This window comes from Bacillus sp. EB106-06-01-XG163 (assembly GCF_058791615.1).
In genome coordinates, this window is the sequence record NZ_JBYTDS010000013.1 from 13,877 (window position 1) to 71,547 (window position 57,671).

The window sequence follows — 57,671 nt, forward strand, 5'->3', positions numbered from 1 at the left end:
GTTAAATACGGAGAAAGTGGAGTTTACCATCTCAGAATCGGCGGAAGGAAAGCCGGAGTCAACTGACGCAGGAACGGCCGTCAACTATAAAGGCTCTGTCCGGCTGACGAAGGAAGGTGCGGAAGGCCGAAACCTTGAAGGTGCAGTTTTCAAAATCATCGACAGTGATGGTAAAACGGTTAAAGAAGATCTGGTTTCAGATAAGGACGGAAAAGTAAAAACATCCGGCCTTGCACCCGGTCATTACGCCTTCATCGAAACGAAAGCGCCCAACGGTTATGTGTTAAATACGGAGAAAGTGGAGTTTACCATCTCAGAATCGGCGGAAGGAAAGCCGGAGTCAACTGACGCAGGAACGGCAGTCAACTATAAAGGCTCTGTCCGGCTGACGAAGGAAGATGCGGAAGGCAAGAAGCTTGAAGGTGCAGTCTTCAAAATCGTCGACCGTGATGGAAAAACGGTTAAAGAAGATCTGGTTTCAGATAAGGACGGAAAAGTAGAAACATCCGGTCTTACACCGGGTCATTACGCCTTCATTGAAACGAAAGCACCCGACGGTTATGTGTTAAATACGGAGAAAAAAGAGTTTACCATCTCAGAAACAGCGGAAGGAAAGCCGGAGTCAACTGACGCAGGAACGGCAGTCAACTATAAAGGCTCTGTCCAGCTGATCAAGAAGGATCAAGACGGAAACGTTTTAGACGGTGCAGAATTTAAAATCATTGACAGTGATGGAAAAACCGTAAGAGACGATCTGATGACAAAAGAAGGCGGCAAAATTGACGCCGGCGGTTTGGCGCCCGGAAACTATCAATTTGTTGAAACAAAAGCGCCGGATGGTTATCTGCTGTCAACAACCCCTGTGCCGTTTACGATTAAGGCTGAGAACAGCGGAAAACCGAATCAGGCTGCCCTGACTGCAGTTAACATCAAGAACAGCGTTGTTCTCACAAAATTGGATCAAGGTGACAAACGGAAAGTCCTGCAAGGTGCGAAGTTTAATCTGACAGATGCAAACGGCAAAGTACTGACAGAGGGTCTGACGACAGATGAGCACGGACAAATTATTGTACGGGGACTGAAAGCGGGCGAATATCAATTTATCGAAACAAAAGCGCCTGAACTTTACAGTTTGGATCAAACGCCAATATCATTCAAGATCACAAATACCGACATAAAACCAGTCGAAATCAGTGCGGAGAATACACTGACGCCTGGTGATGTCACACTGACAAAAGTGGATCATGACGATAAAAATAAGGTGCTGGAAGGTGCTGAATTCAAGATCACGGATTCTGCCGGACATCCGGTAAACACTGGCGGCAGCAAAGAACGGCCGGCGGTATGGAAGACGGATCAAAAGGGCCGGTTTACGGTGAAAGGATTAGCGCCCGGGCAGTATCGATTTATCGAAACAAAAGCGCCTGACGGCTATCAGCTGAACGAAAAACCAATTGAATTCACAATTGAAAAAGGACAGTTAAAAGCCGTTGAGGTCGTCGTTTCTAATAAGAAATTAAAAAATCCCGCACCTGGGAAAGACACACCGAATCATCAAACGAATCAAGGCGGGCATCATCCTGATACCAATGGTAAAACCAATCACTCGGATACAGGCAAAAACCTGCCGAAAACCGGTGATACGGACGGTATGATGCCGGTCACGGCCGGTATTCTGCTGCTATTAGCCGGCGGAGCCGCGGCTGTTGTATCAAGAAAGAAGAAAGCAAGGAATAGATAGACGTTATCGCACCTGATCATGTAAGAATCGATCAGGTGCTTTTTTAAAAAGAGAATCATTTCTCACCAAATACTCACCGCATGACGTACAAGAAAGGAATTTTCTTCATGGTTAAAAAAATGATCATTGCCATTCTTATTTTGTCCGGGCTGCTTCTCATTTCCTCACCTCTCATGAAAGGCTGTTTGATCGCGTACCTCAGTAAAAGCCAAATTGAATCGGAATTAACCGCAGAACAAGCGCGGAAAAATAACATGAAAAAAGCGGACTTTGATTTTGAATCCATTCATCCGCCCGGTTTCAGGGAAACAGTTCAGTCAAGTTTTAATCGCAAACCAAAACCGATAATCGGACGGATAACCATCAGCAGCATCGATTTAGACCTTCCGATTTTAAAAGGCACAACCAATGAAAACCTGCTGATCGGCGCGGCAACTATGCGTCCGGATCAGAAAATGGGCGAGGGAAACTACCCGTTGGCAGGCCACCATCTGAAGCAGGAGAACCTATTGTTCGGCCCTCTTTTACACATAAAAAAAGGCGCGCAAATCGTGATTACCGACTTTAGAAAAGACTATATTTATTCTGTAACATCAAAAACCATGATTTCAGAAATAGAAGCAAACGCAATTCAGGAGACAAAAGATAAAGAGATTACATTAATCACATGCGACAAGGCGATAAGAACCGAAGGACGCCTGGCCGTCAAAGGAAAATTGATTGATATTTCCGGTCATTCAAATGTATCTCGGCCATCATAGAGAAACACTTTTTCAACTGAATATACGTCCGCTGTTAAACATCCCGAGACTGGCTTCTGTCAGTCTTTTTTTGCGCAGCGATTATAAAAAGTTATCCTTCTTATCTCTCTTGAGGGGAATTATACCAGACTGCACTTTTTGAAAGAAATGACAAGAGAAAAAGATCACGAAAATTCTCAAAAATGAGAAATAAAGATTTAAAAAATGGTATGATTTTAGGAGGAAAGGACGGCTGGTGCTGTGTTGGAAGCGAAGCGGTTTTATGTCTCTCTGCAAATGAAAATCGCCGGATTAATTACGGCTTTATTAATACTTGTCATCGGAACGCTCACGGTTATATTTGCCTTTCAGCAATTAAAGGAAGGGCAGAAGCAGGCTGAACAGCTGGCGGTGCAAACGGCAAAAACCATTTCATACATGCCTCCTGTAAAAGAGGCGTTCCGGCTTGCGGATCAAGAGGCTTTTACAAAGTTAGATGTCATTGAACAAATGAAAGAACAGGCAGGCGCGCACGCCGTCTACATCACTGATCAAAAAGGGCATGTTGCATTTCATTCGGCCCGAAGCAGTATTCCGAAAGAAAATCAAAATCTGCAAAATAAAACCATCATGTTCGGCGGGTCACCGGTTTCCGACGGAATGAAGGCTGTCCGGGGGAGCGCCCCGGTTATTTTGGAGGAAAAAAATCATAACGAAGTCGTCGGAACGGTGACAGTCGAGTTTTTACAAGATGAGATAGAAAAAGATATGAAAGCGCATCTGCGGCATTTAGGCTATTTTGCATGTTTGGTGTTTCTTATCGGCATCGGGGGAGCGGCGGCGCTCGCAAAAAGCATCCGTAAAGATACACTCGGCCTTGAACCGCATGAAATTGCAGCGCTGTACAGGGAGCGCAATGCGATGCTCCTTGCGATTAAAGAAGGGATTATCGCCGTAAACAAAGAAGGCGCGGTAACCATGATGAATTTATCTGCGGCTGATATGCTGAATCTGCCGGAACCGATGATCGGAAGGCATATAAAAGAAATCATGCCGGGCGCAAATCTCATGCCGGTGTTGGCAGGGGGAGAATTACCGCCGAACGTGGAGGTGCGTGCCGGAAATAAAGTATTTATCTTAAACGTGAAAGAAATGAAGCAGACCGGACAAGTATACGGAGCGGTGATCAGCTTCCGGGAGAAAACAGAGCTCAAGAAACTGATTAACAAGCTGACTGAAATGAAAAAATACTCGGAGGATCTCCGGGCGCAAACGCATGAATTCTCGAATAAGCTTTACGCGATACTCGGTCTGTTAGAGCTGGGAGAATATAATGAAGCCATTGAACTGATAAAAGAAGAGTACGCCATCCAGAATGAACAGCACGAAATCCTCTTTCAAAACATTCATTCACAGCGGGTTCAGGCCATACTATTAGGAAAAATGGGAAAGGCGTCTGAGAAGAAAGTGAAGCTTTCAATAGATGAAAACAGCTTTTTAGAATCGCTGCCGGAGCATGTGGGTTCATCCCAGCTCATTACGATCATCGGAAATCTTATTGATAACGCTTTCGAAGCCGTCGCCGAAAAAGAGAAAAAAGAGGTCGCCTTTTTTATGACTGATATCGGCAGGGATATCGTCATCGAAGTGGCGGACTCAGGGGATGGCGTGCCTCAGGAAAAAACAGAAACCATATTTGAAAAGGGCTACTCTTCAAAGGGGACAAGGAGAGGATACGGCTTAGCCAATCTGAAAGAAGCCGTCAGTGAATTACAGGGATCGATAGAGATTTCGCAGCAAAAGAGCGGCGGAGCCGTATTTACGGTGTTTATACCGAAAGAAAGGCCAAAGGGGGAATCGGAGTGATTAACATCGCGATTGCAGAGGACGACTTTCGAATAGCGCAAATTCATGAAAAATTTATCGAACATCTTGATGGATTCAATGTCATCGGCAAAGCAATCAATGCCAAAGACACCATATCGCTGCTTGAGAAACGGCAGCCTGATCTGCTGCTTTTGGATATTTATATGCCGGATGAGCTGGGAACAGATCTGCTCCCGCTTATCCGCGGCCGTTTTCCTTCCGTTGATATCATCATTATTACGGCTTCTGCCGAAACAAGACTGCTGCAGGAAGCGCTCAGATCAGGCGTTTCCCACTATGTCATAAAGCCGGTGTCGGCACATAAATTTACAGAAGTGCTTTTGCAGTACCGTGAAAAAAGAGAATGGCTGCACTCACAGCCGGAGCTGAGCCAGTCCGTTATCGACATGTTTTTCGGAAGCGGTCAGAAAGAACAAAAACAGCTCAATGATCTGCCGACCGGGATTAATTCGATTACGCTTCAAAAAATCAAAAACGCGCTCAGGGCGGCCCAAAAAGGGATGACGGCTGAAGAACTGGGCGAAAAAATGGGCGCCTCCAGAACAACGGCGCGGCGCTACGCCGAGTTTCTCGTTTCTCGGGAAGAAGCGCTCGCTGAATTAGAGTACGGCATTATCGGCAGGCCGGAACGGAAATATTATTTAGCACATGAATAAGGGATGGGAGAAATGAAGCGGTTGGGAGTGCTTCTTGTCATGCTGGCGGCGCTGGTTTCTTTTGACGGACGGCAGGTGGCGGGCATCCGTTCAGCTGAAGGGCCGGTTGAAATTGTCGTCCCGGCGGCGCCTCAAGGGGGCTGGGACGTAACGGCAAAAGCTTTGCAATCGGTAATAGAGCGGAAGCAAATATTAGGCCGGCCCGTAAAGATCGTCTATAAACCCGGCGGAGGCGGAGACAGCGGCTGGAAATATGTAAACGAACGAAAAACGGATGTCATCAGTATGAATTCAAGCCTGCTGTTAAGCAATGAAATTTTGGGACAAAGCCGGCTGAAGGCAGCTGATTTTACGCCTTTGGCCATTATCGCAAAAGAGTGGCAGACCGTCGCTCTTCCGAAGGATTCAAAGATAAAAAGCGGAAAGCGGCTGCTCGGCGATATTAAAGCACATCCGGGCGGCATAAAAATCGGATTTGCGCCCGGCCTCGGAAATGATGACCAGCTCTCCTTTGCGAGAGCGGCGGAAATGGCCGGAATTTCTCCGTTTGATATCCGCTTTTTTCAATACGGGAGCAGCAATGAAGTCATTGAAGCTCTTATCAGCCACGAGATAGACGCCGCCTCAATGACCATTTCAGAAGCGAGAGACGCCTATCGGAAAGGGAAAATCACATTGGCGGCCGTTACGTCGGACAAAAGGCTCTCCGGCTTCAGCGATGTGCCGACATGGAAAGAGCAGGGGGTGCCGTTTGTCTTTGCGCACTGGAGAGGCATCATGGGGCCGAAAGACATGACCGAAGGCGAGATCGCCTATTGGGATCAGGCTTTGAAACAGATTACCTCATCCGCGGAGTGGAAGCAAATGTTGAAAAAACGGGATTGGGAGAGCTTTTATAAAAACAGCAGCGGCGCAAAACGCTTTTTAGAAGAGCAGACCGAGTTTTATAAAGAGATGATGAGCAGCGAAAAATAAGCCTTCCGCATATTTGCGGGAGGCTTTTTATTTATAAATGAACAAAATGAACGAAAAGGTTATAAAAAATTAAAAATCTTTAAAATCCAAAATATTTACTTCAATATCCAATTCTCATAAGATAGCAAAAAGGCGGATAAAGGGGATCGAGCCTTTAAAATGTAAGCGTATTCATGATAAGGGGGACATACTGTGTTAGCAATCTTAGGCTTTCTTATGATGCTTGTTTTTATGGTACTGATTATGACAAAACGGCTTTCAGTGTTAACGGCGCTCGTATTAACGCCGATCGTGTTTGCGCTGTTTGCCGGGTTTTCTTTTAACCGGGTCGGCGAGATGATGATTTCCGGGATTGAACAGGTGGCGCCGATTGCAGTCATGATTATGTTTGCGATTCTTTATTTCGGCATTATGATTGATACCGGTTTATTTGATCCGATGGTGTCGCGTATTTTAAAGCTGGTTAAAGGCGACCCGCTCAAAATTGTAGTCGGAACAGCCGTTTTGACCATGCTTGTCGCACTGGACGGAGACGGCTCAACGACGTATATGATTACGACAAGCGCAATGCTGCCTTTGTATATCATGCTCGGAATCCGTCCGATTATTTTAGCGGGAATCGCCGGTGTCGGCATGGGCATCATGAACACGATACCATGGGGCGGCGCGACGCCGCGTGCGGCGAGTGCGCTCGGCGTTGACCCGGCAGAGCTGACGGGGCCGATGCTGCCTGTCATTGCCAGCGGAATGGTGTGTATGATTGTGGTCGCTTATGTACTCGGAAGGATGGAAAGGAAACGGCTCGGGGTGATCGAATTAAAGCAGCCGTCCCATACAAATGAAACGGCTGCGGCTGCGGAAGATGAATGGAGGCGGCCGAAACTGTGGTGGTTCAATTTACTGTTAACGCTTTCTTTAGTGGGATTTTTAGTGTCAGGAAAAGTGAATTTAACCGTGCTGTTCATCATTGCGTTTTGTATCGCGCTGATTGTCAACTATCCGAAGCTTAACGATCAAAGGGAGCGTATTTCAGCCCATTCGAGCAATGTGCTTGCGATCGGTTCGATGATTTTTGCCGCAGGCGTGTTTACCGGAATTTTAACGGGGACGAAGATGGTTGATGAAATGGCCATTTCCCTCGTATCGCTTATTCCGGAACAGATGGGAGGTTTTATTCCGGCGATTGTTGCCTTAACGAGCGGTATCTTTACGTTTCTGATGCCTAATGACGCCTATTTTTACGGCGTGCTGCCCATTTTATCCGAGACCGCCGTGGCGTACGGTGTAGATAAGGTGGAAATCGCCCGCGCTTCGATTATCGGCCAGCCGATTCATATGTTAAGCCCGCTCGTGCCGTCGACGCATTTATTAGTCGGGCTTGCCGGGGTCACCATTGATGAACACCAGAAATTTGCGATGAAATGGGCGGTTCTTGCCGTTATCGTCATGACGGCCTTTGCGCTCATCATCGGCGCAATCACGATTTTTTAACATAAAACACCCGGTTCGTCGCACACTAAAGGCATCAGAGGAGGTGCCATGATGAGTGATCCGTTTATGCCGCTTTTTTCAGTGAGAAGCGGCGCCGGTTTTAAAGCGGCGGACGGCGTTTACGGACTGACCGTGCAGATTGCGAATGTTTACTTTATCGAAAATCCCTCAGCTCCGCGGGAAATCATTCTGGTTGACGCGGGAATGCCTCAATCGGCGGAGATGATAACAGAAGAAATGAAACGCCGATTCAAAGAGGGGTATCAGCTGAAGGCGGTCATTTTGACACACGGCCATTTTGATCATGTCGGTGCGATTGAAGAGCTGCTTGAGCTTTGGGATGTGCCGGTTTATATTCATGAAAAGGAGCTCCCGTACGTCACGGGGAAAGCGGATTATCCGCCTGCCAGGCCCGATGCGAAAAAAGGGCTTGTCGCAAAGCTGTCACCGCTGTTTCCGCGCCATACGATCCGCATTCCGTCCGTTCAGGCACTGCCTTCAGACGGTACCGTTCCGTTTCTTGAAGAATGGAGATGGGTGCATACGCCCGGCCACACACCCGGCCATATTTCATTATTCCGGGATAAAGACCGCGTTCTGCTTGCCGGTGATGCCGTGATCACTGTGGAACAGGAATCGCTTGCGGACGTTGTCATTCAAAAGCAAGAGCTTCACGGGCCGCCCGCCTATTTTACAGCGGATACGCAGACGGCGGCCGCATCCGTTGAGAAATTGGCCGAACTGGAGCCGGAAGCGCTTTTGACGGGTCACGGAATTCCGATGACGGGAAAAAACTACCGTGAGGATTTGCTTACACTGGCTGAAAAACTGCATTCCGTTTTGTAAAACACCTGCGAACATCACAGGTGTTTTTTCTTTGCAGTTTCCAGTATGATACAAAAAAACCATTGTGTTCACACCTAAAAACGATACAATGGGAAACAGATGTAAATTGAAGGAGAGAGTTTTTTGAAACATACGGAAATACTTTGGGATGAGGCGAAGGATTTTATTGATGTCTGCTATCAGGAACTCGGAATGGAATCGCAAATCAACGAGCGACTACACGCGATAAAAGATGAGATAGATCGGACGGGGAGTTACGTCCATACGGCGGAAGAGCTTGAACACGGGGCGAAAATGGCGTGGCGCAACAGCAACCGCTGTATCGGGCGTCTGTTCTGGCAATCGCTGAACGTCATTGACCGGCGCGGTGTGAAAACGAAAGAAGAGGTGCGCGACGCATTATTTGAACATATTGAAATCGCCACGAACGGCGGAAAAATTAAACCGACGATTACGATTTTCCCTCCTGAGAAGAATGGGGAAAAACAAGTGGAGATCTGGAATCACCAGCTCATCCGCTATGCGGGATATGAGACTGAAAAAGGAAGAGTCGGTGATCCGGCATCATATGAGCTGACGGCTGTCTGCGAAAAACTCGGCTGGCGCGGGAAGCGGACCGATTTTGATATTCTGCCGCTGCTTTTCCGGATGAAAGGGGACGGGCAGCCGGTCTGGTATGACCTGCCTCAGACGCTCGTGAAAGAAGTGCCGATCACCCATCCGGATATTGAAGAGTTTGCCGATTTAAATCTCAGATGGTACGGGGTTCCGATTATCGCCGATATGAGGCTTGAAATCGGCGGGCTGTCGTACAACGCGGCGCCTTTTAACGGATGGTATATGGGAACCGAAATCGGCGCAAGGAACCTTGCTGACGAAAAACGGTATGATATGCTCAAAAAAGCCGCTGCGGTCATGGGGATTTCCGCCAGCCTGAATACCGACCTGTGGAAAGATCAGGTGCTGGTGGAACTGAATAAGGCAGTGCTCTATTCATACAAAAAACACGGTGTCAGCATTGTCGATCACCATACGGCGGCGAATCAATTTAAACGCTTTGAAGAACAGGAACAAGACGCGGGCAGAAAGCTGACGGGCGACTGGACCTGGCTGATTCCGCCGATCTCGCCGGCTTCCACCCACATTTTCCATAAATCATATGACAATACGATTGTGAAGCCGAATTATTATTATCAGGACAAGCCTTATCAGTAACTGATGGTAAAAGTGCGGTACCCTTTCAGACGGTGTGATTCTTCGATGGTTACGCCTGTGACATTTGAGAAGGGGCTGCCTTTTCTGACTGCTTCGGCAAATTGTTTTAACGACTCTTCAGGACCTTCGGCAAGGATTTCCACCCGGCCGTCATCACGGTTTTTTACCCAGCCGGCTACCTTATGTCTGTCGGCTTCCATCTGGACGAAGTAGCGAAAACCTACGCCCTGAACCCGGCCGTCTGCAATCATATGATATTGAAGCATGGAAAAACCACCTTTTTCTTACTATGATAAAGGAAAGATATGAGATTTCGCAAAGGATGTGAACGAGGTGACGCAAGACTATTCTGTCTTATCTATCAATCTCGGAAAGCCCGCAATTCATGAATTTGCCGGCAGACAAATCAATTCCGGCATCATAAAGCGGCCCGCAGATTCTCCCGTCATGCTGTATAAAACCCATTTTGACGGGGACGGGCAAGCCGACTTGAAGCATCACGGAGGCCCCGATAAAGCGGTGTGCGTGTATCCCGCCGAGCATTATTCATATTGGGAAACAACGCTCGCGAGAAAACTTCCCGCCGCCGCGTTCGGGGAGAATGTAACGGTCAAAGGACTTGCCGAACAAGACGTGTGGATCGGAGACGTCTTTCAGCTGGGGGAAGCCGTCGTTCAAGTAAGCCAGCCGCGCCAGCCCTGCGTCAAACTCGCGCTCAAATATGGCATCAAAGATATGGTGCTCCGTGTACAGCAGACGGGATTTACCGGCTTTTATTTCAGGGTGCTTGAAGAAGGATATGTCGATCCGCGTCCCGTCCTCAAGCGTCTGTCGAGAGGAAAAGAAAGCATTTCCGTCTGGTATGCGAATGAAGTGAAATATCGTGATTCCGGCAATCTGTCAGCGATTGAAGAAATACTGCGGGAAGAAGCGCTGTCAGAAAGCTGGAGGGAGTCCTTCCTTAAAAAAAGAGACAGGCTCACTAATGTATAGAAAAAAAGCCGTGCTGCACTGACAGCACGGCTGATTTACGTTATGCTTGTTTTTTTGTTTCCAGCAGATTGGCAAGGAAGTACTTTTTGAAGCTTTGAAGCTTTCTTCCTTCATAGTGGGTAATTCCTTTTTTCTTTAACTCTTCTACATACCAGCCTTTACTGCCATAATGCATGTCAGAAAACTCCTTTCTCCGTTCTCCCGCTGGGGAGGTTTCTTCAGTTTTTGCCAAACTTTTGGCATTGTAACATCTATAAAAAGACGCTGAAAAGGGATAACGCAAAAACTGAGACTTTCGATTCAGAGATGTAAAGCTTTCTTACATATATATGTAAAGGGCGGTCTTTTCATGCTTAATGGCCGGTTAATTTTAACAGCACCGTTCCGAGTGTCATGATTCCGAAAACGACGCCGAAATAAATCAGCATCCCCTTCTTTTTCTTCACTCCGTAAACGGTGAGAATGATGCTTTCAATAAAGAAAATAAACCCGAAGATAATAAACCACATGTTGAAAAATGGCTCCTTTCCCAGACATATGTCCAGTGTAGCACAACTCTTATAACGGAGCATAAAAAAGCCGGGCACTGTATCAGTGTCCGGCAAGTTTGACGAGAAGCTGGGCCAAATGCTGTTTTTCATTGTCATCCGCAATGTCCCACAGTTCTTGTAAGAGTTTTTCTTCCGCATTGCGGGGCTCCTCGTGTTTGGCGAGATAGTCCCCGAGGATGGCGGCGCTTTTGATGATTTTGCTGTCATCCAGACCCAGTTTTTTTCCGGCGGAAATTTTCTGATGAAGGTACGCCTTAAATTCCTCGAAATCCTCTAAAATCTGCTGTTTCGTTACGCCGTGCATGGCGTGTATTTCGTTTTCGATTTTGATTTTTTCTTTATCTTTTTTCATGCGTCTCCCTCCTTCGGGTTAGTTGTTGTATACCTGTTTGGAAGGGAGATGAAACATTACAATGCAGTTAAAATAATCGGTTTGTCTTTTGTGATCACGATGGTATGTTCCACTTGGGCGACAAGGCTTTTATCCGGCGTTTTAAACGTCCAGCCGTCTCCCGCTTCAACAATCGTTTCCGCTTTCGTGGAAATAAACGGCTCAAGCGCGATCACGGTTCCGTTTTTAAACAGCGCGTTATCAAACGGATCGTAGTAATTCATGATGTGGTTCGGCGCTTCGTGGAGGTTTCTGCCGATCCCGTGGCCCGTCAGCGTTTTAATGACGGTAAATCCGTTGGAGCGGGCTTCATGGTAGACGGCTCTGCCGATCTGGTTTTGGCGTTTGCCGGCTTTTGCCTGATCCAATCCTTTCTGAAATGCGGATGCTGCGCAGTTACAAAGCTTTTGCAGACGTTCATCGCCTTCTCCGAGCACAAATGAAATTCCCGTATCGGAATAAAAACCGCCGAACTCCGCCGAAATATCGATATTTACAAGATCTCCGGCTTTTAAGATTTTAGAGGCGCTCGGAATGCCGTGAGCGACTTCGTCATTTACGCTGATGCATGTCACGCCCGGGAAATCGTATTCCTTCTCCGGAGCGGAAGCGGCTCCGTGCTCGTCAAGCACCGCCTTTCCGATCAGGTCAAGATCTTTCGTGCTCATGCCGGGCTCGGCTTTTTTCTTCATTTCTTCACGCGCCAGCGCGACGATTCTGCCGATTTTTTTAAGGCCTTCTAATTCTTGATCGTTCGTTACAATCATTGTCATTCCCGCTTTCTATTTTTAATCATCTGATTCAAGCTTACCACAACTGGTTTATAAATAGAAAACCAACAAGCCTTATGTGAATAAATGAAGGAAAATTGGTATAGATCACTAGATAACTTATGTGGTATATTTAAGAAAAAAGAAGGGGGATGGGTAAAATGCTTCAATTTTTGCAAAAACTCGGAAAATCATTTATGCTTCCGATTGCCGTTCTGCCCGCCGTTGGTATTATTTTGGCCATCGGCAGAGAGGACTTATTAAATATTCCGTTCATTTACGCGGCGGGGACCGCGGTATTTGATCATCTGCCGCTGATTTTCGCGATCGGAATCGCGATTGGGATTTCGAAAGACAGCAACGGGGCCGCCGCTCTGTCGGGAGCAATTTCTTATATCATGCTGGACGCTGCTGTAAAATCAATCAATTCGACAAATAATATGGCCGTTTTCGGAGGGATTATCGCGGGGTTAATTGCGGGATACACGTATAATCGCTTTAAGGATACGAAGCTGCCCGAATATCTCGGGTTTTTCAGCGGGCGCAGGCTCGTTCCGATTGTAACGGCGCTGATTACCATTATTTTGGCGGGGATCTTCGGATTTGTGTGGCCGCCGATTCAGTCGGTGATTACGTCTTTCGGGGAATGGATGATCGGGCTTGGCGGAATCGGCGCCGGGATTTACGGGATTTTTAACCGGCTTTTGATTCCGTTCGGTCTTCATCATGTGCTGAATAATATTTTTTGGTTCCAGTTTGGCGATTTTCACGGAAAAACGGGAGATCTGGCCCGCTTCTTTGCGAAGGATCCGACGGCGGGAACTTATATGACGGGATTCTTCCCGATTATGATGTTCGGGCTTCCGGCCGCATGTCTGGCAATGATTGCCGCGGCTAAGCCAAGTAAGCGCAAAGCGACGGCCGGAATGATGATCGGTCTCGCGCTGACGGCATTTATTACCGGAATTACAGAGCCGATTGAATTTGCATTTATGTTTTTATCACCGCTTTTGTACGGGGTTCATGCTATATTAACCGGGTTCTCTTTATTTATCGTGAATGTTCTCGGAATCAGGTCAGGTTTTTCATTCTCGGCGGGGGCGATCGATTATCTCCTCAGCTACGGCATTGCCGAAAAACCGCTTTTGCTGCTCGTTGTCGGGCTTTGTTATGCGGTGATCTATTTTGTCGTCTTCTATATGCTCATCAAAACGTTAAACTTGAAAACGCCGGGACGGGAAGATGATGAGGAAGAGGAAGAAGTGCTTAGTGAAGATACGGCCGGTTCCGTCGAAGAACATGCCATGCTCAAGGGGCTCGGCGGCAGGCAAAACCTTGAAACGATTGATCACTGTGCGACCCGCCTCAGGCTGACCGTGCAGGATACGTCTCTCATTAATGAAGCGGCGCTTAAAAAAGCGGGAGCAAAAGGGGTTATCAAAACGGGGAATAAAACGGCGCAGGTCATTATCGGGCCGAACGTCGAATTTGTCGCGGAAGAGCTGAGAGAAGCCGTCCGCCGTGACGACCAGAAGCAGACTTGAAAAATCCGGATCACCTAGGTGATCCGGATTTTTTTTGAACATATATCAAGTTTCACATAATGTACAAAAAACAACGTTTTCTTCTATGTTAAGATTCATGTAGAACAAGTATGGAGATGATGTAAGGTGACATGGATTGCAGTTGTTTCAATTGTTGTCATAAGCCTGATTAAGATTGTGCTGACATGCCTTCCTACCGGAGCGGTGGAATGGATCCTCCGCAAGTTTGAAACCCATTCAAAGCTCAGTGACGCGTCCGCTGCCGTTTCCCTCGGCGGAAAACGTCTGGAAGGCGAAGACAAACGCCGGGTGATTGATGATTTTAACGAAGCCGTGTTTATCGAACGGCATTATATATACCCAGGGGATGAAGAGCGTTATCTTCATCCGCAAAACGGAGCCGATCCGCTTGTCATTAAGACGAGAAAAGGAAAAAAAGATATGACGGTGTTTGTATACAGCTACGAAGATCATGTAGATGTCGTCAAACAGCAGAAAAAGAAAGTCGTCGCTTATTCAGTTCTTTCCGACAGCCTGCAAAAGCATTCTATGGCCTCCGCCGGGAGCTGAACATAAAAAAGCCAGATCATTGATATGATCTGGCTTTTGTTTATTCTTTTTGGTCATCGGCTGAGGAATCTTCACGCTTCGTATAATCGAATTGTGACGGATCCACTTTCTTGAAGCCTTTCGGCTGATAGAAACGAAGCAGATCGCCGTTGATGATCTTATCAGACATTTCGAGCTCAGTCTTGACAAGAGAGTCTTCTTTTTTGTCGACTTCTGAATCATCTAAAAGTCTTCCGGTTTTCGTATCGTAATACTTGCCGGACACTTTCGTATAGTTCGGCGAGATGAAGTCTCCGTTACGGAACGGAATGACTTCTCTGTGCTCTTTCGATAAGATATCAGAACCTGACATGAGGTAATCTTTCGTATCGACGCCGAGCAAATGAAGAACGGTCGGCGCGACATCGACTTCACCGGCAAATTTATGATTGCGGCCGCCTTTCACGCCGGGAGCGTGGATAAAGAGCGGCACCCGCTGAAGCTGGGCGTTGTCGTATTCAGTGATCTCATCTTTGCCGAGCACTTTCGCCATCGCTTTATTATGGTTTTCGGAGATGCCGTAGTGGTCTCCGTACATTACGATAATCGACTTATCGTACAGGCCGTCTTTTTTCAGGTCATGAAAGAACTGTTCAATTGATTCATCCAGATAGTTCGCGGACTGGAAGTAGTTATTGACGACTGAATCGCCAAAGTCTCCCGCCGGGAAGTCCGTGTCTTCTTTATCCATTCCGAACGGGAAGTGATTGGACAGCGTAATGAACTTCGTATAGAACGGCTGCGGCAGGCTCTTTAAGAGCGGCATGGATTCTTTGAAATACGGTTTGTCTTTCATGCCGTAGTTTTTCGTATTTTCTTCGCTCATGTCATAATAAGCGGAATCGAAAAACTTATCGATGCCTTCCGCTTTGTACATTTCGTTACGGTTCCAGAAAGTCTGCGTATTTCCGTGGAAAGCGGCAGACGTGTACTTTTTGCCTTTTAGGATCGCAGGAACGGACTGCAGCGTGTTTTGCGCTTTATTGACGAAAACCGAACCTTGCGAAAGCGGGTACAGAGAGTTCTCCATCATAAATTCCGCATCAGATGTTTTACCTTGTCCCGTTTGGTGGAAAAAGTTATCAAAGTAGAATGTTTGATTATCGTGCGCCAGTTTGTTTAAAAACGGCGTCACTTCCTTGCCGTTAATTTTGTAATCAATGATAAAGGACTGCAGAGACTCTAATGAGACGTAGATGACGTTTTTTCCTTCGGCTTTTCCGAAGTAGACGTTATTCGGCACGTCATAGTTGGCCTTCATATAGTTTTCCACATCCGTTACATCGCTTGAATCGGCAAGCGCGCGCTGGCTGTTTGATTTCACATTCTGCACGGCATCGTAAATCGTAAAGTTGTACGTGCCCAAGTATTTCACCAGATAGTTTCGGTCAAATGAGCGTGTCAAAAGCTCAGGACGGTCGGATTCCGCGACGGCGAGGTTGATCAGGAACATAAGCACGGCGGAAGCCAAAACGATTCTGAATGATTTCTTCGCCGGTTTTTCAGCCGGTTTTTTCATCTTAAGGGCCAAAATAATCAAAATGACGGTATCCAGGAAGTAGAAGGCGTCTGTCCATCTCATTAACGAGAACGCGCTGTCTCCGAGCTGGCCGCCGTTTGTCTTTGCCTGCATCATGACCGGGATGGTAATGAAATCATTAAAGAATCTATAATAGACGATGTTTGCAAAAAGCAAAAAAGACAATAAAAAATGAATCACAATAATGGCTGTCTGCTGTAATTTTTTCTTGAAAAGAAGCCCAAATCCAAGAAAGAACAAGCTGGAGCTCAGCGGATTCACAAAAAGCAATATTTTCTGGATCGTGTTGTCTATGCCGAGGTTAAAGTTTAAAATATAAGCGACATATGTTTTCACCCACAATAACACGACCGCTATCAAGAAGAAGGCAAGTCCTCTTTCTTTTATAAATGTTTTCATTGTTACACTCCTTTTTTCCGATCACGGTTTACACGGAACGATAGAAAAAACGAACGTAATCAATATACCATGAAACCAGCAAATAGAAAAGGTGGAAAAGGCTCATCGGAAAAAGGGCGAAAAACGCTGTCGCAACGGCGGTTGATCTGTTGAATGACAGCTTTAAAACATATAAATGGCACAAACTGGGATTTGTGTTTCCGTATGATCATACCCGGTTCTATTGAAAAAAGAGGTGAACAGTGATGGATATTGCCCATATCGTGGCTGAAGATAAAATCAAGCGCGCCATTAAGGATGGAGAGTTCGCCGACATCAAAGGAATGGGAAAGCCCCTGCCGAAAGACGATGCCGCACATCTTCCGGAGTCGCTCAGAATGGGCTACCGCATATTAAAAAACGCCGGGATCGCCGAGGATGAGGGCGCGCTGAAGAAAGAGCTGATGACGCTCGATTATTTGATCGCCAAGTGCCGCAATGAACAGGAGCGGGATCACCTGCGGAACAAACGGACGGAAAAACAAGTCAGACTCGACAAACTGACGGAGGAGAAAGCCATGTTCTCAAAACCCGTATCTTCTCATTATAAGGAGAAAGTGTACAGACGGCTGGGCCGCCCGTAAGCCGGCTCTTTAGATTTTTTTCTGAAAAGGAATGTGCTCCATAAGGCGCGGGCAGGAAATGTGGAGCAGGCCGTTTACGCACTGCGCCTGTAACAGGTGGGGCTCAGCCGGTTCAGGAAGCTCAATCGTCTCATCGATTTCCCCGTAATACCGGTTTTGGCAGACGCCCATGTTCTTTGGAAAAAGGGGTGTGATGTTTCCTCTTATATGCAGCCGTGTTCTTGACAGCAGCCTCAATGTCAATTCTTCTTCGTAAACGCCGGGCATTTCCACAATGACAAATGTGTGCTGTTCATCCTGATAAATATCATAAGTCAGGGTGTTTTTTTGTAAGGAGAAAAAATCTTCGGGAGATTTCCGTTTCAGGACATTGGTCCAAAATTCGCTGGGCTTGTGCTCGTTCGTAATCTCAAGCCACTTTCTCATTTTCTCGATATCCACTTCGGCAGAACCTCCCTATATTTGATTTGCGATCGGCATTGACGGGTTGGCGATCTGATCCTGATCGCTCACGTCAGGGTCAAGATGGCCCGAATTCAAACATCCGGCGGCCGGCGAAAAATCCCCTAAAGAAAAGTTCGCGCCGACAAATTTGCTGTTGGCGGTGTGGCTGTTTTGTACGGTCTGACCGATATCGACGTTTCCGTTTTGCGTTGCTCCGTTTACTTTTATATTGACGACGTTAATTTGGTAAGGCATTCATAAAAACCCCTTTAATCTATAATGGGCGGCACCGGCGTAATATTTGCGGTATCTGCGGTTCCGATGGCTGTCTGGTCGTTGACATCAGGATCATTTAACAAGTTCTCCATCATCGATTCTATAGGTGACGTATCGCCGAATGAAGAGTTCAGTCCTTGTGATTTGTTATTTGTGGTGGGACTGTTGTATGCCGCTTCCCCAATCGTAATAGATCCGTTGCCAGAAATACTGTTAATCTTCAAATAGTACAGGTTGATAACAGTGGATGGCATCTCTTCACACCTCTTTAACTTAGTTGTACAGTACTGTATGCTTTTTGTGCTCCTGTTGTGAATTCCGCCCGGACATGTTCCCGATAAAACAAGAAGTCAAGGCCCGGTTCCGGCGGGGCTTTTTTTGTTTCAGGGTCTTTCGCAGTATATTTGTGATGAAAGCGCTATAAAAATAGATTGACGACATGTATATACATCATTACAATAGAGTCATAAACATGTATATACAAGTTTGTAAGGCAAAATGAAAACGGTTACGGAGGGGTTGGCATGGGTGAGTTTAACCGGGCTGCGCGGCAGATCGCTGAAGCTGTCGGCGGAATCGAAAATATTGAGGCGGCGACTCATTGTGTGACGCGTTTGCGGTTTGCATTAATAGATGAAACCAAAGTAAACCAAAAAATGCTTGATGCAATAGACATTGTCAAAGGATCTTTTGCGGTAAACGGGCAGTTTCAAGTCGTGATCGGGCAGGGGACGGTCAACAAAGTATATGCGGAATTAGTGAAGGAAACGGGGATGGGTGAAGCGTCCAAGGATGACGTGAAGAAGGCGGCGGCGCAAAAAATGAATCCTTTACAGCGTGCTGTGAAAACGCTTGCGGACATCTTTATTCCGATCTTGCCGGCGATCGTCACGGCCGGGCTGTTAATGGGTCTGAACAATATCTTAACGGCGGAAGGCATTTTCTACAGCACGAAATCGATTGTCCAAGTGTATCCGCAATGGGCGGATCTCGCCAATATGATTAATCTGATCGCGGGGACGGCTTTCGCTTTTCTGCCGGCTTTAATCGGCTGGTCGGCAGTGAAGCGGTTCGGAGGAAGCCCGCTCTTGGGTATCGTGCTCGGGCTGATGTTGGTGCATCCTGATCTGTTAAACGCATGGGGCTACGGGGCTGCCGAGCAGAGCGGCGATATTCCGGTGTGGAACCTGTTCGGCCTTGAGGTGCAGAAAGTCGGATATCAAGGTCAGGTGCTCCCGATCCTGCTGGCGTCTTATTTACTTGCCAGGCTTGAGATCTTTTTGACGAAACGGACGCCGGAGGGCATTCAGCTGTTGGTCGTCGCGCCGGTGACGCTTTTGGTCATCGGTTTTCTATCCTTTGTCATCATCGGTCCGATTACCTTTGCGATCGGTAACGCGCTGACGGCGGGATTGATTGCCGTTTTCGGCCAATTCTCCGCCATCGGAGGCCTGCTGTACGGAGGGCTGTATTCGGCGCTTGTAATCACGGGGATGCATCATACGTTTCTCGCGGTCGATCTTCAATTAATCGGATCAAAGCTCGGCGGCACATTTTTATGGCCGATGCTCGCATTGTCAAATATCGCTCAAGGATCGGCGGCTTTGGCCATGATGCTGATTACAAAAGATAAAAAACAGCGGGGGCTTTCACTGACGGCCGGCATTTCCGCATATTTGGGCATTACCGAGCCGGCGATTTTCGGAGTGAATCTGCGTTACAAATTTCCGTTTGTGATCGCCATGATCAGTTCGGGAATCGCGGGGATGTTCATCTCCGTCAAAGGCGTTCTCGCAAGCTCGGTCGGAGTCGGCGGCGTGCCGGGGATCTTCTCCATTATGAGCCGGTACTGGGGTCCGTTTGCGATCGGAATGCTGATCGTGCTGATTCTCCCGTTTGCGGGAACATACGGGTATGCGCGGCTGAAACGGCAAAAATAGAAAACCTGCGGGGCGCCTTCTATCAGGCTGTCCCTTTTCCATTTCAATTCAAAACATTACAGGCGGTGAAGAAAAATGAAAACAGACAGCACACCATGGTGGAAAAAGGCAGCGGTATATCAAATTTATCCGAAGAGCTTTAATGATACGACGGGAAACGGGATCGGTGATCTGAACGGTATTATCGAGAAGCTTGATTATTTGCAGAAGCTTTTGATTGATGTCATTTGGCTTACGCCGATTTACGATTCGCCGCAGAATGACAACGGTTATGACATTCGCGATTACTGCACCATTTATGAAGAATACGGAACGATGGAGGATTTTGAACGCCTTCTCGATGAAGCGCACAAAAGAGGAATCAAGGTCGTCATGGATCTTGTCGTCAACCATACATCAGTCGAGCATCAATGGTTCAAAAAAGCGGTCTCGTCACCCGACAGTCCGTATCGGGATTTTTACATTTGGAAAGACGGAAAGGAAGACGGCCGGGCGCCGAACAACTGGGATTCAAAATTCGGCGGTTCCGCTTGGGAGCTCGACCCGGCGTCAGGCCAGCACTACCTGCATTTATTTGATGTGTCGCAGGCCGATTTGAACTGGGAAAATGAAGAGATGAGAAAACAGGTTTACGACATGATGCATTTTTGGTTCCGGAAAGGGATCGACGGTTTCCGGCTGGATGTGATCAACCTCATTTCTAAAGACCAATCGTTTCCTGATGCCGAGGATGGGCGTGACGGGCGCCCTTATTATACGGACGGGCCGCGCGTGCACGAATTTCTCCATGAGATGAACCGGGAAGTGTTTTCGAAATATGACAGCATGACGGTCGGTGAAATGTCCTCGACAACGGCGGACCACTGCATCCGGTACACAAACCCTGAGAATAAAGAACTCGATATGACTTTTAACTTTCACCATTTAAAAGTGGATTATCCGAATGGTGAAAAATGGGCGCTCGCTCCGTTTGATTTTCTGAAGCTGAAACGGATTTTAGCGTTTTGGCAGACGGAGATGCAAAAAGGCGGAGGCTGGAACGCATTATTCTGGTGCAACCATGACCAGCCGCGGGCCGTATCCAGATACGGAGACGACGGCGTATACCGGACGAAATCAGCCAAAATGCTGGCGGCGGCCATTCATATGATGCAGGGCACGCCTTACATTTATCAAGGTGAAGAGATCGGCATGGGCAATCCGAAATTCGATGACATCGGCTCATACCGCGATGTCGAATCATTGAATATTTACAAAAAGATGAAGGAAGAAGGCGTGCCCGAAAAAGACATTATCGCCATTTTAAAAGAGAAATCAAGAGACAATGCAAGAACCCCCATTCAGTGGAACAGCGGGCCGCACGGCGGTTTCACGACGGGCACGCCTTGGATTCCGGCGGCGGATGATTATCGGGACGTTAACGCGGAAGCGGCTTTGCGGGACCCGGATTCAATTTTCTACCATTATCAGAAGCTCATCATGCTCAGAAAGGAATATGACATCGTGACTGAAGGAACGTTTGAGCTGCTTGCTGAAGACGATCCGGCGGTTCTGGCGTACGTCAGACACGGCAAGGATGAAAAACTGCTGTGCATCAACAACTTCTACGGGAAAGAAGCGGACTTTACGGTTCCGTTTAAAGACACGGACGGCTGGCGGTTTACGGTGCTGCTGACGAATGATGAACCGAGGGAAGGGCGGCCGGAACGATTGACGCTCCGTCCGTATGAATCGATCGTTTATCATCTGACAAAAGCGTGATACACTAATCTGGGTGGTCAAATGAAAGTGAATAAATACATCACAATCTATAAAGATATGGTGCGGCAGATCGAAAGCGGCCAGCGGCAGGCTGAAGACGTTCTTCCGTCTGAAAATGATTTGTGCGATCAATACGGCACATCACGAGAAACCGTCCGCAAAGCGCTCAATATGCTGGCGCAAAACGGCTACATCCAGAAAATCAAAGGCAAAGGCTCCGTCATATTAGACAGAGAAAAAATGCGTTTTCCCGTCTCAGGCCTGATCAGCTTCAAAGAGCTTTCGGAAACGCTCGGAAAAGAGACGAGAACGACGGTTCACCGTCTCGGGCTGATCCTGCCTCCCTCAGAAGCCGCAAAAGAGCTTGGTACAGAAGCGGATGAAAAGGTGTGGGAAGTCGTCAGATCAAGACGGATTGACGGAGAACATATTATTTTGGACAAGGATTACTTTGTGAAAAAACATGTGCCTCTATTGACGAAGGCGATTTGTGAAGATTCGATCTATGAGTATCTCGAAGGAGAACTTGGCCTCTCCATCAGCTACGCGCAAAAGGAAATTGTCGTGGAGCCGGCGGGGGAGGAGGACCGGAAGTATTTGGATCTAGGCGGGTTCAGCCATATGGCGGTCGTGAAAAACCGCGTCTTTTTGGAGGATACCAGCCTCTTTCAGTACACGGAAAGCCGGCACAGGCTCGATAAATTCCGTTTCGTCGACTTTGCGAGAAGAGAAAAATAAAAACGGACTGCCGCGGCAGCCCGTTTTTTTGTCAGTATCAAAATGAATACTATCCAACAAAAATGTGCGTACTGGTACTTTCAAAAATAATGGCTACAATAGTACATAACGATTGAAAAGGAGAGATCATGAATGTCAGATAAAAAACAGCAGATCATCGAAGCGTATCAATTCAGACACGCCACAAAGGAATTTGATCCTGAGAAAAAAATTTCAGAAAGCGATTTTGAATTCATTTTAGAAACGGGAAGATTATCCCCAAGCTCACTCGGTTTGGAGCCTTGGAAATTTGTCGTCGTTCAAAATCCGGAGCTTCGTGAAAAACTCCGCGAGTTCACTTGGGGCGCGCAAAAGCAGCTGCCGACCGCAAGCCATTTCGTACTTCTGCTTGCCCGGACGGCAAAGGATATCCGTTTTGACGCCGACTATGTCAAAAATCACTTGCGGGAAGTCAAAAAAATGCCGGAAGACATGTATGAAGGCTATATCAGCAAAACGGAAGACTTCCAGAAAAATGATTTCAATCTGCTTGAATCAGATCGCGCGCTGTTTGACTGGGCATCCAAACAGACATACATCGCCCTCGGCAATATGATGACAGCCGCTGCGCAGATCGGAATCGACTCCTGCCCTGTAGAAGGCTTCAACTACAAAGAAATTCACCGGATTCTTGAAGAAGAAGGGCTTCTGGAAAACGGAAGTTTCGACATCTCTGTCATGGCCGCATTCGGCTACCGTGTCAGAGAACCGCGCCCGAAAACAAGATCTGCCTCAAAAGACGTTGTAAAGTGGGTATAAGATAAAAAAAGCTGCCGGGCGTGTCCCGGCAGCTTTTAACGTTTATTTGGTTTTGCTAAAAAACAGGCGGTGATCCAGGACGTAACGGGAATGATGATGCCGATCCCGATTCCGGCACAAAGAATGGTGACGGCTTCCGCACTGAATACTTTTGAGTTCACTATTTTTTCAGCTGAGTATGATAAGTCTTTAAACCAGATAATTAAAGCCAAATAGCTGCCGAAAAAAGCAAAGAATAACGTATTCGTATTCGTTCCTAAAATATCTCTCCCGATGCTTAATCCGAATGTGTACAGATCTTTTCTGCTCATGGACGGATTATGACTGTAAATTTCCCGCATGGGTGAAGTAATGGAAATCGCGACATCGGTAATCGCCCCTATCGTGCCCATGATGATCATGGCTGCGGTAACCTTCACAAAATCCACCCCGACAAACAGTGTGAATATGCCGATATCACCCAATTCTTCTTCACCGAATCCCTGAATCGAAGTATGTTTTGTTACAGACATAATAAAAAACAGCAGCAGTACAATCGTCAGCATTGCAGAAATAAAGGCGGTTACGGTTTTGACGTTTCCTCCATTAATATAAAAAAGAGTAATGCTGCAAATCACGGCGGAAGAGAGCAATGTTAAAACAATCGGATTGATGTGCGGGTCTGTCATTAAAATGATGGTGAGAAAGAGAACGCCGAAATTTAAAAATAGCGCAATAAAAGACCTCGCTCCTTTTTTTCCGCCGATGATGACCATCAATAGAAATAAAATCGCCGCGAGAATTACGATGACATTCATGAGCTTGCCTTCTTTCGTTTAATAAAAAAGATAGAAGCATACAGACTGGCGGGTATGGCTAATACGATTCCGATCCCTCCGGCCAATGCTCTGGCTATTTCCAAGGAAATGTTCATAGAAAGAGTGAATCCTATCGGGGAATCATTTTTCAAATACAACAGCATCATCGGAATAGAGCCGCTTATATAAGCAAAAAACAGAATGTTGGTCATCGCCCCCATGATGTCTTTTCCGATCTCCATCCCGGAACGTCTGAGAGCTTGTAATGAGATTCCCTTGTTTTCTTCATATAATCCGAAGACAGATGACGTCATGGTAATGGCTACATCCATGACCGCTCCCAGTGATCCGATAAATACCCCGGCCATGAACACCGTGTGATAAGGGCGGGTTAAATACTGCATTTCCTCATATCTGAGACCTTTCTCACCGGTTGCCAGCATCACCAGATACGTAATCAGCAGGGAAACGAAAGTGCCTGCGAGCGTCGCGGCAATGGCTGCATATGTTTTCGCGTGAAAACCGCTGACAAGCAGCAATGAGATGACAGTAAAGATGAGAATACAGACACCGCAGATGAAAATTAACCCTATATTAGGATGCTTCCTGTACAAATCTAATGCAAACGACAGTAAAACGGCGTTAAACATCAGGCTGACGATCGAAAAGAAGCCTTGTTTTTTGCCGACGATAAGCAAGGTGAAGATGAAAACCCAAGCGATCAGCAAAAGCTGCTTATCCCGTTTTTTATCTATAATGCTTCCCGATATATCCTTGTTTGATGGTTTCCCTTTATCAATAGAAACGAATACTTCATCTCCAATCGAATATTTCTGATCATTCGCTCCGGATGATGAATACTGATTGGACAAATGAATGAGCTGTCCTTTCTGACTGCCGTTTTCAAGTCTGGCAGTGATCGTCTGATTGAAAATCTTATCTTTGTTTTTATGCATGTCCTGTACGTCAGACTGATGTTCCAATGTTGTTTTCGTCACTTTGGCAATCGGCCGCTCATAAAAAGAAGCGTTGTGAGTGACGAAAATGAGCGAGCTGATAAAACAGAGCGCTGTTATCACGTAAAACAGCTTTTTCTTGTAAGACATGCGGTTTCGTTTGTGTCCTGTTATCTTCAAAAAAAGTCCTCCAAACAGGCGGCGCCGTATGAAAGAGAGGCCCTGCCGTGAAGTGTTAAACGATGCGGATGTATGTCTTTCGCGAATAACGTTCATATTTTATCACTCGGCCGTACGGCTGTCGACTCAGAGGGGGACCGAGAGAAAAAGCTCCCCTGAAATCAGATCAGGAGAGCTTTTGGATGAACCGCCCGATAAAAGCGGTCTTTTTATGCTTCGTTCACTTTTTTTGCTTTTCTTCTTTGATGCAGATACAGTGCCGTTCCGAGCGCGCTGATGAGAAACCCGGCAAGAAGGATGGAATACATCGTTGTGGCCGTATCAGGAAGCAGGCCGCCCGGCGATACTCCGTCCTGTGCAGGGCCGGATGACGGTTTTTGTCCGCTTGGCTGCTTTCCGGAGCCGTGGTCTCCGCTTGTCGGCGGCGCGCTCTTCGTGTTTGCGTTTAATACGGTGTATTCACTGAAATGATTTGTATAGCCCGTGACGAGATCGTGTGAAACCGAACCGTTGTCTGTTTTTGTATAGACGTTCTTTTTCCGGTCTACATGGTAAATGCCGGGCTGTTTCGCCTTTTTCGTATTCTCAATGCGCAGGGTGAGCTTTACCGGCGCTTTGAATGTTTTGATGTCTTTGTTTTTCTGCTTCATTGTAAAGTCGTATACATTTGAAAGCGCTCCGCTTACTTTTCCTTTCGGCGTCACGCCGAATCGTGTATCAGCTGAAGCAGCGTTTGCCATCGGCATTTTCATGCTGAACTTGTCATGCAGGATCGTAAGGGAAGAATCCGATGTTCTGTCCTTTAACAGGCCGATTTGTTTTTTGGTCACGCTGAGATCAATCGGCTTTTTGGCGCCGTCATTCTTATCGTAATACACGATCGGCGTGTTGGCGTTTTTGGCATAGGCGGCAAATGCGCTGTCATCTTCAAGCGTCCACGAACCGTTTTTTTGTTTCGTCGGCAGGTACACTTCCTGCGCGCGGCCGTCAACTTTCGGTTCCACCGCTTTTTCCGCTTTTTCAAGCTGCTCGGTGAAGACCTCATAGTCGACAAAGCCAAGGTCTTCTTTATGGGACGCTTCGTTAAAGACGGAATATCCGTCTCCGCCTTCACCGACAAAGTTACTGGTGGCGACTCTGTATGTCTTCTTATCAGAAATCGGCTTTACGCTGCCGTCATCCTGTACGGCCGCAGCTTGAAGAACGCGGTGCCCCGGCTTTTTATTCAGTGTAAACGTGTATGTTAAACCGGCAACTTGAGGGAAGGCGCCGCCTTGAGCCTCAATTCCGCTTAATCCTTGTTCCAGGGCTTGTTTGATCTGTTTTCCGGTTAAATCCGCGACGTAAAGCGTGTTGCCGAACGGCATCACATTCAGCACATCGCCGAGTGTGATGTCTCCTTTATCAATGCCCGCGCGGATGCCGCCCCCGTTTGTGATCGCGATTTGGGCGCCGGCCGCTTCCTTCGCTTTTTGCAGCATGCCGTCCGCGATGAAGTTTCCGAGATTGGTTTCTTTGGAGCGGACATGCTCGCGCTGGCCGTCAAGTGCGACCTTCGTTGAGCCGACTTTTTCATTTTTGACTGAGACGAGCTCTTTTTTAAACGGATCAAGCTCTTTTTTCAGATCCGGGTCTTCTTTCGTCTGCTCGTTCACTGGAATCGCCTGAAGAGAGGATTGTTCCGGCAGGACGATGCCGTTTTTGTCAAATGCGACATCGACACGGCCTAAATATTCGCCGTATTCTTTTGCCTGGGCGACGATGGTCGGCTCTTCGTTTTTGACAACTTTCATTTTATCTACAAGCGTATGCGTATGTCCGCCGACGATCAAGTCGATGCCTTTTACCTTTTTGGCAAGATCGAGATCACGCTGATGCCCGATATGGGTCAGGGCAATAATTTTATTGACATGTTCCTTGTTCTGTATTTCTTTTACCGTATCTTGTGCGGATTGGAAGGCATCATGAAAGACAATGCTTTTTCCCGGGCTTGATGTGACGGACGTATCTTCTGTCGTTAAGCCGAATACGGCGACTTTTTCTCCGTTTACATCAAGCAGAATGTATGGATAGATGCCTGCTTTTTTCTTTTTCCCTGCCGTAAATGTGTCTGCTTTTTTCATGAATGGTCTGAGTTTTGACTCTTTGGACACATCGACATTTGAGCTGGCGAGCGGAAAGTCAGGCGCTTGAAAATTGTATTTTCCGGACGGGTCAGCCGCGCTCCCGTTACCGCTCAGGAAGCTGGCGAGAGCACCCGGGCCTTTATCAAACTCATGGTTTCCGAAGGTCATTGCGTCGTAGCCCATGCTGTTCATCAACTTTAAATCAGCCAGCCCCTGCCACTTTGTGAAATAGAGATCGCCTGAGAAAACGTCTCCCGCATCCAGCAAAATGCTGCGGTCGGTTTCGCTTCTGATTTCTTTGATTTTCGTCATCCGCCTCGCCGCGTTATCAAGGTGGGCGTGCGTGTCGTTTGTATGCATAACGGTGAGTTTCCATGCGTCATCTTTCGGCGGATCTGTGCCCGGTTCATCATCTTTGAATTGGAGCTTGTACTGTCCGTAGCCCGCGTTTTGTGATTCACCGATATAGGCGACGTCATCTGCGCGGTCGGCAAACGGCTTTGCGGCCAAGGAAGATTCAAATGTCAGGTTTGTCCCTTTGACCGGAAGGATGGACCAGTTATGATCAGCCTGCGGATTAATCGTTTTCTGCTGGATGATGTAATCCATTAAGACCTGCCTGTTCTCATCGGCAGAAGAGTATACGATTTTATCATTGCTTAAGTGAGGGAATCCTCCGCCGCCTGAAGCGCGGTAATTATTTGTGACGATCAGAAATTCCTGCTTGGCGCTGACGGGCTTTCCTTGATAAGAAAGGTTGACGATCCGGCTAGCATCGGGATGAATGACTGTTCCGTTTTCGTTGTATTTCGCCGGTTTTGTGACATCGACCTGATAGGTGACACCGTCAATGACATCAAAATTGTATGAGCGGTAGGCGTCATTTAAAAGCGCTTGGCTGCCGCCTTTTGCCTGATCGATCTGATTAAATTGCCCCGCGGACATTTCGAGCCAGTCCTTCACTTCGCTTCCGTTCAGCTTGACGATCTGAACCGTGTTGTCATACAGGTACAAATCGCCGATATTTTTGATGGCGAGGTCGCCAGCGGAAATGTTTGTATAGTAGTTTGAGCCGTTCCGCCCGCCGGCTTTAAACGGGGCGCCCGCCGAGAGGATAGGCAGATCTTTGTATTCCGTATCCTTCATCTTATTTTCGGCGTACCATTTTTGCGCATCCGTTACGATTTGAATGGACGGATCATCTTTGACTTGGGCGAAGAAACTGTTGATATCGGCTTTTGTCTGGCCGACGGGTTCTCTGATGTATTTCAATGTGCCTTCGTGCGCTTTTTTAACGGTATTGACGACGGTTTCGTTTTCCGACGTCACATTGCCGGCAATCGGCTCGATGCTGCCTTTTGCATCTTCCACATGCCACGCGCTGTCTGTTTTTTCAAGCCGGAGGTCGATGACGCCCGCATATTTGCCCCAGCTGCTTGACATAACAACGGGGATGCCGTTAATCGTGCCTTTATCGACGTCGAATTGATCAGCGCCTTTGTATTCGGCATCAGGGAAAAGCCCGTGCTGATGGCCGGATACGATCGCGTCAATTCCGCCGACTTTCGTTGCCAGGTCAAAAACGGCGTTTTCCGCTCCGAAAGACTGCGCTTTTTTTTCGATGCCGCTGTGGGCGAGGGCGATGACGATATCGGCTCCTTCAGCTTTCATTTTCGGAACGGTTTTCTTTGCGGATTCCACAATGTCTTCGACCTGAACGCGGCCTTCGAGATTTTTCTTATCCCACGTCATGATCTGGGGAGGAACAAAGCCGATGTAGCCGATTTTTATCTGATGCTTGCCGCCGTTTTCATCCGTGACGGTTTTGTCTTTTATGACATAAGGCGTATAACGGTTTTCGCCGCTTAATGTTTTCACATTGGCGTTAACGATCGGATAATCAGCGCCTTTGATTGTCCCGTCCAGAAATTCAAGCCCGTAATTAAATTCATGATTGCCGAGTGTTCCTGCGTCATAATGCAGACTGTTCATCACTTCAATGATCGGATGGGTCTTTGCGCCTGAAATAATATCATTTTTCTCATATTTTACGGCGTATTCTCCGAGGGGATTCCCCTGAATCAGATCCCCGTTATCGACAAGCAGCGTATTCGGGTTTTCGCGCCTGTGCTTCTCAATAAGCTGAGCCGTTCTGGCCAGCCCGAATTCCGTTGTCGGTTTGTCGCTGTAGTAATCGTAGTCCATCATGTTAGCGTGAACGTCAGTTGTGGCTAAAATGCTGAGATTCACACTGGAGGATTTGTTTTCTTCTGCTTTAATGGGTGATGTTGGGAGGATTAGACTAAGTATCATAACTAGGGGCAGCAGAATACGGAGTGTCATATTGACGCTGCATCGTCTTTTCTGTATTCTCACCTGTTCTCCACCTTTCAACAAATTTTGTCATGCAGTACCATTGTAAGAATATTTTGTGAAAGTTCATATAGATTTCATGATGATTCTTGTAAAAAGATGAAAAATGAGGATAATGACCTATGTGAAACGGATGAGCGGCAAACGCGTTACCTATGTTTGATGTTAGTGTGGCTGGGGTACATGGATTTATGTAGACTTCATCAAGCAGGAGGTAGTAACTATGGGTAAAAAAATTGCAGTTGTATTAACCGATTATTTTGAGGATGTCGAGTATACTGAACCTGCGAAAGCTTTTAAAGATGCGGGTCATGAATTAACCGTAATTGAACAGGAAAAAGGAAAAACAGTCAAAGGCAAACAAGGGGAAGCGGAAGTGAAAGTGGATGAGTCCATCGATGATGTAAATCCGAAAGACTTTGACGCATTGCTGATCCCGGGCGGATTCTCTCCTGACATGCTGCGTGCGGATGACCGTTTCGTCCAATTTGCCAAAGCGTTTATGGATGATAAAAAACCGGTGTTCGCCATCTGCCACGGACCTCAGCTTCTCATCAACGCGAAAGCATTGGACGGGCGCAAAGCGACAGGGTTTACATCAATCCGAATCGACATGGAAAACGCGGGCGCAAATGTGGTGGATGAAGAAGTCGTCGTCTGCCAGAACCAGCTGGTCACAAGCCGCACACCGGATGACATACCGGCATTCAACCGCGAATCATTAAAACTGCTTGCGTAATATAAAAGCGGAGCGCCGTATCAGGCGTTCCGCTTTTTTTGTGAAGATTCCCGGATGACCAGCTCAGGCGCCAGAATAATGCGTTGTTTTTTGTGCTGGGAATTGGTGATTTTATGATGCAGCAATTGAGCCGCTTCTTTTCCCGACTGCCGCGGAAAGGAAGAAACGGTTGTAAGCGGGGGATAAGAAATTTCAGCTTCCGGCACGTTATCAAAGCCGACAATGTCAATATCTTCGCCCGGAATGAGCCCGGCTTTTCTGATCCCTTGCATGACGCCGAACGCGACCAAATCACTGAAGCAGAAAATCGCGGTCGGGCGCTCAGACCGGCGGAGGAGCTCCGTCACGGCTTCACAGCCTGCTTCGCGGGTCGGCGCGCTGTCAATGACATAGTCATTTTTTACTTCCAGATCCGCTTCACGGAGCGCTTTTTTAAACCCTTTCATGCGCTTCGTCCATGTTGACGAGTGCTTCACGCCGCCCAGAAACGCAATCTCCTGATGGCCTTTCTCAATGAAATGACGCACTGCCTTATAGGTGCCTTCCTCATAATCGGCTCCGACAAAATCACAGTCGGCATCGGCAATCTCCCTGACGGCGAGCACGACCGGAATGTCAAGCTGCTCAAGGCGGGAAAGGGTTTCCTCAGCCGTACCTGAAACCGGACACAAAATCAATCCGCCGACCCTGTGCTCCAGCATGGTCGAGATCAGCTGCTCCTGCTTCGCGACGGAATCAAATGTCGTGCCTAACAGCACCGTTAATCCGACTTCCTCAAGCGTATTCTGAACGCCGATCAGAAACTCTGAGAAAAACGTATTGGAAATGTCAGTAATAATCAATCCTACCGTTGTGGACGTCTGTGATCGCAAATTCGCGGCGACCCGATCATATACGTACCCCAGCTCCCGCATGGATTGCAGCACTTTCTCACGGGTCGCTTCGGAAATTCGCGGATTATTGCGGACGATTAATGAAGCGGTGGATGTTGAGACGCCGGCATGTTCAGCGACCTGCTGCAATGTCACCCGGCGTTTTTTTTGCTGTTTCATACGTCGCATTCCTCACTTGGTTTTATTCGTTACATCCATTATAAGCGTTTTGGCGGCTGAGAAGAAAGAGAGAGGGGAGAAAATGATAAAGCGCCGGAAGACGGATTGTCCTTCGGCGCTTCTGTCACAATAGGTTATTCAAACATTTGCTCTTTAATATACTGAACCGGCATTTCACGGCCTGTCCAATATTCAAACGCCATGGCGCCCTGCCAAAGCATCATGCCGAGGCCGTTAATGGTGTTGCAGCCGGCCGCTTGAGCTTGTTCAAGCAATTTCGACGTAACGGGGTTGTAAACGACGTCTGTCACAATCAAATCCGGACGGAGCATGGATGTATCTTCAATGACGCTCAAGCCTTCAAGCGGTTTCATGCCGACACCTGTTCCGTTTGTGAAAATATCGCTTGAAGCGATTTCAGCACGCAGCGCATCTTGATCTTCGAGCGGGAAGACTTTCGCTTTGCAAGAAGATCCCTTCATTTCTTCATTGATGATGCGGACGTTTTCTTCCGCTTTTTCGAAAAACGCGTCATTGCGGGCGAAAATAGAGATTTCTCCGAGGCCTTCCAATGCGGATTGAATCGCTATCGGAGTGGCGGCCCCGCCGGAACCGACCAGCGTCATTTTTTTGCCCGTGATATCGATGCCGTGTTCTTTTAAGTTGCGGACGTATCCCATACCGTCAGTGGAGTGTCCGATCAGTCTGCCGTTTTCATTAACGACTGTATTCACCGCGCCGGTGAATTTCGCTGAATCCGCGAGTTCATCGAGGTAAGGGAGAATGTTCATCTTGTTCGGCATCGAGACATTGAAGCCTCTGACGTTTAAGGCGCGCATTCCTGTTACCACATCTTCCAGCTGTTCATTGCCGACTTCAAACGCGAGGTAAGCGTAGTTCAATCCTAATTTTTTAAACGCCAGGTTGTGCATCGCCGGAGATAATGAGTGTCCGATCGGTGTCGCGAATAATCCGATAAGCTGAGTTTTTCCGTTAATCCGTCCTAATTCTTTCTTCATGATGTATTCCTCCGTTAGTCCATTCATTTGTTTTTCAACCCGCTTTGAGGGCAGAAAAACGCTGATTACATATGTTTATTTAAAATGCTGAGTACGCTGCGCAATTCTTCAACGGGAATCTGTCCGGGCGCTGATGCTTCTTTGCCCGCTCCGAACGTGCACGCTGAGCCGAAGACTTCGCCGGCCAGGCGGCTGATCAGGCCCGTGCCCGCCATTGACATCGTGATGATCGGCCGGTCTGCGTATTGTGTTTTCATCGTGTGAGTGGCATCCAATAAGACGAAAACATCTTCAGTGCTTTGCGGCATCACCGCGATTTTCGGAATGTGCGCGCCGTACGCCTGCATGTTCCGCAGCCGAGAAATGATTTCTTCTTTTTTCGGTGTCTGATGAAAATCATGATTGGACATGACGACATATACGCCGTTGTCTTCAGCGGTTTTCACAATTGATTTGACTTCCGCTTCTCCCGTAAACAACTCAACGTCTGCAAGGTCAATGTGTTTTGTTTCGATGGCGGTTTTAAGCAATTCAATGTAAAAGCGGTCATCAATAACTTTATTTCCGCCTTCTTTATGAGTTCTGAATGTGAAAAGCAGCGGTGTTGCGCCTGCGGCTTTCCGCAGCTTTTCAAGCATGCCTTTTACGGCGTCCAGGCTGTCAACGTGCTCGTACACATCCGCCCGCCACTCAATGATATCCGGGCGAAGCCTGTTGACGGCTTCAATTTCTTCGAGCAGTTCTTTCTCTCCGGCCGCCATCAGCGGCACAATGATCTTCGGAAGCTCTTCGCCGATGACCGTGTTTCTGATCGTGATAGATTGCATGATAAATCCTCTCCCTTAAAAAATAGTCAGGCTTTCATCACTTGCTTAAAGCGGATTCCGATAAACAATGCGAGAAGGGCGCTGACGGCCGCAATTCCGATATCAAGCAGAAAAACAGGCGTCAGGCCGGCCGCTTTGGAGATCGCTCCCGTTACAAGCGGAATGACAATAAAAGATAAGCTTGATGCTATATTAACAAAAGATGTGATCGTACCTTTATTTTTAGGGAATAAAACAGCCATAACCGTCATCGCCAATTGCAGAATACCCGCAGTTGAAAGTCCGATGACAAAGGAGCTGATGACTGATACGGCCGGCTGATGAATGAAAATCAGAGCAAGCAGCGCGATTGCCGCGATCACAGGGTACAGCACCATTACCGTAATCGGCTGAATCACTCTGTTTAACAGCACGGCCAGCAATAATACGGACACAAGCGCACCGATGCTGTAATAGCTCAGCAATTTGACAGCCTGCACCTCAGGCATGCCCAAAACGGTTTGCCCGAACTTAGGAAGCCATACTTGAACGAGCATAAACAGCGCCGTAGATGAAAAGCCTAACAGAATGATCGCAAGACCTTCGCGCCATATCGACGGCTGTGATGTGAACGCGTCATCAGACGGAGAGGCTTCCGTCCGGCCGCCGTCTTCTTTTTGCTTATGATTCGGAAACGGAACTTTTAACAGGAAAAAGCCGTTCAGGAAGAAAATAATGCCCGGTACGAAAAACGTCCAGCCGTAAAACAAATGCCTGTCCGCAATAAACGCGATGAAAAACGGAAGCACCGTCGCGCCGATGGATACAAACGCTTTGATTAACACGGTTGCAGAGCTTGCGTTTTTCGGAAATCCTTCAATAAGCGCCGGATATGTCCCGGAATCCAAGAAGGAATTGGCGATCCCTGCGAAAATGGCGAAGATAAACGCGGCCGTATAGTTTGTCGAAAGCGGAATTCCGATTAGGAAAATCAGATACAGAAAGGCGCCCGACACGATAAACGGCCGTCTCCCGAATGTATCCGAAAGCTTCCCGGCAAACAGAAGCGAAATCAGCTTCCCGATCCCGATGGCGGAGACCAAATAGCTGACCCCGGCTGCGGATGTATGAAGCTGTTTTGATAATGCCTCCATATTGGATGCGATAATAATATTGATCATGCCCAGCAGGAAATAATTAATATAAAGACCCGCTGCCATTTTGGTGTATATGTTTTTCATGATGACATCCCCTAATGCGGTTAATAAAGAATTAAATTAATTTTTAAATTAACAAAAGCACAGAACCATTCCCCTTTATTGAACCACTGCCTTTCTTTGAAAACTGGTTTGATAAAACGGTTGCAGATACAAAACTTGAATAACGCTGATATCACAACGAGTATATCGTTCTACTAAATAAAAAAAGATAAGCGGCCCGCTCATTTAGTATATCGTTCTACCAAGTTCACAGTTACTATACTCCTTCTTTTTATATGTGTCAAACCGATGAACTTTTATTTTTTACTTTTTTAAATCAAAAAAAGACCCGCCGTTTTTCGGCAGGTCTGACACGGGTTTATTTTCTGAGAGAGGCGAGCTCCTCGGCAATGGCCTGCATTTCACTCGGGCTGAATGATGCTTTTTTCATGACCATTTGATGAAGGTATGTAAGATCTTCTATTTTTTCATCACTGAAATCTTCCGCTCTGATGACGCCGACATTGAGCATGTTGAGCTTTTGCGAAATGTCTTCAATCATTTTGTTTAACGTTTCTGTTTGTTGGCTCGGCAAATTCATGCATCCTTTCATGACCGTTTTCGTACCCTTTATTCTAACAGAATTCATTTAGAATAAAAGCTTATTTCCACAGCGGCAGAAAAGTTGCTAAGATGATGATAAGGTTTTTGATCCTCAAAATGCGGGGAAAGAATAGGGAGGTTATCGATATGATACATGTGCTGTTTGTCTGTCTGGGAAATATTTGCCGGTCGCCTATGGCAGAGGCGGTATTTTCTGATATGGTGAAGAAAAACGGGCTGAACGGGCAGATTAACATTGATTCAGCGGGAATCGGCGCCTGGCATGCGGGAAATCCGCCGCATGAAGGGACAAAGGAGATCCTAAAGAAGAAAGGGATCAGCGTAAGCGGCATCACGGCGAGGCAGGTGCGTGAGTCTGATCTGACCGATTTTGATTACGTCATTGCGATGGATGCAGAAAATATCGGACATCTGCGCAGCATGGCCGGTTATAAAAAAGCGGCGCCGCGTATTGCAAGGCTGCTTGATTATGTACCGGAGTCGGACCTTGCGGACGTGCCCGATCCGTATTATACCGGGAATTTCAGCGAGGTGTACGCTTTGGTCGAGTCCGGGTGCCGTCATTTGCTGGAGACAATAAAGAAAGACCATCATTTATAAGGGGGATTGACCGATGAAGCAGACACGCATCATGGCAAAAGCGATTCTGATCGGCGCTGCCGCCGGCGGAGCACTGTCCTTATTACATAAGCCGACAAGAGAGGCATGTTTCCGGAACATGGACGCGTGCAGGCGGCGTGCGGCATTTTATCGAAAACATCCTGAAGCCCTGAAACAGCAGGCTTCTGCAAAACTGGATCAAGTGAAAATCATCGCCAATACCGTATCGGAAGATCTGAGTTTTTTAAACGGGCAGATCACCAAGCTGAAGCAGACGACGCCGCAGGTCATTGACCTGTTAAAAGAAACGAAGGAGCATTTTTCGAAAAACGATCATTGAGGTGGGATGTCATGAGTTTTATAAAGGAGCTGTTTGCAAGGTTTTCTCTGCATGAAGGACAAAGTAAATCGGCGGAGCTGGCGTATTTTTTCCTGCTGTCATTGTTTCCGTTGATGATTTTCATGCTGACGCTCACCGCCTATCTTCCCATATCGGCAGAAGACGTGCTCGGGGCGGTCGATCAATACGCGCCCGACAGTGCCATGTCCATGGTGAAATCCATAACGGAGCAAACGCTGAACAAGCGCAGCGGCGGGCTTTTGTCATTCGGGATTATCGCCGTCATCTGGTCGGCTTCGAATGGTATGAACGCGATTGTCAGAGCATTTAACCATGCCTACGAAGTCGAGGAAAACCGCTCATTTATCATTATTCGCCTGACCTCAATTTTTTTAACCATCGCGATGGTGGTTACGATTTTAATCGCATTGCTTCTGCCGGTGTTCGGCAGAGAAATCGGAATGCTTGCCGCAGATTTCATCGGCGCCTCCGGCCTGTTTTTGCAGGTGTGGTCGGTTGTCCGCTGGGGTATCAGTCCGCTTATCCTTTTAATCGTGTTTACCGCGCTTTACATTTTCGCGCCGAATAAAAGGCTTTCCCTCCGTTTTGTGCTGCCGGGAGCCGTATTTGCGGCAGCAGGCTGGATTATCGTCAGTATGCTGTTCTCATTTTACGTCGGCACCTTTGCCAACTACAGCGCCACATACGGGAGCATCGGGGGAATAATCGTCCTTATGATCTGGTTTTACCTTACGGGAACACTGCTGATTTTAGGAGGAGAAATCAACGCGCTTTTACATAAACGTAAAAAGCTTCCTGATGAAAATCCGTACCGCGGGAGCAAGCTATAGAGGAACGGAGACGTTCAAGCTGAAAAACGGAGGGGAATCGATTATGACCAAGCATACGAAAAAAGGCGGAAGCCATAATAAACAAAACTCCAAAAACGGCCCGAAGAATAAAACAAGCGGAAGCGCTAACGGGCAGAACGGATACCACTAGAAAGAAGCCGCCTGACTTAGATCAGGCGGCTTTTTTATGAGGCCGGAAAAGAATGGGATTCGGATGCGGGACTGTGCTTTGTTTTCCCGAAGACGAGCGCAAGCCAAATACAGACCAGAATCACCGTAATAAAGTAAAACAAATTGGCGTTTTCAAACCGCTGCATATACCAGCCGCCCGCCACCGGGCCGATCATACTGCCGAGGCTGAAGGAAATGCCGCAGAGCAGATTGCCCGCAGGCAGCAGATGGGACGGCAGCAGGTCGCTCATATAGCTGATGCCGAGGGAAAACATACTGCCGACCGCCATTCCCGCCGTGAAAAAGCAGCAGCCGATGACAGAAGGCGACGGAAACAGTCCGGCCGTCAAAAAGCAAAGGGCACCCGTTAATAAGATGACGAGCAGGACACGTTTTCTCCCGAATCGATCGCTTAATAAACCGAGAGGGAACTGGAATACAATACTTCCGATGGCAAAAGCGGGCAATATCAGCGCGACGGCATCGACGGATATGCCTAAGCGCAGGGCGTACACGGGAAAGCTTCCGTTCAGCGCCGTTTCTAAAAAACCGTACCCGAAAGCCGGGAGAAAAGCGACCCAGCCGAAAAGAAGGGCGCGGTAAAACCGTTTTGCGCTGTTGTCCCCGGATGTTTCATCCGGACCTTGCGCCGGGTACTCGTTACGTAAGACAAATACAAACAGCCAGGCGGCAAGACTGATACAGCCGGATACGATAAACGGAAGGGACGGACTTGTTTTCACAAGAGGGACCATGAACGGGCCGACAGCGAATCCGAGCCCGAAGGACAGTCCGTACAGCGAAATGTTTCTTCCTCTGTTTCGGGGCGTTGACTTTGACGTCACCCACGTTTGGGTTGAAAAATGCAGCATATGATCCCCGATTCCGATAAGCAGCCGAAGAAAAAACCATAACCATATGGATTGAAGCCAAATAAAACTGAATAAGCTGATGATAACAAGAAATCCGCCCATGACCATCAGAGGTTTGAATCCGAGCTTGCGCAGCGGGGCCTCCATAAACGGCGACGCCAGAAGCACGCCGATATAAAGGCCGGTTGCGTGAAGTCCGTTTATAGCGGCTGATTCCCCGTTCGTTTCAAAAATGACGGAGATCACCGGCAGAAGCATGCCTTGGGAAAATCCGGAGATGGAAACAAGCAGAACCAAAATAAAGAAGTACAGTCGTGACATCGCGTATTTTCTCCTTCGTCAGTATCTTTCTTGATCGTACACGGATTTGTCGCGTCCGGCAACCTGAAAATGCCAATTCGGGCTGCCGCGGAAGTGTAATTGAGGGAGTTTTTGAGAAGAATATAAAAAGACTCATTCGAAAAAAGGAGCCAGGCAGATATGAATCGGATTTTTTTCTTTACGGCTGCGGCGGGAGTGCCGCTTTCAGTCATCGGCGGCCTGATGCACTGGCCGTCAGCGGTTTTGTTTATTATTTATTGCTTGACGATTATTGCGCTTGCAAGTTATATGGGGAGAGCGACTGAATCTCTTGCCATTATCGCGGGACCGCGGATCGGCGGTCTGCTGAATGCCACGTTCGGCAATGCGGTAGAGCTGATTATATCGCTTTTTGCCTTAAAAGAAGGGCTGACGGGTATCGTGCTTGCTTCACTGACCGGTTCGGTGCTCGGCAATCTTTTGCTCGTCGCGGGATTGTCGTTTTTTATCGGCGGTTTGAAATACAAGCGGCAGGAATTCAATATTCATGATGCACGGCATAATTCTGGCCTGCTGATTTTTGCCATTATCGTAGCTTTTGTCATTCCCGAAGTGTTTTCCATGGATATGGGGGAAAAAAACAAGCTTGATTTGAGTGTCGGCATCAGCATCATTATGATCCTTTTGTACGTGGCAGCTCTTTATTTCAAGCTCGTCACCCACCGCGGTGTTTATCAGCCGAATCAGCCGGAGGCAAAGGAAGAAGAGGAGCAGCCTGAGTGGTCGGGGAAAAGAGCGACAGCCGTCTTATTTATTTCAACCATTATCGTCGCCTACATATCTGAAAATCTTGTCCATACGTTTCATGCGGTGGCTGAACAGTTCGGCTGGAGCGAGCTGTTTATCGGGGTGATTATCGTCGCAATTGTCGGAAATGCCGCAGAGCATGCGTCGGCGATTATTATGGCGTACAAAGACAAGATGGATGTCGCCGTTGAAATCGCGGTAGGCTCGACTTTGCAGATCGCCATGTTTGTGGCTCCGGTTCTTGTGATCTGTTCCATCTTTTTTCCGGTCAATATGCCGCTTGTATTCACATTGCCCGAGCTTGTCGCGATGATCTCATCCGTCCTTTTGATGACAATGATTTCAAATGACGGTGATTCGAACTGGTTTGAAGGGGCTACGCTCCTTGCCGCTTATGTCATTATGGCGATCGGTTTTTTCCTGCTTTAACCTGTAAAAAATGCGGATAACAACGATTGCGGAGGAAAAGACTAAAGGAAAATGCTATAGAAAGAGTGATATGATGAGAAAGCTGTTTCATGCCACACTGATTCTGCTGTTATCCTTTAGTTTTTTCGCAACGCCGTCTGCCGGTGCAAAAAAACCGTTTAAAGTTCCCAACTCTGTCGTAAGCATTTCAAAGGAAAATACGTATCCGAATGCTTCACAGGACCAGCCGATGCTTCAGCCGAGCAAACTGGCGAAGGAATTGTTAGATACATCCGAGATCAACATCGAAAATCCGCATCTGATAAAGATGCTGAATGAATCCTCGGTGTCCGGTTCACCGCTTGCCATCGGATACCGGGCGACAATATTTCTCGGGAAATGGGCGCTCGGCTATCAGTCGAACGAAACGGTCGCCAACTGGGAATATAAAAAAATCAATACGAACAGAGCGGATAACCGGGGCGGACAGCAAACCGCGGTTATCTCATACGCCCAAGAACAGCAATACAAAATCAAAGGCGGGCTCACAGCGAAGGTGCCGAACGCAGAAGACGTAAAAAGCATGATGATGCAAAAAGCGATGAAGAAAACAAAACTGCCGCTCGCATTTGAAACGGTTATCGGCGCAGGCACAAAACGCGATCAAACCTACAAAATTTCTCCGCAGCGGCTCGGCTACCTGCACGCCTACGCTCCGGCCGTTAATGAAAAAGGAAAAGTAACATACGGTGAAGTGTATTTGGTGCTGAAAGGCAGCAAGCGGAAACTTGTCGTCAAAAATGTGACTTCGCAAGGAATCGGGGCTTGGATTCCGGTGCAGGATCACGTCACATTCGGTTTTCAAATGACAGCGCAGCCGAGATAAATAAAAAAAGCTGATTCCGGTTCGGGAATCAGCTTTTTTGTGTGTGATACATTTCCTCGAGCAATTGCACATTGTTGTTGTACAGCTCCCGGGCAAGAACGCGTCTCACCGCAAGGCTCGCCGAGAAGTATTCTGTGTCTTGAACCATGCCTTTCACTGTAAATTCAATGCCTCTGGTTAATTTGTTCAGACTCATAATTCCATGCACTTGAAACGGCTCCGTCGCATTGAGAAATTCATCCCGCTTCAGTGAATCGCGAAGCTCATCATTGAGCATGTCGCAGGCTTTTTCTAACACGGCGTATACCCGCTCGGGATCTTCCTTGTAACTGATCACGACGGACTCGGTAATCCGCATAAAATCAATGTTATAGTTTTGAAGCTGTCTGACCTCACCGTTAGATATGGTAAGCAGCTTGCCGGTCCACTCACGGATCTGGAGGGAACGGAGTCCGATTTCTTCGACTGTGCCGTTGAACAGATTGTTAATCGTCACGTAATCACCTTTATGAAGCTGGCGTTCGTATATTAAAAAGACACCGGCCAATATGTCCTTGATTAACGACTGGGCGCCGAAACCGATAACGATACCGGCAACACCCGCCCCGGCTAAAATTCGGCCGAAATCATGAACGAATAAAGAAATGACGTAAAAGATAAAACCGATCGTCGCCGTATACTGGGTGATGGATCGGACGAGGCTTTCAATCGTTTTCCCTTTCCGTTCCTCCAAGAAATCCGTGCGTTTAAATAACACCTGGACAAAGCGGTTGATCAGAAAAACACCGGCGTAAAGCACGAGAGCGACGATGATGATCTCAACCACTTTGCTTTTCAAAATGTCCGTAATTGTCGTTTCCATCTTTTGTTAACCTCTGGCTTTTCGTAATGAAAAATCTGTGTCCTGATAATAACTGTTTTTGACAAGGACGTTCGGGCCGAGGCACCGGACGTTTGTGCAGCGGCAGTTCAGCTCTTTGCTCAGCTTCGTCTGTCTCCACTTGTCATATGCTTCGGGAAGGCTGTCTGTTTTAATATTGCCGAGCGGCGGTGTATCGCCGAAATCCGTGACAATGATATTTCCGTCAAAAATGTTGACATTCAGGCGGGAGCGGCCGTCAGGGTCGTTTCGCACCGTAACGTTTTTCGCTTCCCGCAAGCGGCGGAGGAGCTTCTGGTCTTCTTCATCAGGGCTGCATGCGTAAAACGGGAGCGTGCCGAACAGCATCCATGTCTCTTCATCGCGAATGTCGAGCAGATGATGAATGGCCTGTCTCATGTCCTTCAGGCTGAGTGATTCAAGCGCGCTGGCGAAATCACTCGGATACATCGGATGGACTTCGTGCCGCTGGCATTTCATTTCTTCGGTAATTTGCCGGTGAATATGTTCAATATGCGGCAGCGTCCGTTTGTTCAGCATCGTTTCCGCTGAAACCATTACGCCTGCTTCGACAAGCGTGCGGCTGTTTTCAATCATTTTGTCAAAATAGCGCGCCCGCTGTTCAAATGTCGGTTTCTTCTCCATCATCGCAAATCCGATGTCGGCAAAGTCCTCGACCGTTCCCCAGTTGTGAGAAATGTGAAGAACGTCCAAATAAGGAATAATCCGTTCGTAGCGCCCGATATCAAGCGTCAGGTTTGAATTGATCTGTGTGCGCACCCCGCGTTCATGCGCATATTTTAAAAGCGGGACGACGTATTCCTTTACCGATTTCAGCGAAAGCATCGGTTCGCCGCCCGTAATGCTGATAGAGCGTAACAGAGGAATTTCATCAAGCCGCTTTAATAAAAGGTCGATCGGCAGCGCATCCGGGTCTTTCGGCTGGAGCGTGTACCCGACGGCGCAGTGCTCGCATCTCATATTGCACAAAGTCGTTGTTGTGAATTCAACGTTCGTCAGTTTCATATCTCCATACTGGTCGACATCCATGTACGCTTCCCAAGGATCGTACTCCGGTGTGATCGGACGCAGTGTTGTGTTTTGTGTCATGACTATCTAACTCCTTTATAAATGGGGCATACTAACGTCTGCCAACTGTTAATTTTAGACCTGATCTGCCAAGATCGCAAGTAGCGGAACCATTGAAAAACGGCAAAAAATACGCTACCATTATAAAAAATGAATGGAGTGGAAGTATGGGGAATGCAGTAAACAGCAAAGATCAGCAGCTCGATTACCTGAAGAACAGACTCGATATGTTTATGAATGTCATTGATTCATTAGACCCTGAATCAACGGACGTTGAAGATATAGACCGGCTCATCGGCATGCTTGATGATCTGGAAGCAAAATACGAACGCTTTAAAAAGGATTGGGAATAAACCCCGGCGGATGCCGGGGTTTTTCTTTTTCCATAATGCGGCTGTATAAAAGGGCAGAGCCTACTGCAAAATAAGGAAAAATGCAGAAGGAGTGCTGGTCATGAAATGGTTTTGTTCAATTTGCTGCATGGCCGTTTTACTTGCGGGAGGCATCAACAGCGCAGAAGCCGTGCCGAATGAACGGATAAACTGGGGATTTAAACGCAGCGTCAATCATCAGCCGCCGGATGCCGGCAGACAGCTAAACAATCTGGTCAAAAAATATGATGCCTTTTATTTGGGCAATACGAAAGAAAAGACCATCTATTTAACGTTTGATAATGGATATGAAAATGGGTACACCCCGAAAGTGCTTGATGTGTTAAAAAAACATCACGTCACGGGCACTTTTTTTGTCACGGGTCATTTTGTGAAAGAGCAGCCTGATTTGATTAAACGGATGTCAAAGGAAGGCCATATCATCGGCAATCATTCTTTTCATCATCCTGATCTGACGACAAAAACGGGCGATCAGATTCAAGACGAACTCGATTCCGTCACGGAAGCTGTGTACAACATTACCGGAAAACGGGACAACCTGTATCTCCGTCCGCCGCGCGGCGTATTCAGCGAATATGTCCTCAAAGAAACGAAGCGCCTCGGCTACCAAACCGTTTTCTGGTCCGTCGCATTTGTCGACTGGAAGGTTAACGAGCAAAAAGGGAAACAATACGCCTATGATCACATGATAAAGCAGGCTCATCCCGGCGCGATCTACCTTCTCCACACCGTTTCAAAGGACAATTCAGAAGCTCTGGACGATGCCATTACCGATTTGAAAAAAGAAGGCTACACGTTTAAAAGCATAGATGACCTGATGTTTGAGAAAGAAATGAAGCTGCCGCGCCTGTAGAAAACACCTCTCCTGGTAATGGAGAGGTGTTTTGTTATTTCAGGCATTTAATCAAAGCGGCCCAATCCAGATCCCCGAAGCCTTGTGCGATCCCGCTTTCAAAATGGCTCTTGGCCAGTTCGGCAAGAGGGAGTTTTGCGGAAACCTGTTCTGCGGCGGCGAGCGCCAGATTGGTATCCTTCAGCCCTAAAGACATTTTGAAACCGGCCGGCTCAAATTTCTCCTCAGCCATGATCGTGCCGTAATTTTGATAGACGGGAGAGCCAAAGAGCGCGCCGGCGATTTCTAAAAATTGTTTTTGTTCTAACCCGTACTTCTCCATCATTAAGAACGATTCAGATAACGCCTCAAGCATGGACACGAGCAAGAAATTGATGCTGATTTTCGCGGCATTGGCCGTTTTTGTTTCTTCACCAGTATCAAATACTTGCTGACTCAGGATGTTAAGCAGCGGTTCGGCCTTTTTCTTCGCTTCCGCCGGTCCGGCTGTGATGATGCGAAGCTCGGCCTTCTCGGCGGCATCGGGGCGGCCGAGGACGGGAGCGGCAATAAAGGACTGTCCTCTGCCCGAATGTGCGGCGGAAAGCTGTTCTGACAGCACCGTACTGATCGTGCTCATTGAAATATGAATGCCGTTTTCAGATAACCCGGCAATAATGCCGCAAGCTCCGAACGTTACATCTATTACGGCGTCATCGTCTGACAGCATGGACAGCACGATGTCCGCATGTTCAGCTGCCTGTCGGGGCGTTTCGGCATATTCTGCCCCTTTATCCAGCAGGTCAGCCGCTTTTTCTTTCGTCCGGTTATATACAGTCAGACTGTATCCGGCTTTCATGATATTTTCGGCGATGGGGCGGCCCATATTGCCGAGTCCGACGATGGCGATCTTCATTTCACAGTCCCTCCAATGAAAAGTTTTCCACCATTATACATGCAAAATGGTTAATCTGCTGTGTACAGGATTGCCACTTTCAGTTCAGGTTCTGAAGACCATCCGGAGTCTGAGGCGGCTTTCCCCTTATAAAATCCGGTAAATCGAGTTTTGATGATTGTTTTTGAACGGGGTTTTACAGTGAATGTTTTTGATTTGAATGTGACGTCCTTTATGTTTTCTGATAAATCCGGGGTGACAGAAATGGTTTGTTCCCCTTTTCCGTAATGATTGATATAAAGTGTGCAGCTCATGCCTGCTCTTTTTCGCTCAACCAGATGACTGCATTCGCTGCGGTGCTTCACATATTCGACAGCCTCTTTTTCGGGCGCGAACTGTTTTAAGGAAAAAACGGCATATTCGGTGGCAGGACTGATACCGGAAGCGGCCCCCATACTGAGAAAGATCAGAAACAGCCCCGCCGCGGGAAGCGTCCGCCTGAACGCGGCGGCACACCAGATTAACGCCGCAAAGTAAAGCACGACCCCGGGAATGACGGAGATATGGGCTCCATCTTCCAGCCAAGAGGAAAAGCCGAGCGACTCAAAGATGTAATCAGACACCGTACGGCCGTTATACAGCGGGGCAATGGACATGACACTGAAAGCCAGGAGGACAGAAGAAATGATTTTGTGAGAAAGGATGGTAACGGCGCACACCTCTTTACGTTTTTTTCCAGACTATCATGTTTTCTCAAAAAAAAGAACAGCCGGCAGCCGTTCTTACTTGAAAATATTAAACCAGCCTTTGCGGGCGAACCAAAACAGCATGGCGGCCACAAGAACGGCCATTACGCCCAAAACGATAAAATACCCGTATTTCCAATGAAGCTCAGGCATGTTATCGAAATTCATGCCGTAAACCCCCGCGATGAACGTCAGCGGGATAAAAATGGTCGAGACGATGGTTAATGTCATCATAATGGCGTTCATCCGGTTTGAATTCAGCGTCACATAGCTGTCCCGCAAATCTGACGTCATATCACGGTTTGACTCGATCAGCTCAGCCAGTTTTAACAGGTGGTCATAAATATCGCTGAAATACGCTTTCGTTTCACGGCTTTCTTTTACATGGTCAAGGCTCAAAATCCGGTACATTAAATCGCGCATCGGAATGATCGTCCGCCTCAGGTTCAAAAGATCAGTCCGCAATTCAAACACTTCATTCATTAAAGTGCCGTAAGATTTATGGGTTCTGCTGTCTTCAATTTCATTCAGCCGGTCTTCAATTTTGTACAGCACGGGGAAATATTCATCGACAAGCTGATCCATAATCATATAAGTGATGTGCCCGGGCCCTTTTTTGGCTAATCCCGGAGAAGCGAAAAACCGTTCTCTCACCTTTGAGACGCCGGGCGATTCGTGCAAATGGAAGCTGACGATGAAACGGTCGGACTGAAAAATGTCCACCTCTTCCATTTCCAGTGTGTCCGGGTTCAAGGCGTGGAGCACATAAAAACGGTAGCCGTCATAATGGTCGATTTTCGGCCGCTGCATATGCTGAAAGCAATCCTCGATCGCAAGCGGATGAAAGTGAAAATAATCACGCAGCAGCTCGGTTTCATGCATCTCAGCGCCGAAAAAATCAATCCAGTACCATGCGATGTCCGGTTGTTCTGTACGTGATAGGGGGATATTATCTAATATCTCATTATGTGTTGTGATTGCGGTTATATGTATCATAAACAACCCTCCGCCTGCCATTATATCATGCGGCGTTATGAAGAAAAGTATACGAATTGCCGCCCGGCCGCTTCATGATATACTTGGACAAAAAGGGGTGGAGCATATGTGGAAGGAAACGGTTTCGGTCACACCGCCGTATCATTTTGATAAAGTCCTTGAAAGGCTGTCGCTCGATCCGCTGAATGCGGTCGATCTTCATGCAAGATCAATCAAAGTGCCGCTCAGAACACGGGACGGCAAACTGTCCGTCATCACGGTTCAAGCGGAAGGCACCGCCGCAGACCCGGTCTTTCTCGTCAGCGGAGAAACGGACCGCGAGGAGATGATTGAACGGATCAAACACATTTTTCAGTGGGAGCAGCCGCTTCAGCCTGTGCTTGATCATTTCTCAAAAACAAATCTGTCGGCGCTTTTTGAGGAGCATGCGGGAACCCCGCTCGTCTTGGAATATGACGTCTACAACTGTCTCATGAAATGCATCATCCACCAGCAGCTCAACCTGTCCTTCGCTTTTACTTTAACAGAACGGTTCGTCCATGCCTTCGGTGAACAAAAAGACGGCGTCTGGTGCTATCCCGAGCCGAAAACGATCGCGGGGCTTGAGTATCAGGACTTGCGGGAGCTCCAGTTCAGCATGAGAAAAGCGGAATATGCGATTGACATTTCACGGATGATTGCAGAAGGAGCGCTCAATCTGGCGGAACTTACCCATTTGTCGGATGAAGACATTATGAAAAAGCTGATCACCATCAGAGGCATCGGCCCGTGGACCGTCCAAAACGTCCTCATGTTCGGCCTCGGCCGCCCGAATCTGTTTCCTTTGGCGGACATCGGCCTGCAAAACGCCGTCAAACGCCGCTTCGCCCTTGAGGATAAACCGTCAAAAGACGTGATGCTCCAGGTAAGCAGCGAATGGGCGCCGTATTTAAGCTATGCGTCCTTGTACTTGTGGAGAAGTATTGAATGATGAGGATTTTTGGAAACTTCCAGTGAAAAACATGAAGGAACCGCCGGCTGCATGTTATACTGAAAAGATGTGATATTTCAAATCAGCCGTTTTCCCAGGAGGAAGGCTTTATATAGAAACGGAGAGAAAAAAACGTGAATCAACATCAAAAAAAGGCGCCTGCCGAATTGAAAATCGGACAGACATTTCCGCTGACCATCAAACGTCTCGGCATTAACGGAGAGGGCGTCGGCTATTTTAAGAAAAAAGTTGTCTTCGTTCCCGGCGCTCTGCCCGGTGAAGAAGTCGTTGCCGAAGCGACAAATGTGCAGCCGAAATTTTCAGAAGCACGTGTCAAAAAAATCCGCAAGCCGTCTGAACACCGCGTCACGCCGCCATGCCCGGTCTACGACCAGTGCGGCGGCTGTCAGCTTCAGCATCTGGCATACACTCAGCAGCTTCGCGAAAAACGCGACATCGTCATTCAGTCTCTGGAACGTCATACGAGATTCAATGTCGAAGAAATGAACATTAAAGATACGATCGGAATGGACAACCCTTGGAATTACCGGAACAAAAGCCAGTTCCAAGTCGGACGCTCGCAAAGCGGCAGCATCATTGCCGGCTTATACGGACTTGATTCCCATAAAATCGTTCCGATTAAGGAATGCATTGTCCAGCATCCGGCGACAAACAAAACAACGGGTATCGTCCGCCGTATTTTGGAAAAACACAACGTATCCGTTTATAACGAACGGACCAAAAAAGGCGATGTCCGCACCATCGTGACGAGAGTCGGTTTTGAAACAGGCGAAGTGCAGGTCGTGCTTGTCACCGCGAAAGAGACACTGCCGAATAAAGATGAGATCGTCAAAGCCATTCAGAACCGGCTGCCGGAAGTGAAATCGATTATTCAAAACGTCAATGGCGCGCGCACATCCGTCATTTTCGGTGACAAAACAAAAGCGCTGGCAGGAAGCCATGCCATTCAAGAGGTGCTCGGTGACGTGTCATTTGAACTGAGCGCCCGCGCCTTCTTCCAGCTCAACCCTGAGCAGACGGTCAAGCTGTATGACGAAGTGAAACAAGCGGCTCAGCTGACAGGAAAAGAAAAAGTCGTAGACGCGTATTGCGGCGTCGGTACGATCGGCATGTGGGTTTCAAGCGGCGCAAAAGAGATCCGCGGCATGGACGTCATTAAAGAATCAATTGACGATGCGAAGAAAAACGCCAAAAAACACGGCATCAAAAACGCAGCATATGTCACAGGAACTGCCGAACACTGGCTCCCGAAATGGACGAAAGAAGGCTTCCGCCCTGACGTGGTCATCGTCGACCCGCCGAGAACCGGCTGTGACAGAACATTTTTAGATACCATCAAAAAAGTAAAACCGAAACGCTTCGTCTACGTATCCTGCAATCCTTCCACACTGGCGAAAGACTTGCAGACGCTGTCGAAGGACTATCGCGTCGAATATATTCAGCCTGTTGATATGTTTCCGCAGACGGCTCATGTGGAAGCCGTGGCGAAGCTTGTATTAAAATCGTCTAACTAAAATAAACAATTCGTAATCAGACCTGGATTTCGGTATAAACATTTCCGATTTCCGGGTTTTTTTATGCGCAGCCTTTGCCCTGGCTGTCTTTTCGATTCTTTTTTCCTCCTTTTAATAGTAATTCTAAAATATAAGATTTTTGGAAATTCTTCAACGATTTTTGTGTTAACTTCAACTATAATTGAATTGTAGTCTGTTTAATATAGGAGGAAGGGATATATTGGTCAAAAAATCATTTATTGTAATTGAAAAACCAAAAGGAAACATAACAAAACTACCTTATTCACCTATAAAAGAATCTCTGTTACTAAACTTAAAAACTAGGAATGAAAAGGGAGAAATAGAATTAAGGTGTGAGTGTTCTGATAAGATAGTGCTTAAAGTTTCCAATGCAAAATCACCGTATTTATATAATTCTACCAGACAATTTAAACATTCCAAGGATTGTTGCCGACATCCTCAATTTGTGGGTTCAAGCCCATATGAAAAGGCCTGGAGCTACGATGAGGAAGAGGGATTACATATTGTTAGAATTAAAGAATTACATCTTTCTCAGCTAGGGGATAATAACGAAAGAAACAGTAATGTGAGAAATAATGTGATTTATCATGAAGGAACGGGATCTAATAAAAATGTATCAACGATTTTTGGCTTAGCCACAAGAATAAATATGATGGCGTGGGAAAGTATGGTGTTAGGAAAAAAACATAGAGTTCCTAATGATAAATATGAGTTAGCTAAACATGTTTATGGTATATCGGCTCGAATTAGGTTATCGAGAAAAAGAAAAACTTTAAACGAGATGTTTTATAAACAAGTAGGCATATGGAATGTAAAAGTAAAAAAAGATATCTATTTTGTTTACATGTATGTAAATAGTGTAATACCGCTTGGAGAAGATACTCTATTTGATAATACAAAAAAAGATATTCTGTATTGTGAAGATGCTTTTGGGCGAACTAATCGCTTCTATGTTGAAAAGGAGGAATATGAACACAAGAAAAAAATAGAACCGCATAGCCCTGAATATGTGGTAGCAGGTTTTGTGTATAAAGAAGACAAGTATCATAAATGTATGACTCTAAAAAATTACTGTTTAATACCGATATCTGGTAGAGGTTTATATTGTGAAAGTTCTCATGAAAAAAATATATATGATCGGTTATGTGAAGATAATCTAACATTTTATAAGCCTTATTTGCCAATAGAAGGTTATGGAAGTTTTATTCCGGATGGATACGTTATCAATAAAGACAAGGATATAATATTTGAGGTGTTTGGTATTACTGGTATGTCCTCATATGATGAAAGAAAAGCAGAGAAAATTGCCTTATCTCAAACGGATTCCTTTAAGAGTATGTATAAATTTAAATATTGGGAAGTAAACTAATAGGAATGGAAGTTTTCATTTAATGAGGGATAGTTCATAGTTCCCATTAAGAAATTAATTCGTACCCAAAGTACATAAGCGAAGTTCAGGAAAGTATAAAGTTGCTTATTATAAGGGAGATTAATTGGGTTATTATAAACCAAGGAGAAGATTTGACTGTCTATAAGATCCAATTGCATGCGGGTTTTGGTAACGGAAATATAAAGCTGTAATAGATATACAATACAAACCCCATGCGATAGAAGTCTTGATTATAGCTAGACATAAATGGAGAAATATATATAGTGGATTTGTTAAAAAAATATAGAAGGAGAGAACAACTTGAAAATATGGAACCATTATGAACTTGAGGCTTTGTTTAAAGATTCAAAGGAATTTATTCCTTTTTTAAACGAATTTATGCAAAACAATTCTCTGGAAGATACTTTAGAAATCGTTAGAGTCTCAGGCGTTTGTTTTAACATCTACAATAATAGACAAAAGATATCAAAAAAAGTCATATCTAACATTAAAGCAGTTTATAAGAGTGATATTAAGTTAATTGATAATTTTGAAGAAAAAATTAATATAATTAATTCAATTTTTAAGGATTTTTATAAATTGAGATCATCCAGGAAATTAGACCAAATTCCTCAGAAGAGAGAGGTAATAACATTTATTCTTTCTTTAGAGATTATGTTAGGTTCTCTAATTGAGTATATTAATGGGAATTCTATACATAGAATTAAAGAGGTGTATCCATACGTCATCTCATTGTTTGATGAAGGTAAACAAAAAATATTACCTGCTCAAAAAGATATAAATCGTGTATTAGGTATAGCTGATAGTATTGCAGAGTTTGCGGGGAGTTTACTGAAGTCTATGGGAGGTGGAAAAGGTAATATAGGAAAACTTGAAACTATGCGCATGAGTCACATAAGAGTCGCAAGAGAGCATATTGAACTATTTGATTTGTGGTCGTCTCTTTTGAACATTGAACAAAAATGGCGTTTTATCGGTACAGATTTTGATATAGATAATAAGAAAATTCACATCCAGCCCAAGAATGAAGATTTTTTACATGCACAAGAAATCTCAAAAGTGAGATTTAAGGATCAAAGAAGTAAATGGTATACGGATTTTAATTTAGCCGATAAAACAGAATTGGAACGTAAAATTGATCAAAATGCAAAGAAATTACCTCCAGCTCATTATCTTTGCGAGAATGAAGCATATTATTGTATTGCGATAGGAGAATTTCTACACACTCATGATCTAAATATAAGGCTTTTAGGTGTGTCACTCGCAGAATGGATTAGAGCTTACGTTGTAATTCAAATTGAGGCTGAAAATTATTTAAAGGAAAGATTCGAGTCAAAAGTAGTTAAACCATTAAACTTAAATAATTGGACTATTATGAAAACTGAAACTTACTGGATAAACTTATTTGTTTCAAAGGGAGTATCTCAAGCCAGTGCTCTTAAAATCATCAATAACTTCAAATTTAATCAAGATGCAAAAGATTTGTTAGATTGTCCTTTTGTCGTTCATAATGACAGTTTGATTATTATTCCTTCTGTGGCATCACATATAGATCCTTCAATGTCATTGATATCTCTGTTAAATAAGAAGAAAGTGGATATTTCTTTTAAGGGTACTGGATTAGAAGAATACATATTAAATAAACTAAACAAGCTAGATATTGGTGCGAAAAGACTAAAGAGAATTGTTAATGGTGAAACATATGAATGTGATGTAGTTTTTACTATTGACAATGATTTGTTCTTTGTAGAATTAAAAGCCTTTGGTCAACCACTAACTATTAGGGAATATTATAATTTCTTAATAAAGATAATACAAAGGGAAACGGAAAAGATAAATAAAAGCCATAAAGAAAGAAGTGCTGTCGAGCAACTAAATCGTATTGTTGATTATTACGTGGAGAATATAAACATTGTAAGAGAAGAATTGAAACTAGAAGAAGAATGGCATCCTAAAAATATTTATAAAGTTATTGTAACGACAGCAATGCTTGGTGAAAGTATGTATTATAATGATTGCTATATTGCTGATACTTCAGCTTTTGTTCGGTTTTTAGATAGGAATCCCCCGGGTTTTTCAATAGGAAATAGATCTTTAAAACCGTATCACGAAGATTTTGAAGGAAATATAACATCTGAAAAGCTAATTAATATGTTGAAAAATCCTCCACAAATAGAGTTGGGAAATATAAGAGTCAAAAAGAATTATAGAAACCTTGCGATAAATGATTTAACTGTTCAATACCCATATTATAATGATCAATTAGGTGATTTTATCGAATACGATAAAGAATTATTGCAAAGATTAGGTTTAGAGAAGGATGAAATTAAAAAGATTAAAAAAATTGCAGAATAAAAAAATTAAGCTCCACTCATTGAATGCAAGCTTAAATTTATGCCTACAGCTAAACTTAGAGATAAATGGTGGGTCTATTTTTAAGATGTAATTACTATTAAAGATATATGTTAGGCAAGCTAAGCGTTGATAGATAAATAGGGAATTTTTTTATAATGTGGATTTTTGGAGGAGATGATAATGGATTTGAAAATCAAATTACCATAGGAATTCTTCATTAAGGGAAAGGCTAATCATACAATTAATTTTGAAATTCCTTTGCCTGAACATATAAAATGGGCTAAAAGATCAAAAATTTAGATCAATGAAAGGTGTTTATGTAACAGATTTAAAAAACCAAACTCGTAATTGTATATATGTGGGGGAAGGTAGCATGCGTAATAGATTAAGTAGACATAAGTATACATTAAAGAGTCTTCTTAGTAATAATGAGCATTGTCGATCTTCGGTCTTTTTCTTGCGCGGCCCTCTCCAGATTTTCATTTTAAAAAATGAAACATAAGAGGACAGGCGATCACGTTGATTAGAGCAAAAGCAAGTAATATGAATGATTTGTTTCAACCTAATACCATTTATGTGTGTTAATGAAATGTTCAAAATTTACTATCGTTTGATAAGAAGTGCTGACACATGCTATAAGTGTAAAAGAAGCATGGTCAGTTTTTAATTTTGGGATAAAGGTTTGGCTGTATCCCATCATGAAAGGATTTGGATTTGTTATGACAGATAATTTCTGGCGTGAATTACCACGGCCATTTTTTGTACTGGCACCAATGGAAGATGTGACGGATGTCGTTTTTCGCCATGTTGTGAGTGAAGCAGGCAGACCTGATGTGTTTTTCACAGAGTTTACAAACTCAGAAAGCTATTGTCACCCGGATGGGAAGGATAGTGTGCGCGGCCGTTTGACTTTCACGGAGGATGAACAGCCGATGGTTGCCCACATATGGGGAGATAAGCCTGAAAACTTTCGTCAAATGAGTATTGGGATGGCGGAATTAGGGTTTAAGGGCCTGGATATCAATATGGGCTGTCCTGTACCTAATGTGGCGGGGAATGGAAAGGGAAGCGGCCTGATTTGCCGTCCTGAAGTTGCAGCCGAATTAATACAGGCGGCGAAAGCAGGAGGTCTGCCGGTAAGTGTGAAGACCAGACTTGGCTACACGGATATAGACGAATGGCGCGGCTGGCTGACACACATACTGAAACAAGACATTGCGAATCTTTCCATTCATCTGCGTACAAGAGCGGAAATGAGTAAAGTAGATGCGCATTGGGAGCTCATCCCGGAAATCAAGAAACTTCGTGATGAGATAGCGCCGGATACCCTATTGACGATCAATGGGGATATTCCTGACCGTGAAACCGGCTTGAAACTCGCTGAACAATACGGTGTTGACGGGATTATGATTGGACGAGGCATTTTTACTAATCCATTCGCCTTTGAAAAGGAGCCGAGAGAGCATAGCAGTAAGGAATTGCTTGATCTTTTGAGATTGCACCTGGATCTTCATGATGAATATTCAAAAGCAGAAGCTCGAGCATATAAACCGCTCCCCCGCTTTTTTAAGATATATCTCCGCGGATTCCGTGGAGCAAGTGAATTAAGAAATCAATGCATGAATACAAAGTCAACAGATGAAGTGCGTGCATTGCTCGATGACTTTGAGAGAAAGTATCTTGATGGGATGGAGCAAGAGTGACATAAACAACTCTTCATCCGGCCCGGATTCCGTACGAATTCCGGGTCTTTTTGTGTGCAGTTTTTACCCAGACAGATCCATGGCCAGTTTCGTCATGCAGAAATAAACGAATCATGGTACATTGATAGGACATACATCATAAAGGGGAGAGAAAAATGAAACGACTGTGCATCATCCCCTGCGGCAAGAAAAAAATTTGGGATGTCCATTCAGATACAGGTCCGGTAAGGGCGGAAGACGCTTATCTCAGCCCGTTTCATCAGGCGTGCGAGCGTTATGCGAAAGCATTTTTCGATGAGTGGGTAATTTTGTCGGCAAAGCACGGATTCCTTCGTCCGGATGATATGGTTCCCGGAAATTACGATGTCACTTTTGGAACCGGTCATCCGGAGATCATGGCAGCGGACGAGCTGCGCCGTCAATTTCATGAAAAAGGCTTTTCCGACATCGAAGAGCTTGTCATGCTTGGCGGGAAAAAATACCGAAGCGTCCTAAACGCCGTCATCGGAGAGCATCAGCATATCACCTGGCCTTTGTCATCGTATAAAGGCATTGGCTACATGCTTCAAGCGCTGAATCGGGCTGTTGAAGAAAAGCATGAACTGCAGCACGTGGATATGAAAAAAAGAGTGTAACCACTCAAACGCCACGATAGACTGTATGCAGAAGCATGAAGCAGTTAAAAGATTTCCGAGGAAATAAATACGTCGATCATTGTCAAAGACAGGGTGATGCCCGGTCTTTTTTGTATGCCTTAAAACGAGACAAAGGGAACAGATCGAGACAAAATGAGACACCTGTCTCAAACTGTCTCCATTGTAAAAATAAAAACATTCATTTTACGGGCTTCAAAGGCTGGCATGCTTCTTGCATTTATAAGTGTGAACCCTAAATAGAAGGAGGCGCACAAAATGGAATTGTTAAAACGAGAAGGCTTGTCATTAACTGAGGAAAAAGCGCTGTGGATGTACCAAAAGATGCTGGAAATCAGGGGCTTTGAAGACAAAGTGCATGAACTGTTCGCGCAAGGAGTGCTTCCCGGATTCGTCCATTTGTATGCCGGTGAAGAAGCGGTAGCTGCGGGGGTGTGCGCTCATTTAGATGATGGCGACAGCATTACAAGCACACACAGGGGACATGGCCATTGTATCGCCAAAGGCTGTGATCTGGACGGCATGATGGCGGAAATATTCGGAAAAGCGACCGGACTGTGTAAAGGCAAAGGCGGTTCTATGCACATTGCGGATCTTGATAAAGGCATGTTAGGCGCAAATGGAATCGTCGGGGGCGGATTCACGCTCGCATGCGGATCAGCGCTCACGGCTAAATATAAACAAACTAAAAATGTAAGCGTTTGCTTTTTTGGGGACGGAGCCAATAACCAAGGGACCTTCCATGAAGGGCTGAACTTAGCGGCAGTATGGAATCTTCCTGTCGTGTTCATCGCCGAAAACAACGGTTACGGCGAAGCCACGACATTTGAGTACGCATCAGCCTGTGATTCAATCGCCGATCGGGCGGCTGCCTACAACATGCCGGGGGTCACGGTGGACGGAAAAGATATTTTAGCAGTTTATCAGGCAGCCGGGGAAGCGATAGAAAGAGCAAGAAACGGCGGAGGCCCGTCTTTGATTGAATGTATGACTTACAGAAACTACGGACATTTCGAAGGGGATGCCCAAACTTATAAAACAAAGGATGAAAAGACTGAGCATCTTGAAGAAAAGGATGCCATCCAAGGCTTTAAAAACTATCTTCTAAAAGAAACAGATGCAAATAAACTGTCAGACATCGAACAGCGTGTCAGCGAATCGATTGAAAAAGCCGTCTCGTTCAGCGAAAAGAGTCCATATCCGAAAGAGTCAGAGCTGTTGACAGACGTCTACGTGTCATATGAAAAAGGGGGAATGTGAGATGGCGAGAGTCATAAGCATGTCGGACGCGCTCAATGAAGCAATGAAGCTTGCGATGAGAAAAGACGAAAATGTGCTTTTGATCGGTGAAGATGTCGCCGGGGGAGCGGCGGTCGATCACTTGCAAGATGATGAAGCATGGGGCGGTGTACTGGGGGTCACAAAGGGGCTCGTACAGGAATTCGGCAGAAGCAGGGTGCTGGACACACCAATTTCTGAGGCGGGCTACATGGGTGCGGCCATGGCTGCGGCATCCACGGGGCTGAGACCGATTGCGGAACTGATGTTTAACGATTTTATCGGAACGTGCTTTGACCAAGTGATCAACCAAGGGGCGAAATTCCGCTATATGTTCGGCGGTAAAGCGCAAGTGCCGATCACCGTCCGCACCACATACGGAGCCGGGTTCCGGGCAGCCGCTCAGCATTCGCAGGCGCTGTATGGCCTGTTCACCAGCATCCCGGGTCTGAAGACGGTTGTGCCGTCCAATCCATATGACGCCAAAGGTTTGCTGCTTTCGGCAATAGAAGACAATGATCCGGTATTCTTTTTTGAAGATAAAACGTCCTACAACATGAAGGGCGAGGTGCCGGAAGATTATTATACAATTCCGCTCGGAAAAGCGGATATCAAACGCGAAGGCAGCGACATCACACTGTTTGCGGTCGGCAAGCAGGTCAATACTGCGCTTGAAGCGGCTGCGCAGCTTTCTGAGAAAGGCATCGACGCCGAGGTGCTTGATCCCCGGAGTCTGTCTCCTTTAGATGAGGAAGCGATTTTCACATCGTTAGAAAAAACAAACCGGCTGATCATCATTGACGAAGCCAATCCGCGCTGCAGCATCGCCACGGATATTGCTGCGATTGTCGCCGATAAGGGCTTTGATTTGCTTGATGCGCCGATTAAGCGGATTACAGCGCCGCATACACCAGTGCCGTTTTCGCCGGTGCTTGAAGATCAATATTTGCCGACACCAGACCAAATTGTCAGCGTCACGCTTGAATTGCTTGGCGAGCCGGCAATGAATTAAAGGAGGGATATAGAATGGCTGTAAAAGTAGTAATGCCGAAGCTGGGAATGGCGATGAAGAAAGGTGAAGTATCCGTCTGGAATAAAAAAGTCGGCGACCCGGTTGAAAAGGGAGAAAGCATCGCCAGCATCAACTCGGAAAAAATAGAAATGGAAATAGAAGCGCCTGAAAGCGGCACGCTTCTTCACATTAAAGTCAAAGAGGGAGAAGGAGTCCCGCCGGGAACGCCCATCTGTTATATCGGGGAAAACGGCGAAGAAGTGCGGGAGAAGGAGGCGCCGGCTCCTGAAAATGCAGGGAAACCGCAATCTGAACCTGAACATATTCCCGCTCCCAAAGCCGTGCAAAAGCGTAAACACCGCGTGAAAATATCTCCCGTTGCCCGAAAAATGGCGGAGAAAGCCGGGTTGAAAGTTGAAACGCTGAACGGGACGGGGCCCGGAGGCAGAATCGTAAAAGCTGACGTCATCAAGGCCATGAAGACGGAAGCTGAACCGCAGTCTTCGGTTCAGACGGCACAGCCGGAGGGAAAACCGGCTTCAGCGATGAGAAAAGTAATTGCAGACCGAATGCACAAAAGCCTGCAAAACAGCGCCCAGCTGACGCTGACTATGAAAGCGGACATTACGGAGCTTGTAAAATGGCAGCAGCAGCTCGCCGACAGCGCGAAAAAGCGGAGCGGTGTTAAACTGACGGTCACACATTTCGTATCCCGGGCCGCGGTGCTTGCGCTGAAACAGCATCCTGAGCTGAACAGCTCTTATCAAGAGGAGCGGATCATCACCTATCCATATGTCCACCTCGGGATGGCGGTTTCTCTTGAAAACGGTCTCGTTGTGCCGGTGATTCGGGATGCGGAAAAGCTTTCATTCCTTGAGCTTGCGGATCAC

The 57,671-nt window shown here is 46.4% G+C and carries 56 protein-coding genes (1 of these 56 cut by a window edge); 33 read left to right on the forward strand and 23 right to left on the reverse strand.

Annotated elements, in window-relative coordinates:
- The 8 genes from AC3WTF_RS14860 to nosA form a co-directional block, all read left to right on the forward strand.
- Positions 1-1,741, forward strand: a 1,741-nt coding sequence (locus tag AC3WTF_RS14860; protein ID WP_492314293.1) for an MSCRAMM family protein, incomplete at its 5' end; no start/stop codon positions are given.
- Between the two features lie 107 nt (positions 1,742-1,848).
- On the forward strand, positions 1,849-2,502 hold the full coding sequence (locus AC3WTF_RS14865) for a class A sortase (protein WP_492314294.1): 654 nt from the start codon (positions 1,849-1,851) through the stop codon (positions 2,500-2,502).
- A 240-nt stretch (positions 2,503-2,742) separates the two neighbouring features.
- Entirely contained in the window at positions 2,743-4,347 is a 1,605-nt protein-coding gene (locus tag AC3WTF_RS14870) for a sensor histidine kinase (RefSeq protein WP_007408482.1), read from the forward strand.
- Positions 4,344-5,024: a response regulator gene (locus AC3WTF_RS14875; protein ID WP_007610021.1), complete on the forward strand. Its 681-nt coding sequence runs from the start codon at positions 4,344-4,346 to the stop codon at positions 5,022-5,024. The genes AC3WTF_RS14870 and AC3WTF_RS14875 overlap by 4 nt, the downstream gene beginning before the upstream one ends.
- A gap of 12 nt (positions 5,025-5,036) precedes the next feature.
- Positions 5,037-5,999, forward strand: a complete 963-nt coding sequence (locus AC3WTF_RS14880) for a tripartite tricarboxylate transporter substrate binding protein (protein WP_047935443.1) — start codon at positions 5,037-5,039, stop codon at positions 5,997-5,999.
- A gap of 192 nt (positions 6,000-6,191) precedes the next feature.
- Positions 6,192-7,490: an Mg(2+)/citrate complex secondary transporter CitM gene (citM, locus tag AC3WTF_RS14885; protein ID WP_007408485.1), complete on the forward strand. Its 1,299-nt coding sequence runs from the start codon at positions 6,192-6,194 to the stop codon at positions 7,488-7,490.
- A gap of 51 nt (positions 7,491-7,541) precedes the next feature.
- Complete coding sequence (locus tag AC3WTF_RS14890; RefSeq protein ID WP_020955495.1) at positions 7,542-8,336, forward strand: MBL fold metallo-hydrolase; 795 nt, start codon at positions 7,542-7,544, stop codon at positions 8,334-8,336.
- Positions 8,337-8,459: 123 nt separating this feature from the next.
- Positions 8,460-9,551 (forward strand): nitric oxide synthase, encoded by a 1,092-nt coding sequence (gene nosA, locus AC3WTF_RS14895; RefSeq protein ID WP_020955496.1) that lies wholly within the window; start codon positions 8,460-8,462, stop codon positions 9,549-9,551.
- On the opposite strand, the gene AC3WTF_RS14900 is transcribed toward nosA, so the two are convergent.
- On the reverse strand, positions 9,545-9,817 hold the full coding sequence (locus AC3WTF_RS14900) for an acylphosphatase (RefSeq protein WP_015239384.1): 273 nt from the start codon (positions 9,815-9,817) through the stop codon (positions 9,545-9,547). The genes nosA and AC3WTF_RS14900 overlap by 7 nt on opposite strands.
- 67 nt (positions 9,818-9,884) lie before the next feature.
- On the opposite strand from AC3WTF_RS14900, the gene AC3WTF_RS14905 reads away from it, so the two are divergent.
- On the forward strand, positions 9,885-10,544 hold the full coding sequence (locus AC3WTF_RS14905) for an MOSC domain-containing protein (protein WP_015239385.1): 660 nt from the start codon (positions 9,885-9,887) through the stop codon (positions 10,542-10,544).
- A 40-nt stretch (positions 10,545-10,584) separates the two neighbouring features.
- On the opposite strand, the gene AC3WTF_RS14910 is transcribed toward AC3WTF_RS14905, so the two are convergent.
- From AC3WTF_RS14910 to map, 4 genes are all read right to left on the reverse strand, one after another.
- Positions 10,585-10,719: a YflJ family protein gene (locus tag AC3WTF_RS14910; RefSeq protein WP_003155609.1), complete on the reverse strand. Its 135-nt coding sequence runs from the start codon at positions 10,717-10,719 to the stop codon at positions 10,585-10,587.
- A gap of 178 nt (positions 10,720-10,897) precedes the next feature.
- The gene (locus AC3WTF_RS14915; protein WP_003155608.1) at positions 10,898-11,053 is read right to left on the reverse strand and encodes a hypothetical protein; all 156 of its coding nucleotides are present in this window, start codon (positions 11,051-11,053) and stop codon (positions 10,898-10,900) included.
- Between the two features lie 82 nt (positions 11,054-11,135).
- Positions 11,136-11,447 carry a DUF3243 domain-containing protein gene (locus AC3WTF_RS14920; protein WP_003155607.1) on the reverse strand — a complete coding sequence of 104 codons (312 nt, stop codon included), beginning with the start codon at positions 11,445-11,447 and terminating at the stop codon, positions 11,136-11,138.
- A gap of 56 nt (positions 11,448-11,503) precedes the next feature.
- Complete coding sequence (map, locus tag AC3WTF_RS14925) at positions 11,504-12,253, reverse strand: type I methionyl aminopeptidase (RefSeq protein ID WP_007408490.1); 750 nt, start codon at positions 12,251-12,253, stop codon at positions 11,504-11,506.
- Positions 12,254-12,417: 164 nt separating this feature from the next.
- Between map and nagE the strand changes: the two genes are divergently transcribed.
- Both nagE and AC3WTF_RS14935 read left to right on the forward strand, forming a co-directional pair.
- Positions 12,418-13,800 carry an N-acetylglucosamine-specific PTS transporter subunit IIBC gene (gene nagE, locus AC3WTF_RS14930; protein WP_015239387.1) on the forward strand — a complete coding sequence of 461 codons (1,383 nt, stop codon included), beginning with the start codon at positions 12,418-12,420 and terminating at the stop codon, positions 13,798-13,800.
- Between the two features lie 126 nt (positions 13,801-13,926).
- Positions 13,927-14,370: a YfmQ family protein gene (locus AC3WTF_RS14935; protein WP_038463723.1), complete on the forward strand. Its 444-nt coding sequence runs from the start codon at positions 13,927-13,929 to the stop codon at positions 14,368-14,370.
- 40 nt (positions 14,371-14,410) lie between these two features.
- Here the strand turns inward: AC3WTF_RS14935 and ltaS are convergent, their stop codons facing one another.
- Positions 14,411-16,348: a lipoteichoic acid synthase gene (gene ltaS, locus AC3WTF_RS14940; protein ID WP_020955498.1), complete on the reverse strand. Its 1,938-nt coding sequence runs from the start codon at positions 16,346-16,348 to the stop codon at positions 14,411-14,413.
- Positions 16,349-16,593: 245 nt separating this feature from the next.
- Here ltaS and AC3WTF_RS14945 point away from each other — a divergent pair, with 245 nt between their 5' ends.
- Complete coding sequence (locus tag AC3WTF_RS14945; RefSeq protein WP_106080363.1) at positions 16,594-16,971, forward strand: DnaJ family domain-containing protein; 378 nt, start codon at positions 16,594-16,596, stop codon at positions 16,969-16,971.
- Positions 16,972-16,980: 9 nt separating this feature from the next.
- Here the strand turns inward: AC3WTF_RS14945 and AC3WTF_RS14950 are convergent, their stop codons facing one another.
- The 3 genes from AC3WTF_RS14950 to AC3WTF_RS14960 are packed head-to-tail and all read right to left on the reverse strand — an operon-like array spanning position 16,981 to position 17,945.
- The gene (locus AC3WTF_RS14950) at positions 16,981-17,412 is read right to left on the reverse strand and encodes an Hsp20/alpha crystallin family protein (protein ID WP_032867796.1); all 432 of its coding nucleotides are present in this window, start codon (positions 17,410-17,412) and stop codon (positions 16,981-16,983) included.
- 15 nt (positions 17,413-17,427) lie between these two features.
- Positions 17,428-17,670: a spore germination protein gene (locus AC3WTF_RS14955; RefSeq protein ID WP_003155595.1), complete on the reverse strand. Its 243-nt coding sequence runs from the start codon at positions 17,668-17,670 to the stop codon at positions 17,428-17,430.
- A gap of 14 nt (positions 17,671-17,684) precedes the next feature.
- Positions 17,685-17,945 (reverse strand): spore germination protein, encoded by a 261-nt coding sequence (locus AC3WTF_RS14960; protein ID WP_007408496.1) that lies wholly within the window; start codon positions 17,943-17,945, stop codon positions 17,685-17,687.
- A gap of 270 nt (positions 17,946-18,215) precedes the next feature.
- On the opposite strand from AC3WTF_RS14960, the gene treP reads away from it, so the two are divergent.
- The 4 genes from treP to AC3WTF_RS14980 all read left to right on the forward strand — a co-directional run bounded on the left by treP (position 18,216) and on the right by AC3WTF_RS14980 (position 22,928).
- Positions 18,216-19,631 (forward strand): PTS system trehalose-specific EIIBC component, encoded by a 1,416-nt coding sequence (gene treP / locus AC3WTF_RS14965; protein ID WP_327948425.1) that lies wholly within the window; start codon positions 18,216-18,218, stop codon positions 19,629-19,631.
- A gap of 75 nt (positions 19,632-19,706) precedes the next feature.
- Positions 19,707-21,392, forward strand: coding sequence for an alpha,alpha-phosphotrehalase (treC, locus tag AC3WTF_RS14970; protein WP_047935445.1), 1,686 nt, complete (start codon positions 19,707-19,709; stop codon positions 21,390-21,392).
- Between the two features lie 21 nt (positions 21,393-21,413).
- The gene (gene treR, locus AC3WTF_RS14975; RefSeq protein WP_007408499.1) at positions 21,414-22,130 is read left to right on the forward strand and encodes a trehalose operon repressor; all 717 of its coding nucleotides are present in this window, start codon (positions 21,414-21,416) and stop codon (positions 22,128-22,130) included.
- A gap of 132 nt (positions 22,131-22,262) precedes the next feature.
- On the forward strand, positions 22,263-22,928 hold the full coding sequence (locus AC3WTF_RS14980; protein ID WP_003155588.1) for an NAD(P)H-dependent oxidoreductase: 666 nt from the start codon (positions 22,263-22,265) through the stop codon (positions 22,926-22,928).
- Positions 22,929-22,963: 35 nt separating this feature from the next.
- Here AC3WTF_RS14980 and AC3WTF_RS14985 read toward each other — a convergent pair whose 3' ends face one another.
- The 3 genes from AC3WTF_RS14985 to AC3WTF_RS14995 form a co-directional block, all read right to left on the reverse strand.
- Positions 22,964-23,725, reverse strand: coding sequence for a YibE/F family protein (locus AC3WTF_RS14985; RefSeq protein ID WP_047935447.1), 762 nt, complete (start codon positions 23,723-23,725; stop codon positions 22,964-22,966).
- Positions 23,722-24,861 carry a YibE/F family protein gene (locus AC3WTF_RS14990; protein WP_047935449.1) on the reverse strand — a complete coding sequence of 380 codons (1,140 nt, stop codon included), beginning with the start codon at positions 24,859-24,861 and terminating at the stop codon, positions 23,722-23,724. Before AC3WTF_RS14990 ends, AC3WTF_RS14985 begins: the two co-directional genes overlap by 4 nt.
- Positions 24,862-25,070: 209 nt before the next feature.
- On the reverse strand, positions 25,071-29,363 hold the full coding sequence (locus AC3WTF_RS14995; protein WP_492314295.1) for a multifunctional 2',3'-cyclic-nucleotide 2'-phosphodiesterase/3'-nucleotidase/5'-nucleotidase: 4,293 nt from the start codon (positions 29,361-29,363) through the stop codon (positions 25,071-25,073).
- Between the two features lie 220 nt (positions 29,364-29,583).
- Between AC3WTF_RS14995 and AC3WTF_RS15000 the strand changes: the two genes are divergently transcribed.
- Positions 29,584-30,099 carry a type 1 glutamine amidotransferase domain-containing protein gene (locus tag AC3WTF_RS15000; RefSeq protein ID WP_064107437.1) on the forward strand — a complete coding sequence of 172 codons (516 nt, stop codon included), beginning with the start codon at positions 29,584-29,586 and terminating at the stop codon, positions 30,097-30,099.
- A 20-nt stretch (positions 30,100-30,119) separates the two neighbouring features.
- On the opposite strand, the gene AC3WTF_RS15005 is transcribed toward AC3WTF_RS15000, so the two are convergent.
- From AC3WTF_RS15005 to AC3WTF_RS15025, 5 genes are all read right to left on the reverse strand, one after another.
- Entirely contained in the window at positions 30,120-31,151 is a 1,032-nt protein-coding gene (locus tag AC3WTF_RS15005; RefSeq protein WP_012117072.1) for a LacI family DNA-binding transcriptional regulator, read from the reverse strand.
- A gap of 134 nt (positions 31,152-31,285) precedes the next feature.
- Complete coding sequence (locus tag AC3WTF_RS15010; protein WP_003155575.1) at positions 31,286-32,170, reverse strand: shikimate dehydrogenase; 885 nt, start codon at positions 32,168-32,170, stop codon at positions 31,286-31,288.
- A gap of 65 nt (positions 32,171-32,235) precedes the next feature.
- Positions 32,236-32,997: a type I 3-dehydroquinate dehydratase gene (gene aroD / locus AC3WTF_RS15015; protein WP_327992381.1), complete on the reverse strand. Its 762-nt coding sequence runs from the start codon at positions 32,995-32,997 to the stop codon at positions 32,236-32,238.
- 26 nt (positions 32,998-33,023) lie between these two features.
- Positions 33,024-34,217 (reverse strand): MFS transporter, encoded by a 1,194-nt coding sequence (locus AC3WTF_RS15020; protein ID WP_007408506.1) that lies wholly within the window; start codon positions 34,215-34,217, stop codon positions 33,024-33,026.
- 337 nt (positions 34,218-34,554) lie between these two features.
- The gene (locus tag AC3WTF_RS15025) at positions 34,555-34,770 is read right to left on the reverse strand and encodes a DUF1128 domain-containing protein (protein WP_003155571.1); all 216 of its coding nucleotides are present in this window, start codon (positions 34,768-34,770) and stop codon (positions 34,555-34,557) included.
- A gap of 155 nt (positions 34,771-34,925) precedes the next feature.
- Between AC3WTF_RS15025 and AC3WTF_RS15030 the strand changes: the two genes are divergently transcribed.
- Genes AC3WTF_RS15030 through AC3WTF_RS15040 form a run of 3 tightly spaced genes read left to right on the forward strand, consistent with a single transcriptional unit; the run spans position 34,926 to position 36,590 of the window.
- Positions 34,926-35,399, forward strand: a complete 474-nt coding sequence (locus AC3WTF_RS15030) for a low molecular weight protein-tyrosine-phosphatase (RefSeq protein WP_007408507.1) — start codon at positions 34,926-34,928, stop codon at positions 35,397-35,399.
- Positions 35,400-35,412: 13 nt separating this feature from the next.
- Positions 35,413-35,739 carry a hypothetical protein gene (locus AC3WTF_RS15035; protein WP_012117079.1) on the forward strand — a complete coding sequence of 109 codons (327 nt, stop codon included), beginning with the start codon at positions 35,413-35,415 and terminating at the stop codon, positions 35,737-35,739.
- 11 nt (positions 35,740-35,750) lie between these two features.
- On the forward strand, positions 35,751-36,590 hold the full coding sequence (locus AC3WTF_RS15040) for a YihY family inner membrane protein (RefSeq protein ID WP_007408509.1): 840 nt from the start codon (positions 35,751-35,753) through the stop codon (positions 36,588-36,590).
- Between the two features lie 185 nt (positions 36,591-36,775).
- On the opposite strand, the gene AC3WTF_RS15045 is transcribed toward AC3WTF_RS15040, so the two are convergent.
- Positions 36,776-37,954, reverse strand: coding sequence for an MFS transporter (locus tag AC3WTF_RS15045; RefSeq protein ID WP_007408510.1), 1,179 nt, complete (start codon positions 37,952-37,954; stop codon positions 36,776-36,778).
- A 159-nt stretch (positions 37,955-38,113) separates the two neighbouring features.
- On the opposite strand from AC3WTF_RS15045, the gene cax reads away from it, so the two are divergent.
- Together cax and AC3WTF_RS15055 are read left to right on the forward strand one after the other, a co-directional pair.
- Positions 38,114-39,169 (forward strand): calcium/proton exchanger, encoded by a 1,056-nt coding sequence (cax, locus tag AC3WTF_RS15050; RefSeq protein ID WP_007408511.1) that lies wholly within the window; start codon positions 38,114-38,116, stop codon positions 39,167-39,169.
- A 70-nt stretch (positions 39,170-39,239) separates the two neighbouring features.
- Positions 39,240-40,034, forward strand: a complete 795-nt coding sequence (locus tag AC3WTF_RS15055; RefSeq protein ID WP_094031586.1) for a YfkD famly protein — start codon at positions 39,240-39,242, stop codon at positions 40,032-40,034.
- A 28-nt stretch (positions 40,035-40,062) separates the two neighbouring features.
- Here the strand turns inward: AC3WTF_RS15055 and AC3WTF_RS15060 are convergent, their stop codons facing one another.
- Together AC3WTF_RS15060 and yfkAB are read right to left on the reverse strand one after the other, a co-directional pair.
- A complete protein-coding gene (locus tag AC3WTF_RS15060; protein WP_007408513.1) occupies positions 40,063-40,896 on the reverse strand; it encodes a mechanosensitive ion channel family protein in 834 nt (277 codons plus the stop codon).
- 6 nt (positions 40,897-40,902) lie between these two features.
- Positions 40,903-42,024 (reverse strand): radical SAM/CxCxxxxC motif protein YfkAB, encoded by a 1,122-nt coding sequence (gene yfkAB, locus AC3WTF_RS15065; RefSeq protein ID WP_007408514.1) that lies wholly within the window; start codon positions 42,022-42,024, stop codon positions 40,903-40,905.
- A gap of 146 nt (positions 42,025-42,170) precedes the next feature.
- On the opposite strand from yfkAB, the gene AC3WTF_RS15070 reads away from it, so the two are divergent.
- Both AC3WTF_RS15070 and pdaA read left to right on the forward strand, forming a co-directional pair.
- Complete coding sequence (locus AC3WTF_RS15070; RefSeq protein WP_003155558.1) at positions 42,171-42,356, forward strand: SE1561 family protein; 186 nt, start codon at positions 42,171-42,173, stop codon at positions 42,354-42,356.
- 100 nt (positions 42,357-42,456) lie between these two features.
- Positions 42,457-43,248 carry a delta-lactam-biosynthetic de-N-acetylase gene (gene pdaA / locus AC3WTF_RS15075; protein ID WP_020955506.1) on the forward strand — a complete coding sequence of 264 codons (792 nt, stop codon included), beginning with the start codon at positions 42,457-42,459 and terminating at the stop codon, positions 43,246-43,248.
- 34 nt (positions 43,249-43,282) lie between these two features.
- On the opposite strand, the gene AC3WTF_RS15080 is transcribed toward pdaA, so the two are convergent.
- The 3 genes from AC3WTF_RS15080 to corA form a co-directional block, all read right to left on the reverse strand.
- Entirely contained in the window at positions 43,283-44,143 is an 861-nt protein-coding gene (locus tag AC3WTF_RS15080; RefSeq protein WP_047935452.1) for an NAD(P)-dependent oxidoreductase, read from the reverse strand.
- A gap of 50 nt (positions 44,144-44,193) precedes the next feature.
- Positions 44,194-44,841, reverse strand: coding sequence for a hypothetical protein (locus AC3WTF_RS15085; protein ID WP_020955508.1), 648 nt, complete (start codon positions 44,839-44,841; stop codon positions 44,194-44,196).
- A 63-nt stretch (positions 44,842-44,904) separates the two neighbouring features.
- Complete coding sequence (gene corA / locus AC3WTF_RS15090) at positions 44,905-45,864, reverse strand: magnesium/cobalt transporter CorA (protein ID WP_007408518.1); 960 nt, start codon at positions 45,862-45,864, stop codon at positions 44,905-44,907.
- Between the two features lie 106 nt (positions 45,865-45,970).
- Here corA and AC3WTF_RS15095 point away from each other — a divergent pair, with 106 nt between their 5' ends.
- The 9 genes from AC3WTF_RS15095 to AC3WTF_RS15135 all read left to right on the forward strand — a co-directional run.
- Entirely contained in the window at positions 45,971-46,834 is an 864-nt protein-coding gene (locus AC3WTF_RS15095) for a DNA-3-methyladenine glycosylase family protein (protein ID WP_015239403.1), read from the forward strand.
- A 134-nt stretch (positions 46,835-46,968) separates the two neighbouring features.
- Positions 46,969-48,369, forward strand: a complete 1,401-nt coding sequence (gene rlmD / locus AC3WTF_RS15100) for a 23S rRNA (uracil(1939)-C(5))-methyltransferase RlmD (RefSeq protein WP_007408520.1) — start codon at positions 46,969-46,971, stop codon at positions 48,367-48,369.
- A gap of 220 nt (positions 48,370-48,589) precedes the next feature.
- Positions 48,590-49,759 carry a hypothetical protein gene (locus AC3WTF_RS15105; protein WP_052941788.1) on the forward strand — a complete coding sequence of 390 codons (1,170 nt, stop codon included), beginning with the start codon at positions 48,590-48,592 and terminating at the stop codon, positions 49,757-49,759.
- A 321-nt stretch (positions 49,760-50,080) separates the two neighbouring features.
- Positions 50,081-52,135, forward strand: a complete 2,055-nt coding sequence (locus tag AC3WTF_RS15110; RefSeq protein ID WP_232424286.1) for a hypothetical protein — start codon at positions 50,081-50,083, stop codon at positions 52,133-52,135.
- Positions 52,136-52,854: 719 nt separating this feature from the next.
- Complete coding sequence (locus tag AC3WTF_RS15115; RefSeq protein WP_007408522.1) at positions 52,855-53,838, forward strand: tRNA dihydrouridine synthase; 984 nt, start codon at positions 52,855-52,857, stop codon at positions 53,836-53,838.
- A gap of 155 nt (positions 53,839-53,993) precedes the next feature.
- Positions 53,994-54,473, forward strand: a complete 480-nt coding sequence (locus AC3WTF_RS15120; protein WP_061581195.1) for a DUF6884 domain-containing protein — start codon at positions 53,994-53,996, stop codon at positions 54,471-54,473.
- A 276-nt stretch (positions 54,474-54,749) separates the two neighbouring features.
- Complete coding sequence (acoA, locus tag AC3WTF_RS15125; RefSeq protein ID WP_003155540.1) at positions 54,750-55,751, forward strand: acetoin:2,6-dichlorophenolindophenol oxidoreductase subunit alpha; 1,002 nt, start codon at positions 54,750-54,752, stop codon at positions 55,749-55,751.
- Position 55,752: 1 nt separating this feature from the next.
- On the forward strand, positions 55,753-56,781 hold the full coding sequence (gene acoB / locus AC3WTF_RS15130) for an acetoin:2,6-dichlorophenolindophenol oxidoreductase subunit beta (protein ID WP_032867773.1): 1,029 nt from the start codon (positions 55,753-55,755) through the stop codon (positions 56,779-56,781).
- A gap of 14 nt (positions 56,782-56,795) precedes the next feature.
- A protein-coding gene (locus AC3WTF_RS15135; protein ID WP_015239407.1) for a dihydrolipoamide acetyltransferase family protein crosses the window boundary here: on the forward strand, positions 56,796-57,671 show its 5' portion. Its footprint extends 318 nt past the window's final position; the window shows 876 of its 1,194 coding nt (coding positions 1-876); it begins with the start codon at positions 56,796-56,798; the stop codon falls past the right edge of the window.

Excerpts from the sequence above, each read along its gene's own strand:
- aroD (WP_327992381.1), bottom strand. The coding sequence starts at position 32,997 with ATGCAATCTATCACGATCAGAAACACGGTCATCGGCGAAGAGCTTCCG.
- map (WP_007408490.1), bottom strand. The coding sequence starts at position 12,253 with ATGATTGTAACGAACGATCAAGAATTAGAAGGCCTTAAAAAAATCGGC.
- AC3WTF_RS15080 (WP_047935452.1), bottom strand. The coding sequence starts at position 44,143 with ATGAAGATCGCCATCGTCGGACTCGGCAATATGGGCCGCCCCATCGCC.
- AC3WTF_RS15060 (WP_007408513.1), bottom strand. The coding sequence starts at position 40,896 with ATGGAAACGACAATTACGGACATTTTGAAAAGCAAAGTGGTTGAGATC.
- AC3WTF_RS15030 (WP_007408507.1), top strand. The coding sequence starts at position 34,926 with ATGATACATGTGCTGTTTGTCTGTCTGGGAAATATTTGCCGGTCGCCT.
- AC3WTF_RS14985 (WP_047935447.1), bottom strand. The coding sequence starts at position 23,725 with ATGAATGTCATCGTAATTCTCGCGGCGATTTTATTTCTATTGATGGTC.
- AC3WTF_RS15115 (WP_007408522.1), top strand. The coding sequence starts at position 52,855 with ATGACAGATAATTTCTGGCGTGAATTACCACGGCCATTTTTTGTACTG.
- AC3WTF_RS14960 (WP_007408496.1), bottom strand. The coding sequence starts at position 17,945 with ATGCCATCCACTGTTATCAACCTGTACTATTTGAAGATTAACAGTATT.
- AC3WTF_RS14915 (WP_003155608.1), bottom strand. The coding sequence starts at position 11,053 with ATGTGGTTTATTATCTTCGGGTTTATTTTCTTTATTGAAAGCATCATT.
- AC3WTF_RS15005 (WP_012117072.1), bottom strand. The coding sequence starts at position 31,151 with ATGAAACAGCAAAAAAAACGCCGGGTGACATTGCAGCAGGTCGCTGAA.
- AC3WTF_RS15040 (WP_007408509.1), top strand. The coding sequence starts at position 35,751 with ATGAGTTTTATAAAGGAGCTGTTTGCAAGGTTTTCTCTGCATGAAGGA.
- AC3WTF_RS14900 (WP_015239384.1), bottom strand. The coding sequence starts at position 9,817 with ATGCTTCAATATCATATGATTGCAGACGGCCGGGTTCAGGGCGTAGGT.
- treR (WP_007408499.1), top strand. The coding sequence starts at position 21,414 with ATGAAAGTGAATAAATACATCACAATCTATAAAGATATGGTGCGGCAG.
- cax (WP_007408511.1), top strand. The coding sequence starts at position 38,114 with ATGAATCGGATTTTTTTCTTTACGGCTGCGGCGGGAGTGCCGCTTTCA.
- treP (WP_327948425.1), top strand. The coding sequence starts at position 18,216 with ATGGGTGAGTTTAACCGGGCTGCGCGGCAGATCGCTGAAGCTGTCGGC.
- treC (WP_047935445.1), top strand. The coding sequence starts at position 19,707 with ATGAAAACAGACAGCACACCATGGTGGAAAAAGGCAGCGGTATATCAA.
- corA (WP_007408518.1), bottom strand. The coding sequence starts at position 45,864 with ATGATACATATAACCGCAATCACAACACATAATGAGATATTAGATAAT.
- ltaS (WP_020955498.1), bottom strand. The coding sequence starts at position 16,348 with ATGAAAACATTTATAAAAGAAAGAGGACTTGCCTTCTTCTTGATAGCG.
- AC3WTF_RS14980 (WP_003155588.1), top strand. The coding sequence starts at position 22,263 with ATGTCAGATAAAAAACAGCAGATCATCGAAGCGTATCAATTCAGACAC.
- AC3WTF_RS14920 (WP_003155607.1), bottom strand. The coding sequence starts at position 11,447 with ATGAAAAAAGATAAAGAAAAAATCAAAATCGAAAACGAAATACACGCC.
- AC3WTF_RS14945 (WP_106080363.1), top strand. The coding sequence starts at position 16,594 with ATGGATATTGCCCATATCGTGGCTGAAGATAAAATCAAGCGCGCCATT.
- AC3WTF_RS15055 (WP_094031586.1), top strand. The coding sequence starts at position 39,240 with ATGATGAGAAAGCTGTTTCATGCCACACTGATTCTGCTGTTATCCTTT.
- pdaA (WP_020955506.1), top strand. The coding sequence starts at position 42,457 with ATGAAATGGTTTTGTTCAATTTGCTGCATGGCCGTTTTACTTGCGGGA.
- AC3WTF_RS14890 (WP_020955495.1), top strand. The coding sequence starts at position 7,542 with ATGAGTGATCCGTTTATGCCGCTTTTTTCAGTGAGAAGCGGCGCCGGT.
- AC3WTF_RS14880 (WP_047935443.1), top strand. The coding sequence starts at position 5,037 with ATGAAGCGGTTGGGAGTGCTTCTTGTCATGCTGGCGGCGCTGGTTTCT.
- AC3WTF_RS15035 (WP_012117079.1), top strand. The coding sequence starts at position 35,413 with ATGAAGCAGACACGCATCATGGCAAAAGCGATTCTGATCGGCGCTGCC.
- yfkAB (WP_007408514.1), bottom strand. The coding sequence starts at position 42,024 with ATGACACAAAACACAACACTGCGTCCGATCACACCGGAGTACGATCCT.
- AC3WTF_RS14910 (WP_003155609.1), bottom strand. The coding sequence starts at position 10,719 with ATGCATTATGGCAGTAAAGGCTGGTATGTAGAAGAGTTAAAGAAAAAA.
- AC3WTF_RS15070 (WP_003155558.1), top strand. The coding sequence starts at position 42,171 with ATGGGGAATGCAGTAAACAGCAAAGATCAGCAGCTCGATTACCTGAAG.
- nagE (WP_015239387.1), top strand. The coding sequence starts at position 12,418 with ATGCTTCAATTTTTGCAAAAACTCGGAAAATCATTTATGCTTCCGATT.
- AC3WTF_RS15020 (WP_007408506.1), bottom strand. The coding sequence starts at position 34,217 with ATGAAAAACATATACACCAAAATGGCAGCGGGTCTTTATATTAATTAT.
- acoA (WP_003155540.1), top strand. The coding sequence starts at position 54,750 with ATGGAATTGTTAAAACGAGAAGGCTTGTCATTAACTGAGGAAAAAGCG.
- AC3WTF_RS15120 (WP_061581195.1), top strand. The coding sequence starts at position 53,994 with ATGAAACGACTGTGCATCATCCCCTGCGGCAAGAAAAAAATTTGGGAT.
- acoB (WP_032867773.1), top strand. The coding sequence starts at position 55,753 with ATGGCGAGAGTCATAAGCATGTCGGACGCGCTCAATGAAGCAATGAAG.
- AC3WTF_RS15045 (WP_007408510.1), bottom strand. The coding sequence starts at position 37,954 with ATGTCACGACTGTACTTCTTTATTTTGGTTCTGCTTGTTTCCATCTCC.
- AC3WTF_RS14865 (WP_492314294.1), top strand. The coding sequence starts at position 1,849 with ATGGTTAAAAAAATGATCATTGCCATTCTTATTTTGTCCGGGCTGCTT.
- AC3WTF_RS15000 (WP_064107437.1), top strand. The coding sequence starts at position 29,584 with ATGGGTAAAAAAATTGCAGTTGTATTAACCGATTATTTTGAGGATGTC.
- AC3WTF_RS15010 (WP_003155575.1), bottom strand. The coding sequence starts at position 32,170 with ATGAAGAAAGAATTAGGACGGATTAACGGAAAAACTCAGCTTATCGGA.
- AC3WTF_RS14955 (WP_003155595.1), bottom strand. The coding sequence starts at position 17,670 with ATGCCTTACCAAATTAACGTCGTCAATATAAAAGTAAACGGAGCAACG.
- AC3WTF_RS15095 (WP_015239403.1), top strand. The coding sequence starts at position 45,971 with ATGTGGAAGGAAACGGTTTCGGTCACACCGCCGTATCATTTTGATAAA.